53 protein-coding genes and 2 pseudogenes (2 of these 55 cut by a window edge) are annotated in these 56,608 nt (G+C 63.4%); 33 read left to right on the top strand and 22 right to left on the bottom strand.

The window, feature by feature from the left end; genetic code table 11:
* Window positions 1–424 carry the 5' portion of a hypothetical protein gene (locus tag AC0QUY_RS13940; protein ID WP_475387250.1) on the bottom strand. It extends 350 nt beyond the left edge of the window, so 424 of the gene's 774 nt are visible here — the first part of the coding sequence; its start codon is at window positions 422–424; its stop codon lies off the left edge, out of view.
* A 16-nt stretch (window positions 425–440) separates the two neighbouring features.
* Complete coding sequence (locus AC0QUY_RS13935; protein ID WP_082650253.1) at window positions 441–641, bottom strand: hypothetical protein; 201 nt, start codon at window positions 639–641, stop codon at window positions 441–443.
* A 247-nt stretch (window positions 642–888) separates the two neighbouring features.
* Here AC0QUY_RS13935 and AC0QUY_RS13930 point away from each other — a divergent pair, with 247 nt between their 5' ends.
* Window positions 889–1,866 carry a DUF2336 domain-containing protein gene (locus tag AC0QUY_RS13930; RefSeq protein ID WP_475387249.1) on the top strand — a complete coding sequence of 326 codons (978 nt, stop codon included), beginning with the start codon at window positions 889–891 and terminating at the stop codon, window positions 1,864–1,866.
* A gap of 124 nt (window positions 1,867–1,990) precedes the next feature.
* Here AC0QUY_RS13930 and AC0QUY_RS13925 read toward each other — a convergent pair whose 3' ends face one another.
* The 3 genes from AC0QUY_RS13925 to AC0QUY_RS13915 are packed head-to-tail and all read right to left on the bottom strand — an operon-like array spanning window position 1,991 to window position 4,913.
* Window positions 1,991–2,335: a DUF1491 family protein gene (locus AC0QUY_RS13925; RefSeq protein ID WP_475387248.1), complete on the bottom strand. Its 345-nt coding sequence runs from the start codon at window positions 2,333–2,335 to the stop codon at window positions 1,991–1,993.
* A gap of 33 nt (window positions 2,336–2,368) precedes the next feature.
* Window positions 2,369–3,109: a peptidoglycan-binding domain-containing protein gene (locus tag AC0QUY_RS13920; RefSeq protein WP_475387247.1), complete on the bottom strand. Its 741-nt coding sequence runs from the start codon at window positions 3,107–3,109 to the stop codon at window positions 2,369–2,371.
* Window positions 3,102–4,913: a sensor histidine kinase gene (locus AC0QUY_RS13915; RefSeq protein ID WP_475387246.1), complete on the bottom strand. Its 1,812-nt coding sequence runs from the start codon at window positions 4,911–4,913 to the stop codon at window positions 3,102–3,104. The genes AC0QUY_RS13920 and AC0QUY_RS13915 overlap by 8 nt, the downstream gene beginning before the upstream one ends.
* 422 nt (window positions 4,914–5,335) lie before the next feature.
* Here AC0QUY_RS13915 and AC0QUY_RS13910 point away from each other — a divergent pair, with 422 nt between their 5' ends.
* Window positions 5,336–5,764 carry a DUF5330 domain-containing protein gene (locus tag AC0QUY_RS13910; protein ID WP_475387245.1) on the top strand — a complete coding sequence of 143 codons (429 nt, stop codon included), beginning with the start codon at window positions 5,336–5,338 and terminating at the stop codon, window positions 5,762–5,764.
* A gap of 81 nt (window positions 5,765–5,845) precedes the next feature.
* Window positions 5,846–6,274, top strand: coding sequence for a SufE family protein (locus tag AC0QUY_RS13905; RefSeq protein ID WP_475387244.1), 429 nt, complete (start codon window positions 5,846–5,848; stop codon window positions 6,272–6,274).
* A 184-nt stretch (window positions 6,275–6,458) separates the two neighbouring features.
* On the opposite strand, the gene AC0QUY_RS13900 is transcribed toward AC0QUY_RS13905, so the two are convergent.
* Together AC0QUY_RS13900 and AC0QUY_RS13895 are read right to left on the bottom strand one after the other, a co-directional pair.
* Complete coding sequence (locus tag AC0QUY_RS13900) at window positions 6,459–6,872, bottom strand: Ros/MucR family transcriptional regulator (protein ID WP_161853048.1); 414 nt, start codon at window positions 6,870–6,872, stop codon at window positions 6,459–6,461.
* 289 nt (window positions 6,873–7,161) lie between these two features.
* Complete coding sequence (locus tag AC0QUY_RS13895; protein ID WP_475387243.1) at window positions 7,162–8,025, bottom strand: DUF308 domain-containing protein; 864 nt, start codon at window positions 8,023–8,025, stop codon at window positions 7,162–7,164.
* Between the two features lie 346 nt (window positions 8,026–8,371).
* Here AC0QUY_RS13895 and AC0QUY_RS13890 point away from each other — a divergent pair, with 346 nt between their 5' ends.
* Entirely contained in the window at window positions 8,372–10,021 is a 1,650-nt protein-coding gene (locus AC0QUY_RS13890; protein WP_475387242.1) for a glycosyltransferase family 39 protein, read from the top strand.
* 23 nt (window positions 10,022–10,044) lie between these two features.
* On the opposite strand, the gene AC0QUY_RS13885 is transcribed toward AC0QUY_RS13890, so the two are convergent.
* Window positions 10,045–10,434 carry a hypothetical protein gene (locus tag AC0QUY_RS13885; protein WP_475387241.1) on the bottom strand — a complete coding sequence of 130 codons (390 nt, stop codon included), beginning with the start codon at window positions 10,432–10,434 and terminating at the stop codon, window positions 10,045–10,047.
* 159 nt (window positions 10,435–10,593) lie between these two features.
* Here AC0QUY_RS13885 and AC0QUY_RS13880 point away from each other — a divergent pair, with 159 nt between their 5' ends.
* Together AC0QUY_RS13880 and AC0QUY_RS13875 are read left to right on the top strand one after the other, a co-directional pair.
* Window positions 10,594–11,373 (top strand): class II aldolase/adducin family protein, encoded by a 780-nt coding sequence (locus AC0QUY_RS13880; protein WP_475387240.1) that lies wholly within the window; start codon window positions 10,594–10,596, stop codon window positions 11,371–11,373.
* Window positions 11,374–11,468: 95 nt separating this feature from the next.
* On the top strand, window positions 11,469–12,452 hold the full coding sequence (locus AC0QUY_RS13875; protein WP_475387239.1) for an NAD-dependent epimerase/dehydratase family protein: 984 nt from the start codon (window positions 11,469–11,471) through the stop codon (window positions 12,450–12,452).
* A gap of 231 nt (window positions 12,453–12,683) precedes the next feature.
* Here AC0QUY_RS13875 and AC0QUY_RS13870 read toward each other — a convergent pair whose 3' ends face one another.
* Both AC0QUY_RS13870 and AC0QUY_RS13865 read right to left on the bottom strand, forming a co-directional pair.
* Window positions 12,684–14,096 carry a M20/M25/M40 family metallo-hydrolase gene (locus AC0QUY_RS13870; RefSeq protein WP_475387238.1) on the bottom strand — a complete coding sequence of 471 codons (1,413 nt, stop codon included), beginning with the start codon at window positions 14,094–14,096 and terminating at the stop codon, window positions 12,684–12,686.
* Between the two features lie 59 nt (window positions 14,097–14,155).
* Window positions 14,156–15,775, bottom strand: a complete 1,620-nt coding sequence (locus AC0QUY_RS13865) for a helicase HerA-like domain-containing protein (RefSeq protein ID WP_161853042.1) — start codon at window positions 15,773–15,775, stop codon at window positions 14,156–14,158.
* Between the two features lie 331 nt (window positions 15,776–16,106).
* On the opposite strand from AC0QUY_RS13865, the gene AC0QUY_RS13860 reads away from it, so the two are divergent.
* From AC0QUY_RS13860 to AC0QUY_RS13815, 10 genes are all read left to right on the top strand, one after another.
* Window positions 16,107–16,472 carry a DUF2267 domain-containing protein gene (locus AC0QUY_RS13860; RefSeq protein WP_475387237.1) on the top strand — a complete coding sequence of 122 codons (366 nt, stop codon included), beginning with the start codon at window positions 16,107–16,109 and terminating at the stop codon, window positions 16,470–16,472.
* A 55-nt stretch (window positions 16,473–16,527) separates the two neighbouring features.
* Window positions 16,528–16,935 (top strand): DUF4332 domain-containing protein, encoded by a 408-nt coding sequence (locus AC0QUY_RS13855; protein ID WP_475387260.1) that lies wholly within the window; start codon window positions 16,528–16,530, stop codon window positions 16,933–16,935.
* A gap of 74 nt (window positions 16,936–17,009) precedes the next feature.
* Window positions 17,010–17,867: a dihydropteroate synthase gene (gene folP / locus AC0QUY_RS13850; protein WP_161853041.1), complete on the top strand. Its 858-nt coding sequence runs from the start codon at window positions 17,010–17,012 to the stop codon at window positions 17,865–17,867.
* Window positions 17,864–18,235, top strand: coding sequence for a dihydroneopterin aldolase (gene folB, locus AC0QUY_RS13845; RefSeq protein ID WP_161853040.1), 372 nt, complete (start codon window positions 17,864–17,866; stop codon window positions 18,233–18,235). Before folP ends, folB begins: the two co-directional genes overlap by 4 nt.
* Window position 18,236: 1 nt before the next feature.
* Window positions 18,237–18,728, top strand: coding sequence for a 2-amino-4-hydroxy-6-hydroxymethyldihydropteridine diphosphokinase (gene folK, locus AC0QUY_RS13840; protein WP_475387235.1), 492 nt, complete (start codon window positions 18,237–18,239; stop codon window positions 18,726–18,728).
* 82 nt (window positions 18,729–18,810) lie between these two features.
* Entirely contained in the window at window positions 18,811–20,676 is a 1,866-nt protein-coding gene (locus tag AC0QUY_RS13835; protein WP_475387234.1) for a methylmalonyl-CoA mutase family protein, read from the top strand.
* A 2-nt stretch (window positions 20,677–20,678) separates the two neighbouring features.
* Window positions 20,679–21,146, top strand: a complete 468-nt coding sequence (locus AC0QUY_RS13830; protein ID WP_161853037.1) for a GFA family protein — start codon at window positions 20,679–20,681, stop codon at window positions 21,144–21,146.
* A 39-nt stretch (window positions 21,147–21,185) separates the two neighbouring features.
* Entirely contained in the window at window positions 21,186–21,545 is a 360-nt protein-coding gene (locus tag AC0QUY_RS13825) for a hypothetical protein (RefSeq protein WP_475387233.1), read from the top strand.
* The gene (gene scpA / locus AC0QUY_RS13820; RefSeq protein WP_475387232.1) at window positions 21,542–23,701 is read left to right on the top strand and encodes a methylmalonyl-CoA mutase; all 2,160 of its coding nucleotides are present in this window, start codon (window positions 21,542–21,544) and stop codon (window positions 23,699–23,701) included. The genes AC0QUY_RS13825 and scpA overlap by 4 nt, the downstream gene beginning before the upstream one ends.
* A gap of 45 nt (window positions 23,702–23,746) precedes the next feature.
* Complete coding sequence (locus AC0QUY_RS13815; RefSeq protein ID WP_475387259.1) at window positions 23,747–24,529, top strand: DUF3298 and DUF4163 domain-containing protein; 783 nt, start codon at window positions 23,747–23,749, stop codon at window positions 24,527–24,529.
* A 9-nt stretch (window positions 24,530–24,538) separates the two neighbouring features.
* On the opposite strand, the gene AC0QUY_RS13810 is transcribed toward AC0QUY_RS13815, so the two are convergent.
* Window positions 24,539–25,009 (bottom strand): SRPBCC family protein, encoded by a 471-nt coding sequence (locus AC0QUY_RS13810; RefSeq protein WP_475387231.1) that lies wholly within the window; start codon window positions 25,007–25,009, stop codon window positions 24,539–24,541.
* A 219-nt stretch (window positions 25,010–25,228) separates the two neighbouring features.
* On the opposite strand from AC0QUY_RS13810, the gene AC0QUY_RS13805 reads away from it, so the two are divergent.
* The 6 genes from AC0QUY_RS13805 (at window position 25,229) to AC0QUY_RS13780 (ending at window position 31,461) form a co-directional block, all read left to right on the top strand.
* On the top strand, window positions 25,229–26,224 hold the full coding sequence (locus tag AC0QUY_RS13805; RefSeq protein ID WP_161853033.1) for a tripartite tricarboxylate transporter substrate binding protein: 996 nt from the start codon (window positions 25,229–25,231) through the stop codon (window positions 26,222–26,224).
* 41 nt (window positions 26,225–26,265) lie between these two features.
* Complete coding sequence (locus AC0QUY_RS13800) at window positions 26,266–26,751, top strand: tripartite tricarboxylate transporter TctB family protein (protein ID WP_475387230.1); 486 nt, start codon at window positions 26,266–26,268, stop codon at window positions 26,749–26,751.
* A gap of 3 nt (window positions 26,752–26,754) precedes the next feature.
* A complete protein-coding gene (locus tag AC0QUY_RS13795) occupies window positions 26,755–28,269 on the top strand; it encodes a tripartite tricarboxylate transporter permease (RefSeq protein WP_161853031.1) in 1,515 nt (504 codons plus the stop codon).
* Between the two features lie 53 nt (window positions 28,270–28,322).
* Window positions 28,323–29,315 carry a methylmalonyl Co-A mutase-associated GTPase MeaB gene (gene meaB, locus AC0QUY_RS13790; protein WP_475387229.1) on the top strand — a complete coding sequence of 331 codons (993 nt, stop codon included), beginning with the start codon at window positions 28,323–28,325 and terminating at the stop codon, window positions 29,313–29,315.
* On the top strand, window positions 29,312–29,956 hold the full coding sequence (locus AC0QUY_RS13785) for a pyroglutamyl-peptidase I (protein ID WP_475387228.1): 645 nt from the start codon (window positions 29,312–29,314) through the stop codon (window positions 29,954–29,956). Before meaB ends, AC0QUY_RS13785 begins: the two co-directional genes overlap by 4 nt.
* Before the next feature lie 134 nt (window positions 29,957–30,090).
* Window positions 30,091–31,461, top strand: coding sequence for a TIGR03808 family TAT-translocated repetitive protein (locus AC0QUY_RS13780; RefSeq protein ID WP_475387258.1), 1,371 nt, complete (start codon window positions 30,091–30,093; stop codon window positions 31,459–31,461).
* 15 nt (window positions 31,462–31,476) lie between these two features.
* On the opposite strand, the gene AC0QUY_RS13775 is transcribed toward AC0QUY_RS13780, so the two are convergent.
* The 4 genes and pseudogenes from AC0QUY_RS13775 to AC0QUY_RS13760 all read right to left on the bottom strand — a co-directional run bounded on the left by AC0QUY_RS13775 (window position 31,477) and on the right by AC0QUY_RS13760 (window position 35,651).
* Entirely contained in the window at window positions 31,477–32,019 is a 543-nt protein-coding gene (locus AC0QUY_RS13775; RefSeq protein ID WP_475387227.1) for a TIGR03809 family protein, read from the bottom strand.
* Window positions 32,020–32,554: 535 nt separating this feature from the next.
* Window positions 32,555–34,307, bottom strand: a pseudogene (locus AC0QUY_RS13770) (S8 family serine peptidase).
* A 61-nt stretch (window positions 34,308–34,368) separates the two neighbouring features.
* Window positions 34,369–35,085: a hypothetical protein gene (locus AC0QUY_RS13765; RefSeq protein ID WP_475387226.1), complete on the bottom strand. Its 717-nt coding sequence runs from the start codon at window positions 35,083–35,085 to the stop codon at window positions 34,369–34,371.
* Window positions 35,082–35,651 (bottom strand): sigma-70 family RNA polymerase sigma factor, encoded by a 570-nt coding sequence (locus AC0QUY_RS13760; protein WP_057863256.1) that lies wholly within the window; start codon window positions 35,649–35,651, stop codon window positions 35,082–35,084. The genes AC0QUY_RS13765 and AC0QUY_RS13760 overlap by 4 nt, the downstream gene beginning before the upstream one ends.
* Before the next feature lie 418 nt (window positions 35,652–36,069).
* Between AC0QUY_RS13760 and AC0QUY_RS13755 the strand changes: the two genes are divergently transcribed.
* Complete coding sequence (locus AC0QUY_RS13755; RefSeq protein WP_475387225.1) at window positions 36,070–37,218, top strand: GGDEF domain-containing protein; 1,149 nt, start codon at window positions 36,070–36,072, stop codon at window positions 37,216–37,218.
* A gap of 62 nt (window positions 37,219–37,280) precedes the next feature.
* The gene (locus tag AC0QUY_RS13750) at window positions 37,281–38,390 is read left to right on the top strand and encodes a DUF2336 domain-containing protein (protein WP_161853024.1); all 1,110 of its coding nucleotides are present in this window, start codon (window positions 37,281–37,283) and stop codon (window positions 38,388–38,390) included.
* Window positions 38,391–38,400: 10 nt separating this feature from the next.
* On the opposite strand, the gene AC0QUY_RS13745 is transcribed toward AC0QUY_RS13750, so the two are convergent.
* Window positions 38,401–39,039, bottom strand: a complete 639-nt coding sequence (locus tag AC0QUY_RS13745) for an NrsF family protein (RefSeq protein ID WP_161853023.1) — start codon at window positions 39,037–39,039, stop codon at window positions 38,401–38,403.
* 2 nt (window positions 39,040–39,041) lie between these two features.
* Complete coding sequence (locus AC0QUY_RS13740) at window positions 39,042–39,587, bottom strand: sigma-70 family RNA polymerase sigma factor (RefSeq protein ID WP_475387224.1); 546 nt, start codon at window positions 39,585–39,587, stop codon at window positions 39,042–39,044.
* Window positions 39,588–39,880: 293 nt separating this feature from the next.
* Here AC0QUY_RS13740 and AC0QUY_RS13735 point away from each other — a divergent pair, with 293 nt between their 5' ends.
* Window positions 39,881–40,564, top strand: coding sequence for a hypothetical protein (locus AC0QUY_RS13735; protein WP_161853021.1), 684 nt, complete (start codon window positions 39,881–39,883; stop codon window positions 40,562–40,564).
* Between the two features lie 116 nt (window positions 40,565–40,680).
* On the top strand, window positions 40,681–41,460 hold the full coding sequence (locus AC0QUY_RS13730) for an enoyl-CoA hydratase (RefSeq protein ID WP_161853020.1): 780 nt from the start codon (window positions 40,681–40,683) through the stop codon (window positions 41,458–41,460).
* 149 nt (window positions 41,461–41,609) lie between these two features.
* Here the strand turns inward: AC0QUY_RS13730 and AC0QUY_RS13725 are convergent, their stop codons facing one another.
* Entirely contained in the window at window positions 41,610–43,457 is a 1,848-nt protein-coding gene (locus AC0QUY_RS13725; protein ID WP_475387223.1) for an acetyl-CoA hydrolase/transferase C-terminal domain-containing protein, read from the bottom strand.
* 343 nt (window positions 43,458–43,800) lie between these two features.
* Here AC0QUY_RS13725 and AC0QUY_RS13720 point away from each other — a divergent pair, with 343 nt between their 5' ends.
* The 6 genes from AC0QUY_RS13720 (at window position 43,801) to AC0QUY_RS13695 (ending at window position 48,490) form a co-directional block, all read left to right on the top strand.
* Window positions 43,801–45,216 carry a TolC family outer membrane protein gene (locus AC0QUY_RS13720; protein WP_161853018.1) on the top strand — a complete coding sequence of 472 codons (1,416 nt, stop codon included), beginning with the start codon at window positions 43,801–43,803 and terminating at the stop codon, window positions 45,214–45,216.
* A gap of 129 nt (window positions 45,217–45,345) precedes the next feature.
* Complete coding sequence (locus AC0QUY_RS13715) at window positions 45,346–46,317, top strand: alpha/beta fold hydrolase (protein WP_475387222.1); 972 nt, start codon at window positions 45,346–45,348, stop codon at window positions 46,315–46,317.
* A gap of 33 nt (window positions 46,318–46,350) precedes the next feature.
* On the top strand, window positions 46,351–46,773 hold the full coding sequence (locus tag AC0QUY_RS13710; RefSeq protein ID WP_161853016.1) for a hypothetical protein: 423 nt from the start codon (window positions 46,351–46,353) through the stop codon (window positions 46,771–46,773).
* Window positions 46,766–47,866: a hypothetical protein gene (locus AC0QUY_RS13705; RefSeq protein ID WP_475387221.1), complete on the top strand. Its 1,101-nt coding sequence runs from the start codon at window positions 46,766–46,768 to the stop codon at window positions 47,864–47,866. The genes AC0QUY_RS13710 and AC0QUY_RS13705 overlap by 8 nt, the downstream gene beginning before the upstream one ends.
* Complete coding sequence (locus AC0QUY_RS13700) at window positions 47,856–48,197, top strand: hypothetical protein (RefSeq protein ID WP_475387220.1); 342 nt, start codon at window positions 47,856–47,858, stop codon at window positions 48,195–48,197. Before AC0QUY_RS13705 ends, AC0QUY_RS13700 begins: the two co-directional genes overlap by 11 nt.
* An 11-nt stretch (window positions 48,198–48,208) precedes the next feature.
* Window positions 48,209–48,490: a hypothetical protein gene (locus AC0QUY_RS13695; RefSeq protein ID WP_475387219.1), complete on the top strand. Its 282-nt coding sequence runs from the start codon at window positions 48,209–48,211 to the stop codon at window positions 48,488–48,490.
* A 35-nt stretch (window positions 48,491–48,525) separates the two neighbouring features.
* On the opposite strand, the gene AC0QUY_RS13690 is transcribed toward AC0QUY_RS13695, so the two are convergent.
* Window positions 48,526–50,124 (bottom strand): FAD-binding oxidoreductase, encoded by a 1,599-nt coding sequence (locus AC0QUY_RS13690; RefSeq protein WP_475387218.1) that lies wholly within the window; start codon window positions 50,122–50,124, stop codon window positions 48,526–48,528.
* Window positions 50,125–50,394: 270 nt separating this feature from the next.
* Between AC0QUY_RS13690 and AC0QUY_RS13685 the strand changes: the two are divergent.
* Window positions 50,395–51,358, top strand: a pseudogene (locus AC0QUY_RS13685) (amidohydrolase family protein).
* Here the strand turns inward: AC0QUY_RS13685 and AC0QUY_RS13680 are convergent.
* From AC0QUY_RS13680 to AC0QUY_RS13670, 3 genes are all read right to left on the bottom strand, one after another.
* Complete coding sequence (locus AC0QUY_RS13680; protein WP_475387217.1) at window positions 51,346–52,257, bottom strand: methylenetetrahydrofolate reductase; 912 nt, start codon at window positions 52,255–52,257, stop codon at window positions 51,346–51,348. The pseudogene AC0QUY_RS13685 and the gene AC0QUY_RS13680 sit on opposite strands and share 13 nt — an antisense overlap.
* A gap of 15 nt (window positions 52,258–52,272) precedes the next feature.
* Window positions 52,273–53,736, bottom strand: coding sequence for a hypothetical protein (locus tag AC0QUY_RS13675; protein ID WP_475387216.1), 1,464 nt, complete (start codon window positions 53,734–53,736; stop codon window positions 52,273–52,275).
* A 105-nt stretch (window positions 53,737–53,841) separates the two neighbouring features.
* Window positions 53,842–56,608, bottom strand: partial view of an efflux RND transporter permease subunit gene (locus AC0QUY_RS13670; RefSeq protein ID WP_475387215.1) — the 3' portion only. 353 nt of this gene lie beyond the right edge of the window; 2,767 of the gene's 3,120 nt are visible here — the last part of the coding sequence; its start codon lies beyond the right edge, outside the window — the gene reads right to left on this strand; the stop codon is at window positions 53,842–53,844.

Below are 56,608 nucleotides of genomic sequence, written 5' to 3'. Positions count from 1 at the left end.
GGACGTCCTCGATGATCTGCTGATAACGCGAGGTGTGCGAGCGGTGCGGCTCGTCGATCAAGGCCCGCCCGTAGGTGGTGCGGTCGAACACGACCTTCTGCCGCCATGGCGAGGGCAGCGGCTGGTAATCGCCGAACACGCTCTTCCATGCGGGCCGCGAATGCGGCGGCTCGATCAGGGGATAGGCTAGATCGCGAAGCTGGCGTTCGCTTTCGGTGAGCTGGAAGTGCGAGGGCTTGAGGCCGACGCTTGCCGTGGCCTCGGCGCCCAGCCAGCGGTGCATGTCGTCGTTGCGCATGTCGGCGCGGGTGCGGCCAAAATCGCCGCCGCTGCAGCCGCCGAGCGCAGCACTTGCCACGAGCAGCATGAGAGCCGGGAGTGACCGAAGCCCGGTGGTCCGGATCGGGAGGCACTTCTCCGGCATTTCAAACGTCCGTCGTTCAGGGGCGCCGACGGCGACGGCGACCGGGCGCAGTGCCCTCTTCCGGTCCGCGCCCATCGCCGGTCTCGCCGGCTTTACGCTCGATACGGACAACAGGAAGGATCAGCACGGTTCCCAGACCATCGCGTGGAGCGCCATCCATGGTTGAGCCCGGCCGTCGCGAAGCCGCATCCGCCGGAAATTCAATGATGGTGCCCATGTTCCGTTCTCTCTGGTTGCCGCGCGGACACGATTTGACCGGCGACATGCCATTATTCAGAACAGAACGTGGTTAACGGCATCTTAATTTGTGCAGGCGGTACAGTTACGGGCCACGGCGCTCCATCAGCGCACCGAAAGTTCAAATTTTATCGGATTTCTTCAGGGGCTGTTTTCCTTAACCAACTCTTAAAGTGCCCTGCGTAGGCTGCCGCGAAGGGAATTACCGAAGTCGCGTACAACCTCACATGACGGCAGCTCCATTGTTTCCGGGATTCGACGGGCTGATGACGCTCTCGCGCCGCGAGGGCGTCGATATCCGCCCGACCTTGCTGCGCGTGCTGACCGACCTCTATGTCCAGGCCAGCGCCCACTCTGCCGACGAGGAACGTCAGTTCGTGGAACTGACGTCCCGCCTGATCGACCAGGTCGACGACGCCACCCGCGCCGCGGTACGGGCGCGGCTTGCGATCTATCCGGCGACACCGGCCGAGATCATGGACAAGCTCGGCCTGCGGCGTTCGAAGTCCGACGAAGCCCTGCCGGTCGCGGCTGCAATTGCCGCGGCTCCAGCCGATGCGCCGACAGTGAAGCCACTGAGCGAAGCGCAGTTGCGGATGGCATCCAGTCTCGCAATGCGGCCCAATGATGCCGCAGAAATCACCGACATGTTCTTCACGGCCGGTCCAAGCGAGCGCGCGCAGATCCTGCACAATCTCTACGACACGCCGCTGAAGGCCGCGCCGCGAATTGCCGCGGCACGCGCCGCCCGCGCGCTCCATATCCTGGAGATGGCCGCCTTCGCCGAGGATGCCGAAAACTTCACACTCGAACTCGGCGACGCTCTAATCCTGCCATCGCGGATCGCTGCGCAGGTCGTCAACGACCCCGGCGGCGAGCCGCTGGCCTGTGCGGCACGCGCGCTTGACATGCCGAGCGCGGCCTTCCAGCGCGTGCTGCTGTTCCTCAATCCCGAGTTCGGCTCATCCGTGCACAACGTCTATCGCTTGTCACGACTTTACGACCGTTTGAGCGAGCGATCCGCGCTGGTCATGCTGGCCGCGTGGCGCGGCTCGACTATGGCAGTCAGCCGCGCCAAATATCGCGCCGCGCTGTACGATGACGAACGCCATCGCGCCCGCGTGGCGAATTCGCAAACGCGTCCCGCGGTTCAGCCCGGAACTGCGCCGGCGGTTCGCACCGGCACCGACGGCTCGAAGCGCTAGAGCATGATCCGGAAAAGTGGGTAGCGGTTTTCCCTCGCGACAAACGCGGAACGCGTTTGCGCGGAGATCATGCTCAAACAAAAAGCTAAAGCGGGATGACGATCCGAAGAAAAATCATCACGCTTTAGGCTTTCGCCAGATCCAGAAAATGCCGCCCTGCCCGGTCCTCGGTCTCGACGATCCACGCGTCGGGATCGAAGCGGAGTTCCTTGGCGAGGCGCTCCTCCACCGATTGCTCCGGCACCGGCTGCGGCGAAGCCGCAGCAAACAGCCGCTCGGCCGGCCGGCTCTCGTCATACACGGTCTGCGGCGCGGGCGCATACAGCATGGCGTTGCCGTCAAGCAGCGCCACCTTGATAAACACCGCCCCGGCCTCCTCCGCCCCGCGCTTGCGCACAGCGCCAAAGATTCCCTCATTCTGGCAGCGGCGCAGGTAAGCGGCCACCCAGATGCTTGATTTCAATCGCATGTTTCAGACGATAGGCCAGCGACCGGGCGGACGCTAGTCGATCGGGTGCCCGATCATGGCCGTGAGCTCCTTCACCAGCCGATCGGACATTTGCCCGGTCACCGGGAGCTTGCGATCACGCTCGAATTTGGAGATCGCGGCCTGGGTGTCCGCACCGACCGCCCCGGTCGGCTTCAACTGGCCGTAGCCATATTGCGTGAGCGCGCGCTGCACCGCCGCCACGCGGCGCGCGCCGGCACTTTGCGTAGTGGCCGGAATCGGCGCCGGCGGCCGCGCGACATTCGAAGGCGCCGCGGCGGGCGCGCCGGTCGACTTGACCACCAGATTGGCCCTGGGGTCAGCGTTCCTGGGGTCGGCGTTCCTGGAATCGGAACTCTTGGGATCAGAGCTCTTGGGATCAGAGCTTTTGGGCTCAGCGCTCCTCACCTCGACCGGCCGGATTTCCGGCGGATCGGAATCGACCGGCCTTCCGGTCAGTTCGACCGGACGTGGACGTGGCAACGGGCTGACGACGGCAGCTTGCGGCGCCGGTAGCGTCACGACCGAGCCGAACATCGGCGAGGGATGGCGGCCGGCCTGCAGGAACAACGCATTGGCAACGATGGCGCAGATCGCGGCAGCCGCGAGCAGGCCCGCAACCATGTCCTTCGGGCTGTGCAGGAAGATGCGCATCACGAGGCCACGCTCTTCCTCTGCTTCGATCGCGACCGCTTTGGCGCCACGGCGGCGGCGGCGCGGCATCTCGTCTTCGTCGTCGTCAATACGCCTAGGCACGCTTCTTCACCTGATGGGCTTCGTCCTGAGTTTCGGGTCGCTGCGCCGGTTTCAGCGTCGCGATGTTGTTTGAAGGCGCCAGCGACGGCGCAAAGTCAAGCGGCAAGGTAACGGTTACCGTGGTGCCCTCGCCGACGCTGCTCTGCACATTCATCTCGCCATCATGCAATGCGACCAGCCCCTTCACGATCGACAGGCCGAGGCCGGTACCTTCGTGCTTGCGCTGATAGGTCTTGCCGGCCTGAAAGAACGGATCGCCGATCCGCGTGAGGTCCTCGGCCGCGATACCGACCCCGGTGTCGGTGACACTCAGCATCAGCCGCGATCCCTCGACCGCGGCTGAAACCGTCACGCTGCCGCCGCGCTCGGTGAATTTGATGGCATTGGTGATGAGGTTCAGCGCGATCTGCTTGAACGCGCGAGGATCGCCGTTCATGACAGGCAAATCCTCCGCCGCGCGGGTGATCAGATCGACACCGTTGTCGCGTGCTTTCAGGGCCAGCAGATTGCAGCAGTGCAACAGCGCCGCGCGCGGCGCGAACGGCTCCGGCGAAATTTCGAAATTGCCGGTTTCCATCTTGGACATGTCGAGGATGCCGTTGACGACCGACAACAGATGCTGACCGGAATCGTTGATCAACTGCGCATACTCGCGTCGGCGCGCAGTATCGAGCATCATCGCCTCTTCATGCACGATCATCTCGGAGAAACCGATGATCGCGTTCAGCGGCGTGCGCAGTTCGTGGCTCATGGTGGCGAGGAAGCGCGTCTTGGAGGCATCCGCCTGCTCGGCGGCGGCACGCGCCGTTTCGAGAGCCTGCTCCTGGAGCTTGCGGTCGGTAATGTCGCGCATCACGGCGACAACCTCGGCCTCGGGCGAAGCCTGCTCGAGCGGCCGGCAGCGCATTTCGACCCAGATGAAATCGGCGGAACTGTTCTGGCCGCGCACCGCATCGCGGCGCAGGCGGAACTCGACGCTGCGCTGCTCGCTCCCCCCCGCGGCATCCGACAACGCCGTAAGATAGGCCGGCCGATCGGCGACATGGACGCGGTCGAACAGGCCATGGCCGGTGAGCCGGGTGCAGGGCGTGCCGAGCATGGCTTCGGCCGCCGGTGAAATGAACCCCACGGCGCCATTGCGGTTGTGACGCGAAATCACGTCGCTCATGTTTCGCGCCAGCAGGCGGTAACGGTCCTCTTCGAGATAGAGCAGCGACACGGACGTGCGCGCCAGCGATTCGGCGCTGACGGCGAGTCCCGCCGCGTAGAGCGTCGCCGATGCGACGCCCGCCCCCATCAGGACGCCGCGCAGCGCCGCGTTCGGCTCCGCCACCGGCAGCAGATGAAAATGTCCGAGCGCGATCAGCAAGGCGGCGCATGACAGCGCCAGCGCGGAAGCGAACGCGACCACGCGGCGCGAGGCCGATAGCGCAGCTTCGAGCGGAACGACAATCAGCCAGACCGCGGCGAAGGATTCGATGCCGCCGGTGGTCACGGCGACCATCATGACGAGACCTGCCAGCGCCAGCGCGGAAAGGATATGCGCGCCTTCGTAGCGGCCGGTGCGCGACAGGAACCAGGACAACAGAATGGGAGCGATCAGCCAGGCGAAGGCCGCAACCTCGAGCGCCGTGGGCGCCCCGCGCATCGCCAGATAGATCGGAAAAGCCGCAAGCGCTACCAGGCTGCCCAGCAGCCGCGGCGCCATGAACGCGCGATGACGCGCACGCGTCAGCGCATCATATCGTGCCGAGGGATGCAGCAACGCATCGAGACAATCGCGGATGATACTCAAAACAATCACGGCTCTCGCGCTTCGGCTTGCTCGTCAGACAGACGCGCCGGAACGCCCCCATTATCCTTGACGCCACCGTGTCAGAGCGAACTTAAGCGAACGCTAAGGCGATGCGGATTGGTGCCCGGCACCGCGTCTTGGCAGGGATTTCGCGCCTCGCGCGAGCTCCATTCGGCGCGGATGGTGAACGATAGGTTTCCAGCACTGAGGCTATATGGTTTCGAAATGGTGGACGCGCTGCTGACGGCTGCTTTCTCGCGTACTCATCACCATCAATCGAAAATTTACGCCGAATCGCATCTTTCAAATTTTCTGCGAGTTTTCGCCGAATTTACTTCAATGCAAACACTTAGGATTTATCCACGACTGTTAGTCAGAAACGAAGCTGCGGGTTAACCGCAGCACAACCAAAAGACGACCGGGATCGCGAGATGTTTTTTATGCTTCGCATGGCGTTCTGGCTCGGGCTCGTGCTCGTGCTGCTGCCCAGGGAAAAGACGCCTGAATCGGACAAGGTGCCGCAGATCAGCGCGTCCGAAGCTGTATCGGCTGCGACCGCAGCCGCCTCCGACATGGGCCAGTTCTGCAAGCGCCAGCCGGCGGCCTGCGAGGTCGGCGGCCAGGCCGCGACGGCTATCGGCCAGCGCGCCCAGGATGGCGCCCGCCAGTTGTACAAGATCATCACCGACGACAAGAAGCCCGAGCAACCCAGGGTCCCCGACAAGAAGCCCGACCATACCAGTTCGGTCGGCACCGACGCCGAGGCCGTTGTCGCGAACACGTCGCCCCCTGACGCGCTGACGGACGGCGATATGGCGATCGAATGGCGGATGCCGCGGACGCCGTTGGCCGCAAAATAGGCCACGGAACCGGTTCCATTTCCGTCGCTTTCGTCCAGTCCGCGTCCTATATAAGACTTTAAGGAAACGGACGCGGCCAAGATGACGATCGACGAAATCAGGGACAATTTCGAGCTGCTGGACGAGTGGGACGACCGCTACCGGTACGTCATCGAACTCGGCCGTACGCTCGATCCGATGCCGGAAGCCGAGCATTCCGCCGAGAACAAGGTCAATGGCTGTGTCAGCCAGGTCTGGCTTTCCAGGCAGCTAGACCGCAGCGGCAGCGGCGAACCGCGGCTGAAATATCTGGGTGACAGCGACGCTCACATTGTGCGCGGCCTGATCGCGATCCTACTCACGCTGTATTCCGGCCGCACGCCACAGCAGATCCTTTCTACCGATGCGCTTACAGTGTTCAACGAGTTTGGATTCCGGGAGCACTTGACGCCGCAGCGCTCCAACGGCCTGCGCTCCATGGTCGAGCGCATCCGCTCCGACGCGCGCGAGGCACTGGCTGCAGCCTCGTAGACACCGTCATTGCGAGGAGCTCGCGACAAAATTGCAAAGCAATTTTGCGCTGAAGCGACGAAGCAATCCATGTCCCGAGCGGCGAGGTGATTGCTTCGCGGAGCCTGTCATCGCTGCGCGAGCGCAATTGCGCTCGTCGCGGGGCGCGCATTCGCGCGACCCGTTGGCTCGCAATGACGTGGGTCTATTTCCGCTTCCGCGCCTGCTGACCGAGGCCCATCTTCTTGGCGAGCTGCGAGCGCGCCACCGCATAGTTCGGCGCCACCATCGGGTAATCCGGCGGCAGGCCCCATTTGTCGCGGTACTGTTCCGGCGTCATGTTGTACTGCGTGCGCAGATGGCGCTTGAGCGACTTGAAGCGCTTGCCGTCCTCCAGACACACCAGATATTCCGGGGTTATCGACTTCTTCGTCGACACTGCCGGTTTGGCCGGCTCGAGTGGCGTCTCAGGGCGACCGCTCGAAACCCGCATCAGGGCGGCGTGGACCTGGCTGATCAGGTTCGGGATTTCAGAGGCCTGGGTCGGATTGTTGCTGAGATACGCCGAAACGATATTGGCGGTCAGTTCGACGGGCGTTTTGCCGGAGGGATCAGTCATGGCTCAACCTTCTGGGTCACGAACGCATCTGTCGGCCACACGATTCGGACAGTATCCGACCGCGCCTATACATCAGCGAAATCTCGTACAACTTGGCGTATATGACCGAAATGCCGGGAAACTGACAAGAACGGCGGCGCTTTATTTTCGATAGCCGGCTTCGCAGCAAGTATTGCCGCCGGTACTAAACGTTTTCCAGCGAAGTGGGCACCGGTTCGCGTCAAGAAAACGCGTCAAATCAAAAATCTAGAGCCTCTTCCGTTCCGATTTCATCGGAACGGAAAAGGCTCTAGGGCCGCTGATCGAGATGCGCGCGCAGTTCGTCGATCGAGGCGAAGCGCATCATCCCCTCCGGCATCTGGGCCTCGATCGAACCATCGGAATAGAGCGAATAGGCCATACCATCGACAATGCCGGACTTCAGCACGGTCACCGCCAGCTGATCCTCCGTGCGCACCGGTCCAGCATTGGTTTCCGCGAGCGTTGGAGACATGCGGCCACTGCGCCGCGGCAGCGGGGCTTCAGAAGCCTTTGCGCGCTCCGCTCTCGGCCAGGCATCTTCGAACGGCCCCCGTGGCGGTTCGGCCGGTTCGACCTGCGGCACGGCGGGGGGATTGGAGCGAAGGTCCGATGACAACAGATCCGGCGGCAGCGCTTCGCCGCCCCGCGCCTGCACCCGCTCGCGTTCCTTTCGTGATGTCGAGGAAAACAGCAGATTGCGCTTCGGTTTCGGAGCCGGCGGCGGTTCGGGGTGCATCGGCTCCGGGATCGGGTGATCACGCAAGACATTCTCGTTCTGCCACGGCGGTGGTGCCGTTGGCGAAAATGGTCCGCGGTCTCCCGACTGTTCGGCAGCCGGAAAACCGGGGGGGATCGGGGCAGGATCCCGCGCCGCGGCGACAGGAAGCACCGGCCCCACCGCGGCCTCGCCGCGCGCTTCGGGCAGGCTGGCGCCGAGCCGCCGCGCGATGTTTTTCAACTCCCGGACCGCCACCCACAGGGCAAACATGATCGCGCCGGTACAGACGCCGGTCACGCCGGCGATAATCAGCGTATTGCCGGTGCTGAATTCCTTGATCGGTATCCCGAAGCCGATCGCCAACAGGCCTGCCAAAGCGAGGCCGATTGCGGCGACCAACACGACAAACATCATTGAACTAACCCCTCAGCCGCGCCCGAAACGCTCGCCAGCCGCCCCACGCCACGATACCGTCATCTTGTGCGCACCGCCAACCGCCAATTGCGTCCCCGGTTCCATAACGGCGCCAGCCATTTGCCGGATTCCGATTTCGGGCAAATGCTTGCCATTCAGGTACCGTTCACCCCGCCGGCCGTAGTTTTACCGTCTACTAATTACTGCCCTTTTGTTGCATTGCATCAGGGCTTTAAGCCACAATTCCCAATTACTTGGAAATGGAACTAGGCTATATGGGTACCCGGGGAATGAGGCTCAACAATATCCTAGGTGGGCCATAGGGGACGCTGGGTTACCAATCGCCATGTCATCCATCACGACTTCTGCCCTCGATACGCCCGCGCGGCGCTCGGTGGAGCGGACCTGTGACGACCTTGCCATCTTCGTGCTGGCCGTGGTCGCCCTGGTCGCGGGCCTGACCTTCCGGGACTACGGGCTGGGCTGGGACGACTACACGCACGCCGAATATGCCGACCTGCTGTTGCGGATGTACGGTTCCGGCTTCAAGGACACTGGGGCACTGTCGTTCGCCAATCTCTACATGTATGGCGGCGGCTTCGACATGGCGGCGGCGCTGCTGCACAAGGTCATCCCGCTCGAATTGTTTGAAACGCGCCGCCTGCTCGGCGCCATCGTCGGCCTGATCGGCCTTGGCGTGACATGGCGGCTGGCGCGGCGGGTCGGCGGTCCGCTTGCGGGGCTCGCGACGCTGCTGCTGCTTGCGCTATGCCCGACCTTCTACGGCCACATGTTCATGAACCCGAAGGACGCGCCGTTTGCCGTCTCGATGGTGATCCTGATCCTGGGCCTGGTGCGCCTTGCCGAGGAGTATCCCGCCCCCTCGCCGCGAACCATTTTGATCGTCGGCATTGGCGCCGGACTTTCCATCGGCTGCCGGATTCTCGGCGGGATGGCGATGGTCTATGCGATGGTGGGCTTCGTCCCGCTGCTGATCGAGGAAGTTCGTAGCCAGGGCGCCCGCGAAACCACCCGCCGCTTCATCCACGTCGTCTACGTACTGCTGCCTGGCTTCGTGCTCGGATACCTGATCATGGGCCTGGTGTGGCCGTGGTCGATCATGGAGGCGGACCATCCCTTCAAGGCGTTGACCTATTTCTCGCACTTCTTCGAGAAACCCTGGAAGGAAATGTTCGACGGCGCGCTGGTGTCGGTGCCGGACATGCCGTGGTCCTACCTGCCGACTCTGTTCGCGCTGCAGCTTCCCGAGGTAATGCTCGCCCTTCTGTTCGCCGGCATCGTCGGGACCTTCATGTCGCTGTCGCGTGTGGACGTGACGGCTCGCCGCAAGACCATATTCCTGATGCTGACTCTGGCGGCGACCTTGCCGCTGGTGATCGCGATGGTGAAGCGGCCGGCGCTCTACAACGGCATCCGGCATTTCGTTTTCGTCATTCCGCCAATGGCGGTGCTCGCCGGCGTATCGTTCGCCTGGGGCATGAACTGGCTCAAGGACAACCACCGCCGCTGGCAACCTGCCGCGCTGGCGGTGTTCACGTTCGGCCTGCTGTTGCCGCTCAGCGAAATGATCCGCCTGCACCCCTACGAATACACCCACTTCAACCACATCGCCGGCACGGTGCGAGCCGCCGACAATTACTTCATGCTGGACTATTGGGGTCTGGCGCTGAAGCAGGCGTCCGACGGTCTGCGCGACGAACTGGTAGAGCGCCAGGAAGTGGCTCCGGCCGGGCGCAAATGGAAGGTCGCGGTGTGTGGCCCGCAGCGGCCGGCGCAGGTCGCGCTCGGCCCCGACTTCACGATCGGCTGGGACAGCCAGTCTGCCGACTTCGCGATGACGCTGGGCGAGTTCTACTGCAAGGGCCTTACCGCGCCGGTCATGGTGGAAATCAAGCGTGATGATGTCGTGTTCGCCCGCGTCTACGATATCCGCGGCCGCGCCATCTCGACGTTGCTGGCGATTCCAGCGCCGTAGAACGAGGTTCCAGGCTCCATGGGCTAGGCTGTGCTGCGCTTGCTTCTGCGGTACGCAAGCAACATTCCCAGTACCCGGTACGCAAGTATGGCCAGAAGCGCAGCTAGCACCGCTTGGGACATTTGGACATTGATGAAATTGCAATCAGGCCAATAGATCGGTCGAACGGTCCTGTGGGGATGAAAGATCAAGAGCGCCGCGGTGACGATCGAGATGAATGGCCAGCGTCTTTGATAGATCTCAAAGCAGATGATTATTCCGCCAAGCAGGATTGATATGGCCCAGTAAAGGGCTGACGTTGCAAGCGCCGCCTTGGTGGACGCCTCCACGCTGACAAACGAACACGCAAATCCGGAGGAAGGAAGAATTGCGGCTGCCAACGGCAGCAGCAACAATCTCAATCTGACCGGCACCCGATCGATCCCTTCCTGTCCACGTCACCTCCCTACCAGATTTTTCCAATGTGCAGGATAACGGCAAGTTGTCGCGCCGAAAGTTCATCAGCGACTTGTCGCGAGATTAGGGGGGCGTTAGGCTTTGCGGCAAGTCAATCAGCATCGAGAGCAACGATCATGTCGCCGGCCAAAGCCCGCCTGAAGCAAGTTCCATCCGGCATGACGGAAGCCGAGTGGAACCAGCGGATCAACCTCGCCGCCTGCTATCGCCTCGTCGCCCTCTATGGCTGGGACGATCTGGTCGACACCCACATCTCGGCGCGCGTGCCCGGCCCCGACCATCACTTCCTGATCAACCCTTACGGGCTGATGTTCGAGGAAATCACGGCGTCGAGCCTGGTGAAGGTCGATCTCCACGGCAACCAGCTCAGCGAAAGCGAGTACAGCATCAATCCGGCGGGCTTCACCATCCATTCGGCCATTCATGAGGTGCGCGAGGATGCCGGCTGCGTGCTTCATCTCCACACGCCCGACGGAACGGCGGTCGCAAGCTGCCTGGAGGGTCTGCTGCCGATGAATCAGACCGCGCAATTCGTCACCCACGACCTCGCCTATCACGATTACGAAGGCGTGGCGCTGGACCATGATGAGCGCCCGCGCTTGCAGAAGGACCTCGGCAACAGGAACCACATGCTGCTACGCAATCACGGGACGCTCACCGTCGGCCGTTCGGTCGCCTCCGCCTTCGAGCGCATGTATCATCTGGAACGGGCCTGCACGATGCAAGTGCGCACCCGCATGCTGGGTCCGACCGCCTACCCGATCGAACAGGACGTGATCGACAAGAACGAACAACTGTTCCGCAATGCCGATTTCGCGGAGCGGCGCTCGACCCAATTGGTGTGGCCGCCGCTGTTGCGAAAACTCGATCGGATCGATCCGAGCTACAAGACCTGAGCCGGACTCTAGATTCTTCCTTTGACGCGTTTCCTTGACGCGAACGGCGTCCATTTCGCTCGAAAACGCTATAGCGCGCGAAAGGTTGTAGCGGCGTGACGGTGCTGGTGACCGGCAGTTCCGGCCATTTGGGCGAGGCGCTGATGCGTACGCTGCAGGCGCAGCGGCGCGACTCCATCGGTATAGACATTCTGCCCGGCGTGTTCACGCATCACGTGGGCTCGATCGCAGACCGGGCGTTCGTGCGCCGTTGCATGCAGGGCGCCACGACCGTGCTGCACGCCGCGACGCTGCACAAGCCGCATGTGGCGACCCACAGCCGGCAGGACTTCGTCGACGTCAACATCACGGGCACGCTCAACCTGCTCGAAGAGGCCGCGGCAGCCGGTGTCTCGGCGTTCGTCTATACCAGCACTACAAGTGTCTTCGGCGACGCGCTGGTGCCGCCGCCGGGCGAGCCGGCGGCCTGGATCACCGAAGATGTCACGGCGGTGCCGAAAAATATCTATGGCGTCACCAAGGTGGCCGCGGAGGATCTGTGCCAGCTTTTCGCGCGCAATCATTCGCTTCGTGCGATCGTGCTGCGCACCTCGCGCTTCTTCCCCGAAGAGGACGACAATCGCGCGATACGCGAGGCCTTTAGCGACGCCAACGCCAAAACCAACGAGTTCCTCTATCGCCGCGTCGACATCGAGGACGTCGTCAGCGCGCATCTCTTGGCGGCGCAGCACGCGCCAGCGGCCGGCTTCGCGAAGTATATCATCAGCGCCACCACGCCGTTCTCGCGTCATGACACCGCCGAACTGCGCAACAACGCGCCGGCTGTGGTTCGCCGCTGCGTGCCGGAGTATGAGGCCGAATATGTACGGCGTGGCTGGACGATGATCCCAGGCATCGATCGCGTCTATGTCAACGACCGCGCACGCGCCGAACTCGGCTGGCAACCGCGCCATGATTTCCGCGCGCTGATTGCGCGGCTGCGGACCGACGATGACATCCGCAGTCCACTCGCGCGCGAGATAGGCAGCAAGGGTTATCACGATCGCGTTTTTGACGAGGGGCCCTACCCCGTGGAGTGAGGGTCCAGCGGGCCATATCCGTTGGACGGGCCGCATCGATGCGCTAAACTATCAGTCACACACCCTCTACACGTCTGGAATCAAAACGCCGCCCAATCCCGGGCGGCGTTTTTATTTGGTGGCTGTCGTAGGAACCGTAGGGTGGGCAAAGCGAAGCGTGCCCACCATGCAAATCCCGTCGCGCTGGATAGATGGTGGGCACGGCGCAGTGTGCCTACGCTGTCTTGTCTGCTACTTCGCCTCCGCGAACGCTCCCAAAATCCGGGCCCAGGAGCGGATGCCCTTGTGGTAGCTCTTCAGATCGTACTTCTCGTTCGGCGAATGGATGTTGTCGTCGTCGAGGCCGAATCCGACCAGCACGGTATCGAGGCCGAGCGTGCGCTTGAAGTCCGCCACGATCGGGATCGAGGCGCCCGAACCGATCAGCAGCGCCTCCTTGCCCCACTCGTCCGTCAGTGCGCGCTTGGCGGCGGCCAGCGGCTTCATGTTCCAGTCGAGCGCGATCGCCGGCGCGTTGGAATGGTCGGTGAATTCGGCCGTGCAGTCGGCGGGCACGCGCGCCCGCACAAAGTCACGGAAGGCGCTTCGGATCTTTTCCGGGTTCTGCCCCTCCACCAGCCGGAACGAAACTTTTGCGGAAGCTTCCGCCGGGATCACGGTCTTGGAGCCTTCGCCGGTGTAGCCGCCGATGATGCCGTTGATGTCACAGGTCGGGCGCGAAGAGACCTGCTCGATCAACAACCGGTCCTTCTCGCCGGCTGGAATCGAGAGGCCGATCGGCTTCAGGAACGACTCCGGCGTGAGGTTGAGCTCCTTCCACTGCGCCAGGATATCCGGCGGCAAATCCTTCACGCCGTCGTAGAAACCGGGAATGGTGATGTGGCCGTTCTCGTCGTGCAGGCCGCCGAGAATATTGGTCAGTACCCGGATCGGGTTGCGCGCGCCGCCGCCAAAGATGCCGGAATGCAGGTCGCGATTGGCGGCCTTGATCTTGATCTCGTCATAGACGAGCCCGCGCAGCGAAGTCGTAATCGCCGGCGTGTTCTGGTCCCACATGCTGGTGTCGCAAACGAGCGCGAAGTCGGCCTCGAGGTCTTTCTTGTTCGCTTCAAGGAACGGCACGAAATTCTTCGATCCGATTTCCTCCTCGCCCTCGATGATGATGGTGACGTCGACCGGCAGCGATCCCGTGACCTTCTTCCAGGCCCGGCAAGCCTCGACGAAGGTCATCAACTGGCCCTTGTCGTCCTCCGCGCCGCGCGCCACGATGATCTTGCGGCCGTCGGCATGATCGGTGACGACAGGCTCGAACGGCGGACGGTGCCACAGATTGAGCGGATCGACCGGCTGCACGTCATAATGCCCGTAGAACAATACATGCGGACGGCCGTCGGTGCTGCCGTTCGTGCTCCCATTCATCTTGGCGACGATCGCGGGATGCCCCGCCGTCGGCCTCACCTCCGCCTTGAAGCCCAGCGTCGCAATATCCTTCGCCAGATGATCGGCGGCCGCCTTGCAATCGCCGGCGAAGGCCGGATCGGCCGAGATCGACTTGATCCGCAACAGCGCAAACAGCCGCTCGAGGCTGTTGTTGAAATCGGCGTCGATATGATCGAGGACCGGCTGGATCTTGGCATTGGACATGGCTGACTATCCTGAGTTGCCCTTGGCTGCGGGCCTTGTTGTTGGCGTCGAATGTAGCCTTACCGCCGCAGCAATCCGCCGAGCGCGCCGCGCACCAGTGCGCGTCCGACTGAACTGCCGAGCGATCCGCCGACCGATTTACCGAGATCGGCGACGATGCCGCCGACCACCTTGTTGGTAACTGAACGAGTGACATCTCGCGCAATGACCTGGCCGGTCGACAGCCTGCCGCGCCTGACGTTGGTGCCGAAGATCGTGCCGACGATCGAACCGATCTGGCCGAGGATTCCTCCGCCTCCGCCGCCATTCGCTGCGTCCGCAGGCGCCGCCGTTCCGGCGACGCGCTTCTGCAGCATCTCATAGGCGGATTCGGCGTCGACCGCGGTATCGTATTTGCCCTTGACCGGACTCTTGTTCATGATCGCCTTGCGCTCTTCCAGCGTGATCGGCCCGATCCGCGCCGTCGGTGGCCGGATCATGACGCGCTCGACCATGGTCGGCGTCCCGCCGCCTTCGAGGAACGACACCAGCGCTTCGCCCTTGCCGAGTTCCATGATGACGCGGGCGGTATCGAGCTTCGGATTCGGCCGGAATGTCTGCGCTGCCGCATTCACCGACTTCTGGTCGCGCGGCGTGAAGGCGCGCAGCGCGTGCTGCACGCGGTTGCCCAATTGGGCAAGCACCTTGTCCGGCACGTCGATCGGGTTTTGCGTGACGAAATAGACACCGACGCCCTTGGAGCGGATCAGGCGGACCACCTGCTCGATCTTGTCCAGCAGCGCCTTCGGCGCATCGTTGAACAACAGATGCGCCTCGTCGAAGAAGAACACCAGCTTCGGCTTCGGCAGGTCACCGGCTTCCGGCAGCTCTTCGAACAGCTCCGACAGCATCCAGAGCAAGAAGGTGGCGTAGAGCCTCGGGCTCTGCATCAGCTTGTCGGCGACCAGAATATTGACCATTCCCCGGCCGTCGCTGTCGGTCTTCATGAAGTCCTTCAGCAAAAGCGCCGGCTCGCCGAAGAATTTCGTTCCGCCCTGGTTTTCTAGCACCAGAAGCTGGCGTTGAATGGTCCCAATTGTTGCCTTGCTGACGTTGCCGAAACTCTGTGCGGCCTTTCGGATCTCCGCATATGGATCTTCCTCGGCATCCGGCCCCTTCCTGCCGCCGGCTGGCGCGATCGCATCCAGCAGCGATCGCAGATCCTTCATGTCGATGAGCGTCAGCCCGTTTTCATCCGCCACACGGAATGCGACGTTGAGGACGCCTTCCTGCACGTCGTTCAGGTCGAGCATCCGCGACAGCAATAGCGGTCCCATTTCCGTAACCGTGGCGCGAACCGGATGTCCCTGCTCGCCGAACACGTCCCAGAACACGGTCGAGAACTGGTCGGGCTGGAAATTGAGGCCCATCTCTCCGGCGCGCTTCAAGATAAAGTCCTTGGCCTCCCCGACTTCCGATATTCCTGACAAGTCACCCTTGATATCGGCGGCGAACACCGGAACGCCGGCGCGTGCAAAGCCTTCCGCCATCACCTGCAGCGATACGGTCTTGCCGGTTCCGGTCGCCCCGGTGACAAGACCGTGCCGATTGGCAAGCGCGAGCGCCAGCCAGGCTGTTTGTTCGCCCTTTCCGATAAAAATCTTCTCGTCGGTATCGGCTGTCTTGTTATCGGAGGTCATCGCAATCGCCTCTTCGCGCGCATCGGGGGGATTTGGTTGGTAATCATATCGCAACCTGCCCGCCGATTGAAACCGTCAGCGGTATATACGTGAGCGTTCGCCCGCCTCGTCGTTCGTGCTTCTCATACTTTTTCCGACCTTCGGCAGAAAAATCGAGGACGCACCGCAATAAATCAGCGTCAATCCGGGACTCACTCTTGCATTGCTGCAACACTCGCGACTCGATCTAGGCCTTCGCACGTGCGGATCGCTTGTATTTCAGATCGCGGGCGCTCAAGATCAAATTTCAAGCAGGCGACCCGGTAAAAACCGGTTGGGGACGGGGCAAATTATGGACGAATTGATTGGGCGGCTGGCCTCGAAGGCCGGCATCGATAGCACTGTCGCTGAAAAAACCATCGGCATCGTTCTGGGTTTTCTCCGTAACGAGGGGCCCTCCGACAAGGTTCAGGCTCTGATCGACCAAATTCCGGGTGCCGAAGCTGCAATTGCCGCTTCCAGCAGCAATAGCGGATTCGCGCGGCTGATGGGCGGAGGCTTGATGGCGGTTGGCACCAGGCTGATGGCGCTGGGCCTGGGCATGAACGAGATTCAAAGCGTGGCACGTGAACTTTTCAGGTTCGGCCGCGACAAAATCGGAGCGGATCAAATGGGCGAAATCATTTCAGGAACGCCGGGCCTCAGCCAGTTCGCATAGTCGGCAGCCTGGTGAGCATATTCAGCCCGGACACAGTCTTTTTTCATCGGGTATCATGACCTATTCCCTTTCCGAGATCGACGGCCTGACCGCCTACGCTGCCTCGAAACTGAAATCGTTGGGCATTCGCACCACCGATGCGCTGCTGGAAGCCGCCCGCACGGTGAAAGGGCGCAAGGCGCTTGCGGCGAAGACCGGCATCAGCGAACAGCAACTGCTCGAATGGGCCAATTTTTCCGACTACATGCGCATTCCCGGAATGGGCAAAGCCAAGGTGGGTCTGGTGCGCGCGGCCGGCGTCACCACCGTGCGTGAGCTCGCACACCGCAATCCGGCGCGCCTGGCCCAGAACATGAGAGACGTGAACATAAAGCGTAAACTCGTCCGGGTTCTGCCTTCCGAACGATCAGTCGAGCAACTGATCGAGCAGGCGCGCAAGCTTCAGCCGAAGATCAGCTACTGAGCCCGACCCGGCCGGGCAAGCAGGCCCGGCTTTCACGCCTTGACTCCCCGGCGCGGACCGCGCAAAGCGACCGCATGATCGCAGCCAAGTCCAGACCAACCGCCGCAACCGGTCCGGCCGGTCATCCGGTGCTGCCTGCGCTGCTGTCCAGGCCCTATCCGGCGGTGATGGGCGTACTGAACCTGACGCCCGATTCATTCTCGGACGGAGGGCAATTCGCGGCCCCCGAGCAGGCGCTGGCCCAGGCCCGGCGGATGATCGCCGAAGGCGCCGACATCATCGACATCGGCGCGGAATCCACCCGGCCCTATGGGTCGGAACCGATCTCGGCCGAAGAAGAACTAAAGCGCCTGCAGCCGGTGCTATCAGACGTCGTGGCGCTCGGCATTCCCGTGTCGATCGACAGCATGAAATCGGCCGTTGTCGCCTGGGCGCTCGATCAGGGCGCTGCCATCGCCAACGATGTCTGGGGCCTGCAGCGCGATTCCGGCATGGCGGGCCTCGTCGCCGAGCGCGGCGCGACTGTCATCATCATGCACAACCGCGACAGCGCCGATCCCGCCATCGACATCATGCAGGATATCGCTGATTTCTTCGCGCGTTCGCTCGACATCGCCGCCGGACGCGGCATTTCGCCCGACAGAATCGTGCTCGACCCCGGCATCGGCTTCGGCAAGACACCCGAGCAGAGCATGACCGCGCTGGCGCGGCTCGGCGAGTTGCAGTCGTTCGGATTGCCGCTGCTGGTCGGCGCCTCGCGCAAGCGTTTCATCAGCACGGTGACGCCGGCGGAGCCGCATCAGCGCCTCGGCGGTTCGATCGCCGCGCATCTGCTGGCGGCGCAAAACGGCGCGCGGATCATCCGGGCGCATGACGTCGCCGAAACCGTCCAGGCGCTGCGCGTGGCAGCGGCAATCAGGGAACAGGGATGAGCGATACGATCTTCATCACCGGCCTCGTTACCCATGCCCGCCATGGCGTGATGGAACACGAGACCAAAGTCGGGCAGCGGTTCGTGATCGATCTCGAACTCTCCATCGACCTGTCGGAATCCTCGCACACTGATCGGCTGTCCGACACCGTTTCTTATGCCAGCGTGGTCGAGACCGCGACCGCTGCGTTCACGAACACCCATTACAAGCTTTTGGAGCGTGCGGCCGGCGCCGTTTCGGACGCGATCTTCGCGGCGTTCCCGCGCGTCCATGCGGTCAAGGTCACCGTCCACAAGCCGCATGCGCCGATTGCCGAGATCTTCGAGGATGTCGGCGTGGTGCTGATGCGCAAACGGCCATCGCCCTGACATGGCGGATGTGCTGATCGCGCTCGGCGGCAATGTCGGCGATGTCCGCACGACATTCCGGAAAGCCATTGCCAACATTTGCGGCATGACACAGGCCGCCCTGCTCGCGCGTTCCTCCGATTACTCCACCCCGCCCTGGGGCGAGGAAGACCAGGCGCCCTTCACCAACGCCGTCATCGAGATCGAGACCAGCCTCGATCCACATGCGCTGCTGTTCACGCTGCACAAGATCGAGAAGAAGTTCGGCCGCGACCGCGCGCAGGAGACGCGCTGGGGGCCTCGCACCCTCGACCTCGATTTGATTGCCTATGACGACGTCAGGCTCGACAAGCCGGAACTGACGCTGCCGCATCCACGGGCTTTCGAGCGCGCCTTCGTGCTGGTGCCACTCGCCGAAATCGCGCCCGACCGTGTCATCGCCGGACGCCGCGTCGCCGACGCGCTGGCTGAGCTTTCAACCGAGGGTATCCGGCGCCTGCCCGACCTCGATTGACCCAAAACATTGTTTGGCTTGGCAGCCGCCCCGTGGCAATTTCCGGCCAAACAGAAGAGACGACCGAGGAACAATAGTCCGGATGACCACCAAAACTGACGAACTGACCCTGGCCGCGGAATTTGTCCCGGCGACATACGAGGACTGGCGCAAGCTGGTCGATGGCGTGCTGAAAGGCGCACCATTCGAGAAACTGGTCAGCAAGACGTCCGATGGGTTGAAGATCGAGCCGATCTATCGTCGCGCGCAAGGCGCCGCGCCGGTCGCCGGCCGTGCCGCCGCCGCGCCGTGGCAGATCATGCAGCGGATCGACCACCCCGACGCGAAAGCGGCGAACGCGCAGGCGCTGCACGACCTGGAGAACGGCGCGACGGGGCTGACATTGGTGTTCTCGGGCGCCAATGGCGCACATGGGTTTGGACTGGATCCTTCGGCGGAGGCCGTCGAAGCCGTCCTCGACGGCATCTATCTCGACGCCGGCATCGGCATCGAGTTGCAGATCGGCCCGCAGTCGCGCATGGCGGCCATTCACGTCGCCGAATACATCAAGCGCAGGGGTATTGACCCTGCGGTCTGCGACATCCGTTTCGGTCTCGATCCGCTCGGGTCCGGTGCAGTGTGGGGCTCCAGTCCCTATAGTTGGGAGGAGATCGCGCCCGCGGTCACCAGCGCCATCAAGGACCTCTCCGCCATGGGCTTCAAAGGCCCGTCGGCGGCCGCCGATGGACGCGTCATCCACGATGCGGGCGGATCGGAAGTGCAGGAGCTGGCGTTTGTGCTGGCTGCCGGCGTCGGCTATCTGCGCGCGATCGAAGGGGCTGGGATTTCGCTCGAAGATGCCCAAGGCATGGTCTATGCGCGGCTCCGCGCGGACGCCGACCAGTTCCTGACGCTGGCGAAATTCCGCGCGCTGCGGCTGTTGTGGGCGCGCATCGAACAGGCCTGCGGTCTCACGCCCAAACCGCTGTTCGTTGCGGCCGATACCGCCTGGCGCATGCTGACGCAACGCGATGCCTACGTGAACATGCTGCGCGCGACGATGGCGACCTTCTCCGCCGGCCTCGGCGGCGCCAATGCCATCACCGTATTGCCGCACACGCTGGCGCTGGGATTGCCCGATCCGTTTGCGCGGCGTGTCGCACGCAACACGCAACTGGTGCTGCTGGAAGAATCCAACCTCGCCAAGGTGAGCGATCCCGCAGCCGGTTCCGGCGGCATCGAGACCCTGACGCAGCAACTTTGCGAAGCTGCATGGTCGCTGTTTCAGGAGATCGAGAAGGCCGGCGGCCTCTTTGCGGCGCTCGAACAGAACCTGATCCAGCGCAAGGTCGCCACCACCCGCGCCGCACGTGAGCTCAACATCGCCAGGCGGCGTGACGTGCTGACCGGCGCCAGCGAATTCCCGAACCTGCATGAGGACGATATCGCGGTGCTCGACGCGACGCCGATCGTGCTGCCGCCCTATGGCGAGGCGAAGTACAAATTCGATCCGCTGCCGCCGATGCGGCTCGCTGCGCCGTTCGAGGCATTACGGGACAAGTCCGACGAGAAGCTGAAAGCATCAGGCGCACGGCCAAAAATCTTCCTCGCCAATCTCGGCACGCCCGCCGCCTTCACCGCGCGTGCCACCTTCGCAAAAAGCTTCTTCGAGACCGGCGGCATCGAGGCGATCGACACGCAAGGGTTTACCGACCCGGCTGCGTTGGCCGCCGCGTTTAAGGCGTCCGGAGCGGCGATTGCGTGCCTGTGCTCGTCCGACAAGGTCTATGCGGAACACGCGGGCCCCGCCGCGAAGGCCCTTCAAGCGGCCGGCGCGAAGCATATCTATCTGGCAGGGCGGCCCGGCGAACAGGAGGCCGCATTGCGAAATGCCGGCGTGAGCGATTTCATCTTTGCTGGCGGCGACGCGCTGTCGACGCTGCAGGAAGCCTGGCGGCGGATGGAGTGAGCATGACGGAAAACAACCACAAGACGGTCCTGACCGGCGGCTGCCAGTGCGGTGCCGTCCGCTTTGCGGTGTCGAAAGTGCCGCCCAAGGTCAGCATCTGCCATTGCCGGATGTGCCAGAAGGCATCGGGCGCACCCTTCGCCTCGCTCGCCGATATCGAGCATGAGCATTTCACCTGGACCCGCGGCAAGCCGGCGACATTCAAATCCTCTTCCATCGCCGAGCGCGATTTCTGCGCAGCCTGCGGCACACCGCTGACCTACCGGCTGATCGGCGGCCCCCGGATCGAGATCATGACGGGCACCTTCGACCGCCCCGACCGGGTGGTGCCGACGCGGCAATATGGAACCGAATCCCGGCTAGGCTGGGTGGTCGGCATCGCCAACCTGCCGAGCCAGACCACGATGCAGAATTACGGACCGGAGAAGATGGCGACCATCACCAGCCACCAGCATCCGGATCATGATTAGGTGACGCCAATAGGTGCTGCGAATCTCGTGAGCGCGAATATGGTCGACCGGAACGAACTGGCTCAACTGGAAGCGGAGCGCGATCGATTGCTCTCCATGATCGCTTATCACAACGGGCCGTTCTATCGAATGTTTTCGCTGCCCCGAACACCGGCTTGGTTTGGTGTAGCAGCGGTTGCGATCATTTGCGCAATCGGACTTGCCATGATCGCAGCGGTTTTCGCCGGACAAATGTCCGCTTCGGACTTTCTTTTCCTGGTAGTGGGCCTGCCCTTGTTGGCGTACATTCTGTCGCGATTGGTGGGGAACGTCGTACGACCGGCTGGAGAGCCCGAAATCCATCAGCGCCTGGCTGACTGTGAGGCACGAATTATGACATTGAAGGAAGGCCGTTCGTGAGCAGGATTCCCAATTTCGCCGATGTCAGGTTTGAGCACGTTGTGGCGCCGAGGTCGACTGACAGCGCCGAGCCGTGGCTGACGCCCGAGGGCATCCCGGTAAAGCCGGCCTACAGCGAAACCGACCTCGAAGGCATCGACTTCCTCGACACCTGGCCGGGCGTCGCGCCCTATCTGCGCGGCCCCTACCCCACCATGTATGTCAACCAGCCCTGGACCATCAGGCAATATGCCGGCTTCTCGACGGCGGAAGATTCCAACGCATTCTATCGTCGCAATCTTGCAGCGGGGCAAAAGGGTCTCTCGGTCGCGTTCGACCTTGCCACCCACCGCGGATATGACTCAGATCATCCGCGCGTCTCCGGCGACGTCGGAATGGCGGGCGTGGCGATCGATTCGATCTACGACATGCGCACGCTGTTTGCCGGTATCCCGCTCGACCAGATGAGCGTGTCGATGACCATGAACGGCGCGGTGCTGCCGATCCTCGCTCTGTTCGTTGCCGCCGCCGAGGAACAGGGCGTTCCGCCGGAAAAACTCTCAGGCACCATTCAGAACGACATTCTGAAAGAGTTCATGGTGCGCAACACCTATATCTATCCGCCAGCGCCCTCGATGCGGATCATCTCCGACATCTTTGCGTACACCTCGCAGAGAATGCCGAAGTACAATTCGATCTCGATCTCCGGCTACCACATGCAGGAAGCCGGCGCGACGCAGGATCTCGAGCTCGCCTACACACTGGCCGACGGCGTCGAATATCTGCGCGCCGGCCTTGCGGCCGGCCTCGATGTCGACCGCTTCGCGCCGCGGCTGTCGTTCTTCTGGGCGATCGGCATGAACTTCTTCATGGAAGTCGCCAAGATGCGCGCGGCACGGCTGCTCTGGGCCAAACTATTGAAGCAGTTCAATCCGAAGGATCCGCGCTCTCTGTCGCTGCGCACCCATTGCCAGACCTCCGGCTGGTCGCTGACCGCGCAGGACGTCTTCAACAATGTGATGCGCACCACCATCGAAGCGATGGCGGCGACCCAAGGGCACACGCAGTCACTGCACACCAACGCGCTCGACGAGGCCTTGGCGCTGCCGACCGACTTCTCGGCCCGCATCGCGCGCAATACACAGCTCTTCCTGCAGCAGGAAAGCGGCACCAACCGCATCATCGATCCCTGGGGCGGCTCCTATTACGTCGAACGGCTGACCCGCGATCTCGCGGTCAAGGCATGGGGACATATCCAGGAGGTCGAAGCGCTCGGCGGCATGGCCAAGGCCATCGAAGCCGGCGTACCGAAACTGCGCATCGAGGAAGCCTCCGCCAAGACGCAGGCGCGGATCGATGCCGGACGGCAAGCCGTGATCGGCGTCAACAAATACAAGCCGGTCGATGAGGCCGCCATCGACGTGCTCAAGGTGGAAAACTCCACCGTGCGGCGGCTGCAGATCGACAAGCTGAAGCGGCTCCGCACCGAGCGCGACCAGAAGGAAGTCGAGCAGGCGCTCGCGGCGCTGACGCGCAGCGCCGGCGAAGGCAACGGCAATCTCCTGGCGCTCGCAATCGACGCGGCGCGGGCGAAAGCAACCGTCGGCGAAATTTCGGACGCGATGGAAAAGGTATTCGGGCGTCACCGCGCCGAGATCAAGTCCATCACCGGCGTCTACAAGCGGGAGGCGTCCGCCATGTCCAACCGGGTCGAGAAGGTGCAGGAACTGATCGATGCGTTCGAGACTGCCGAGGGCCGCCGGCCCCGCATCCTCGTCGCCAAGATCGGCCAGGACGGCCACGACCGCGGCCAGAAGGTGATCGCATCCGCCTTCGCCGATGTCGGCTTCGACGTCGACATTGGGCCATTGTTCGCCACCGCCGACGAGGCGGCGCGGCAGGCGGTGGAGAACGACGTGCATATTCTCGGCGTCTCTTCGCTGGCAGCCGCCCACCTCACCGCGGTGCCGGAACTCAAGGCCGCGCTGAAGAAGCACGGCCGCGAGGACATCATGATCATCGTCGGCGGCGTGGTGCCGCCGCAGGACTATGACACACTCTACGCAGCCGGCGCCGAGGCGATCTTCCCGCCGGGCACCGTGATCTCGGACGCCGCCGAAGAGCTGATCCGCAAGCTCAACGCCCGGCTCGGCCACAGCAGCGAGGCGGCGGAGTAGTTCTCCGCCCGCGGTACTTCTTCCAAAGGATCGCCCTTGCGCAGCATTGCATTCGTAGCGTTCGCTCGGACAATCGGCTTCGCGGGTCCGATCGCATGCGCTGCGACACTGGCATTCGCCGCCGATCCCAAGCCGGACTTTTCCATCAAGACCAAATGGGTCGAAGCCGGCATCTTCCTCGACGCCAGGATCAAGGCCGAGCCGGCGCTGGCGGCGAACTGCCTGGCCGAAGGCAAGGCATGGGCCACAAAGAACCGGGCCGATGCCGACAAGGAGCGCAAGCAGGACCCGGACCTGTTCCGCAACGCGTGGTCGTATGAGCGGAAATACCAGACCCGCTCGGTGGTCGATAGCCGTTATGTCAGCATCATCAGGGCGGACTACGAATATACTGGAGGTGCGCACCCCAACAGCGCGTCCGACACCATCCTGTGGGACAAGTCGGCGAACAAGCGCATCAGCATCCGTCCGTTCTTTAACGAGACGGCGGACAACGGCCCGACGATGAAGGCGATGCGGCAAGGCGTCACTGCTTCGCTCGAAGCCGAGAAGAAGAAACGCGGCGCTGATGGCACCGACGCCAGCGCCATCGAAGGCATCGAGGCCAAACTTCTCAAGATCGGCCCGGTCGCGCTGGCGCCATCGACCGAAGAAGGCAAGAGTTCCGGCTTGAACTTCTACTACGCACCTTACGCGGTTGGCTCCTATGCCGAAGGCGAGTATGTCGCTTTCGTGCCTTGGGAGGCATTGAAGCCCTATCTGACCCCGGAGGGCGCCAGAATTTTCGGCGGTGCGCGACCGAAGGACGATGAAGACCGGCCGCAATGACGGCCACGCTCAAGCGGCACGACGGCCTAGCGCTCGCTCGAGTGAGTGGGTCCAATCCGGAATCCAGGACTGGAACAGCGCGCGCCAGCGATCTTCGTCCTGCACAGCGGTGTCGAGTTGCACGGACCATTCGATAAAGGTCCGGTTGCCCTCGATAACCGGCAGCAGATGCATCGTTCCCTCGTAGCGCGTCGGAGCTGGAACGTCCGACTGCGACTCGGACGGAAATGGAAATGGATCGATACCCGCATAGGTCAGCGAGTGTGCTTCGTCGGAATGGCCGGCGAGCCGCTGCCTGATCCAGTTGCCGAGATAGCAGAAGCGCCTGATGGCGCCGACTTCATCGCCCCCCTTGTCATCCTCGATCACGCTTTCGCTGACCCCTTCAATATAGGCCGGGTAGTTGTTGAAATCGCGGATCAGGGCCCACACGGTTTCCAGGGGATGGTCTAGCACGGTGCTGTAATAAGCTGTCGTCATGGCTTTCTCCGCAATCGATCGCGGCTCGATGACTTGGCCGCACATGGATACCTATTTCGGGTAGCCCTGTTGCCGCCACCCGATTTCCGGATGTGGCGAGATGCCCACCGGCGATAAAACTGCTTTCACGACCAATGCCTTGCGAGCGGAGCGCAAAGCCGCCTAGAATGCGGATATTACAAGAGCGCCTGACCTCACGGCGCCGCAGGGAGGATCACCATGTCCAAAAAGATTACCCGCCGCGCCTTTGCGGCTTCGTCTGCTGCTGCGGCGGCTGTCGCGGGCTTTGGTTTCAAGCCGGCCTTGGCGCAGGCCTATCCGGCGCGGCCGGTGACCGTGATCGTGCCCTGGGGCGCCGGCGGCGGTACCGATGCGACCGCGCGCATCGTCGCGGCGCTATTGGAAAAGGATCTCGGCCAGCCGTTCAATGTGGTCAATCGCACCGGCGGCTCGGGCGTGGTCGGCCATTCCGCGATCGCAACCGCACCGGCCGACGGCTACACCATCGGCATGCTGACGGTGGAAATCTCGATGATGCACTGGCAGGGGCTGACCGAACTCGGGCCGAAGAGCTATACGCCGCTGGCGCTGATGAACGAAGATCCGCCCGGCATCCAGGTCAGTTCCACTTCGCCCTACAAGACCGTGAAGGAGCTTGCCGACGCCATCAAGGCCGCGCCCGCCGGCAAGTTCAAGGCCTCCGGCACTGGTCAGGGCGGGATCTGGCATCTGGCGCTGGTCGGCTGGATGCAGGCGATGGGACTTGCCCCCAATCACGTTGCGTGGGTGCCATCGAACGGCGCCGCGCCCGCGATGCAGGATCTCGCGGCGGGCGGGCTCGACCTCACCACCTGCTCGGTGCCGGAAGCGCGTGCGATCATCGAGGCCGGCAAGGCGCGCAGCCTCGCCGTTATGGCTAAGGCGCGCAACCCAGCCTTCCCCGATGTGCCGACGCTGAAGGAAGCAATGGGCATCGACTATTCGACCGGCGCATGGCGCGGCATTGCCGGCCCCAAGGGCCTGCCGCCCGATGTTGCGACCAAGCTCACCGCGTCGCTGAAGAAGGTCTATGACTCCAAGGAGTTCAAGGACTTCATGAGCAATCGCGGCTTCGGCACGGTATGGGGCGATGCGGCCGAATTCGCAGCCTTCATGGACAAGGGCGACGCCCAGATGGGCGTGGCGATGAAGGCCGCCGGTCTATCAAAGGCCTGATCTTCATCGGCTGACATCGCTCGAGATCCGCGGAGCCATTCATGCGTCTTCCCGATCGCGTCACGGGTCTGTTTCTCGTTGGCCTCGGCGCAGCCGCCGCCTATGGCGGCTGGCAGTTGCCACCGGTGCCCGGCCAGCCGGTCGGGCCCAACGTCTTCCCGTTGGTGATAGGAACGGGTCTGGCGCTGTGTGGGCTTGCGATTGCACTCGGGATTGGCCGCAGCTTCGAAGAAGAAGAACACCTTATTCCGGTCGAGGGTGGCCAACCGACGCCGCCGACCAGCAAGCTCTATGGTCTGCGCGCCCTGCTCCCGCCGGCGTTGCTGCTGCTTTACGTCGCGGTCGCCGAGCGGCTCGGCTTCATTCTCACGGCGGCAATGATCGTCTACGTGACCTCGACCGCGCTTGGCGCCCGCTGGAAGGCTGCGTTGCCGCTCGCGCTGCTTGCGCCGATCGGCATCCACCTGATTTTCTCAAAATTGCTGCGCGTGCCGCTGCCGCCCGGCGTTTTGCCGATGCCCTGGTGATCGATGCTCAATACCCTCGCCCAAGCCTTCGCGCTCATCACCACCTGGGAAGTCATCGTCGCGATGTTCGCGGCATCGGTCTATGGCCTCGTCATCGGATCGCTGCCCGGGCTATCAGCGACCATGGCGACCGCCCTCTTGGTCCCGGTCACTTTTTATCTGTCGCCGATCGCCGCGATCGCCACCATCGTGGCGGCATCCACGATGGCAATCTTCGCGGGTGACATTCCAGGCGCGCTGCTGCGCATTCCCGGCACCCCGGCCTCGGCGGCCTACGCGGATGAAGCCTATGCGATGACGCGCAAGGGCGAGGCTGAACTCGCGCTCGGCGCCGGCGTCTGGTTCTCCGCCGTCGGCGGCATCGCAGGCACCCTGTCGCTGATGATCCTGGCGCCGCCGCTTGCCGAAATCGCGCTGTCGTTCTCGACCTTCGAATATTTCTGGCTCGCATTCCTCGGCCTGATGTGCGCCACGCTGGTCGCGCGGTCTTCGCCGGTGAAGGCGATCGCCAGCATGTTCATCGGTCTCCTGGTCGCGTGCATCGGTATCGAAAATCCCGGCGGCGTGCCGCGCTTCACGTTCGGCATGACCAATTTGTTCGGCGGCATCGAGCCGATCCCGGCGCTGGTCGGCGTCTTTGCGGTAGCGCAGGTGATGCGCGCGATGCTGACGCCGGAGCCGCCGCCGATCCCGCGGCGCAAGTTCGGAAGCATCCTGGCCGGCCAGTGGAAGCTCACCAAGAAGTACAACTGGCAGATGACGCGCGGGAACATCATCGGCATCATCATCGGGGTGCTGCCGGGCGCCGGCGCCGACATGGCCGCCTGGGTCAGCTACGCGATGTCCAAGCGGTTTTCGAAAGAACCCGAGAAGTTCGGAACCGGCCATGTCGAAGGCCTGGTCGAAGCCGGCGCCAGCAACAACGCCAGCATCGCGTCCGGCTGGGTGCCGTCGCTGCTGTTCGGCATTCCCGGCGACACCATCGCGGCGATTGCGATCGGCGTGCTCTACATGAAGGGGCTGAATCCCGGCCCGACGCTGTTCACCGAAAAAGCGTCGAGCATGTACGCGATCTATTTGATGTTCATCATCGCCAACATCATCATGATCCCGCTCGGCATCGTCATGATCCGGCTGGCGAGCTATGTGCTGCGCGCGCCGCGTTCCACCGTGATGCCTGTGATCATGCTGTGCTGCGCGGTCGGATCGTTCGCGATCGGCAACAACATATTCGGCGTGGTTATCGTCGCGACCTTCGGGGTCATCGGCTATGTCATGGAAGAAAACGGCTATCCGGTTGCCGCGATGGTGCTCGGCATCGTCATGGGCACCATGGTCGAGCAAAGCTTCGTGACTTCGCTGATCAAATCCGACGGCAGCGTGTTGCCGTTCTTCGAGCGGCCGATCGCCGCGATCCTCGCCGCCATGGCGATCGGCGCACTGATCTGGCCGGTGCTGGTCTGGGTGTGGCGAAAGCTCAGGCGCGAGGCGCCAGCCGCCGCGTCGGCGTCCCGCTGAACGGACCGCGGCAGGCCCCTCGCCTGCGCGGCACGGCCGTTGTAAACCATGGCATGACCCTGCCGAAGACCGTTTCCCTCGATTTCAAGAAGCTTGCCAAGGACGTCCGCTCCGGGCACCGCGCGGCACTGGCGCGCGCGATCACCCTGATCGAGAGCCGCCGTGCCGATCATCAGGCCGCGGCGCGCGATCTGGTGCAGGCGCTGTTGCCCGACACAGGGAAAGCCGTCCGTGTCGGCATCACCGGCTCGCCCGGGGTCGGCAAATCCACCACCATCGACGCGCTCGGCATGTTTCTGATCGAGCGCGGCCACAAGGTCGCGGTGCTGGCGGTGGATCCCTCCTCGGCCCGCACCGGCGGTTCGATCCTCGGCGACAAGACGCGGATGGCGCGGCTGGCCAACTCCGAGGCCGCTTTCGTCCGGCCCTCGCCCTCGTCAGGCACGCTCGGCGGCGTCGCTGCAAAGACCCGCGAGGCAATGCTGCTCTGCGAAGCCGCTGGGTTCGATGTGGTGCTGGTCGAGACCGTCGGCATCGGCCAGTCCGAAACCGCGGTCTGCGACATGACGGATTTTTTCCTCGCCCTGATGCTGCCCGGCGCCGGCGACGAATTGCAGGGCATCAAGAAGGGTCTCGTCGAGCTCGCCGACATGATCGCGATCAACAAGGCCGACGGCGACAATATCAAGCGTGCCAATCTGGCGGCCGCCGAATATCGCGGCGCGCTGCATATCCTCACCCCCCGTTCGGAACATTGGCATCCGCCGGTCGTGACCTATTCGGCACTGACCGGCACCGGCATGGACACGCTGTGGCAGAAGATTCTCGATCACCGAACCGCCATGAATGCCTCGGGCGAGTTCGCAGCGCGGCGGCGCGAGCAGCAGGTGAAGTGGATGTGGTCGATGCTGGAGCAGCGCATGATGGCCCGAGTGCGGTCTGACGCCGCGATCCGCGCCAAGGTGAAAAAGACCGAGGCCGAGGTCGCCGACGGCCGCATCACGCCGGCGGTCGCCGCCGAGCAGATCGCGGAGTGGCTACGGTGAACGAAAAACTCCGCATTCTCGTCACGGGCTTCGGCCCGTTCCCCGGCGCACCCTACAACCCGACGCAGCCGCTGGTGGCGCGGCTGACGCGGCTGCGCCGCCCGGCCTTCGCCGATGTCGAACTCTCCAGCCACATCTTTCCCGTGACCTACAACGCGGTCGACCGCGAACTGCTGCTCGCCCTGCAGAAGCACAAGCCGCATGCGCTGTTGATGTTCGGCCTCGCTTCGCGGACGCACTTTCTGCGGATCGAAACCCGCGCCCGCAACGCCGTCACCATGCTATGGCCCGACGCCGCACAGACCCACGCCCGCAAGGGATCGATCACGGAGGGCGCCGATGCGCAAAGGTTCGGCCCGCACACCGCGAAGCTGCTGCGTGCCGCGAAGGGCACTGGCCTCGACGCCCGCGCCTCGCGCGATGCCGGCAGCTATCTCTGCAACTATCTGAGCTGGCGAGCGATCGAATCCGTCGATGCGGATAACGGCCTTCGCCTCGCCGCCTTCATCCACATCCCGCCACTGGCGCGCGGCGGCGCTTTCAGGCGCAAGGGCTTTGCGCGCATCACGCTGGAAGAACTGGTCGATGCCGGCGAAGCCATGCTGCTGGAAATGGTGAGGCTGGCGCGCAGAGCTGCGTAGGGCGCACCCAACATTAACCCTACCCCCAACAATCGTCGTCGCTCTTCCCGGTCTTCACCATGCCCGGTCGCATTTTCGCGATACCTATGAAGCCTGCGAATGCCGCGACCTGCATTGCGCGAGGGTCATTCACCATGGACATGAACCGCCGCCATCTCATTGGAGCGTCCGCCGCCGGTGTCGCCGGCGCGCTGGCGCTGTCGCCTGACGCCGCACGCGCCGCTCCGCCCGCTTCCACGCTCGGCCGCGACGTCACGCAATTCGGTGTCCGCCCGGGGAGTCCGGACGATCAGACCGCGAAACTGCAGCGCGCGATCGATGAAGCTTCGCGCGCGCAAGTGCCGCTGGCGCTGCCGCCGGGCGTCTACCGCACCGGCATGTTGCGCCTTTCGAACGGCACCCAACTGGTCGGCGTGCGCGGTGCGACCAAGCTCGTGTTCACGGGCGGCGCCTCGATGCTGCAGGGCGAAGGCGCCAACAATATCGGCCTCACCGGCATCACCCTCGATGGCGGCCGCATTCCGCTGCCGACGCGGCGCGGGCTCGTGCATTGCCTCGGCGGGCGGGATGTCCGCATCGCCGATTGCGAAATCACAGGCAGCGGCGGCAACGGCATCTGGCTCGAGCAGGTCTCGGGCGATATTTCCGGCAACATCTTCTCGAAGATCGAGACCACCGCGGTCGTATCCTTCGACGCGTTCGGCCTGATCGTCTCGCGCAACACCATCACCGATACCAATGACAACGGCATCGAAATCCTGCGCACGGCGATCGGCGATGACGGCACGCTGGTGCTCGACAACCGCATCGAGGACATCAAGGCCGGGCCCGGCGGCTCCGGTCAGTACGGCAACGCCATCAATGCCTTCCGCGCCGGCAACGTGATCGTGCGCGGCAACCGCATCAGGAATTGCGACTACTCGGCGGTGCGCGGCAATTCGGCATCGAACATTCACATCACCGACAACAGCGTCAGCAATGTCCGCGAGGTCGCGCTCTATTCGGAATTCGCGTTCGAGGGCGCCGTGATCGCCAACAACACAGTCGATGGCGCCGCCGTCGGCGCCTCCGTGTGCAATTTCAACGAGGGCGGCCGCATCGCGGTCGTGCAGGGCAACGTCATCCGCAATCTGCTGCCGAAGCGGCCGATCGGCACCGCGCCCGACGACGACGCCGGGATCGGCATCTATGTCGAGGCAGACTCGACGGTCACAGGCAATGTGATCGAGAACGCGCCCTCCTTCGGCATCATCGCCGGCTGGGGCAAGTATCTCCGCGACGTCGCCATTACCGGCAACGTGATCCGCAAGGCCTTCGTCGGCGTCGGCGTATCCGTGCTGCCCGGCGCCGGGACGGCGCTGGTCAACAACAACATGATCTCGGAAACCCCGCGCGGCGCCGTGGTCGGGCTCGACCACGCCCGCACGATTACGACCGATCTGTCAACCGAAGGCGCCCAGCGCTACGCGCAGGTGGTGGTCGGCGGCAATGCAGTCAGGCGGTAGCCGGCCCTCGCCCGCCTACAGTGCGTTCCGCAGCAGCGGATAGCGTTCCTTCATGGCGTCGAGATCGAGCGCCGGGAACGACATCTCGCCCAGCGCCAGCGGATCGGCCACAGATGGCGCGACTTCCACAACAGTGAGCTGGCTTTCCAGTGCGACCAGAACGTCGGCGGGAACATCGCGCGGCGGCGTGGGAGCAATCGGCGCAGGCTGCGGCTGAAGCTGCACCACGGGCTGCGGCTGAAGCTGCATTACCGGCTGCCGGTACCCTTCATCGCGCGGCAGCGGCGTCAGCGGCAGCGACGACGTTCGACGCCGGCCAAGCCAGGCCATGTCGATATGTGTGTTGTCCAGCGAGGCTTCGCGGCTCAACAGCTCGCGCCAGGTTGCAACCGCAGCCTTGGCTTCCCGGATGTTTTCGAGAAATTCGCGTTCGGTGTGAAAGCGGCGCCAGCGCCCGGTTTCGAACAATTCAGTAAGGTATTCCAGCCGTTGCTCGGCAAGGTTGCACCAGCCCGCAACGATGTTGCGGCCACGTGCCACGTCTGCAGGATGTGCCATAAATCAGCCCGTAGGAGAGAGACCGACGCAGACGCAACCAGAGACGAATCAGTTTGGAGATGACAGGGATATTCTGTGGAAAACTTTTTGGTTGTCCAGTACGTGCAGCTACGGATTGCACCAGCAAGCAAAGAAACCCGCACAAATACGGAGTCGTCACCTCAATCCACCGTCAAGCCGCACAGCAGCATGGACGCGTTGCGAAGCGCACGCCGGTAATTGCGCGTGAGAAGACGCACGGGAAAATTGCACATCGCGCCGACAAACCAGAAACTTGTACCCCGGGCAAGCAGGCGCGGCGGCGCATGCAACGCAACTTCTTCGAAAACTTGTGCTGAAAATGAAAGACCCGTCCGGGGGGACAACCGGACGGGTCAAGCCATATGGGCGCTTGGGGTGGATGGGCGCTCGCGCCGAATATAGCCATTGGGGAGGGATTACCGCTCCCACATCAGTTGGTCGCAACACCCTCGCCAGACGTTCAAAACGACGGATGATTTTTTTAACGTTCTCTTCAGGAGGCGATTGCCGAAAATCACCGCGTAGCGGGCTTATTTCGCTCCGTTTGCGGCCGATTTTTCCGATGCCATCGACGGCGGGGGGTCATTCAGCGCCCGGCTCACGGAAGCGTTATCGGCGGACGGGTCGAGCGCCGGCGCCTTTTCTCCCGTTGGCTTGCCCGAGGCCGAGGCAAGTGGAACCGCCGGCGCGGCGGCTGCGGCGGTAACCGCGGCAAGGGCGTCGGCTTCGCCCGCCCCGAACTGATCGTCGCGGCCGGGGATGCCGAGATCACGAGCGGTGCTCGTCAGAATCGCGCGAACATCGCCAGGCTTCAGTGCCGGGTTGCGCTCCATGATCAGCGCCGCAACGCCGCTGATATAGGCCGCGGAGAACGAGGTGCCCGACGTGATCTGATATTTGTCATCGGGCGCCGGCAGGAAGATATCCGCGCCAGGCGCGGCAACTGCGATGTGGTTGCCGCGGTTCGACGCCGTAAACAGTTTTTCCTGTGCGTCGGTGCCGCTCACCGCGATGACGTTCGGATTGGCGGCCGGATAGAGCGGCGGCGATTTCGCACCGGCATTGCCGGCCGCGGCGACCATCAGGATGCCGCGGGCCGCCGTCGCCGCGATGCCGCGCTCGATCAGTGGATCCTTTGGGCCGGCAAAGCTCATGTTGATGATCTGCGCGCCGTGCTCGGCCGCATAGTTCAGTCCCCGGAGGATCACATAGGACGTGCTCTCCGCGCCCTTCGATCCCGCGCCGAATGCGCGGATCGCAATCAACCTCGCTTCCGGTGCGCTCCCCATCAGCCTGGCATGCGCGACGATCGCGCCGGCAATGCCGGTGCCGTGAGTGTGCGGGCCCTCCTTGCTGCCGAGTGCGTCAAAACTGTCGGCGACCGAATTGGCGAGTTCAGGATGCCTGGCGTCGACGCCTGAATCGATCACCGCGATGGTGACGTTCATGCCGCGGACAAACTTGTGCGCCTGCGGCAGCCGAAGCTGGGCAACGGCGTATTGCGCGGCGTCGCCTTCGGTCGAAGCCTTCTTCTGATCCTGCAGGAAGTAGCGGAAATTGAGCTGCACCGAACGCACGCTGCCGTCGGCTGCGAGTTCGCGGCGCACGGTGTCCACCGGGCGGTTATCGACGATGCGGAACAGGCCGATGGTGCCGCCGAGCAGCGGGAAGTTCTGCGACGCGATGCGCTCCAGGCCGTGACGCCGCGCCAGTTCGTCGGCGTCGGCGTTGGATAACGCGCCGTCGATTTCGGCGACGAGCTCGTTCTTGACCGCGCGCAGATTGACCGCCGCCTGAGCATTGTTGTTGCCCGATCCGCCCTTGCCCTTCTTGGCCGAAGCGCCGTTGCCGCCGCCGGCCGACATAACCGGACGATCGAAGCACTCGCCGTCGGGACCGCGCATCGCATACTGGCAAGCCGGATAGAGGTTGGGCGAAAACCGCGCATAAGGCAGCGTCGACCGCACGCCGGCGCCCGGACGGACACGCAGGGTCGAACTCATGGTGCCGATACGGGACGGCGGCGTCCGCGCGGCGGTATCGACGCTCGGGCGGGCAGCGACAGTCGGGCGGGCAGCGATGGTCGGGCGCGCAGCGATGGTGGGGTTGATGCGTGGCGTTATCGTCGGATTGATGGTGGGTGTCCGCGCCCCGACATTGAGGTTGGGCGTGCGCATGATGCTTTGCGCATGAACTGGCGAAGCTGCAGCCGTGATCAAAGGCAAAAGCGCCGCCGGCAAAATCAATGCCGCGCGGCGCGCCTTCATCAGCCAATTCGGGCCATCGTGAACCATGGGACCTCGGCTTTCCCGGGGCGCGCCGGAGACTCTACGGCGTTGCGACCGCCAGGCTGACGATCTTCTCGCGCTGGAGCCTGCTCAACAGGCTTGCGGCCTCGTCCTTGCTCATCGTCTTGTTGCCGAACTGCACGCGGAACATGCCGCCCTTGGCGCCGTCGACGATCGAGGCCTGGTAATTGTCGAGCAAAGCGGTGATGTCGGCGATACGGGCTTCCGGCGCAAACCGCACCAGCGCGCGCGGCGGCGTCGCCGCAACGCCGAGATCGCGGGTGATGGGCGCCGAAGACGACCGCTCGTTCACGCTCAGCGACGCGGTCTGGAACGAAGCGGTCTGATTCTTCATCAGCACCGCGCCGATGACGCCGGCCTGCAACAGTAGCAATACGGCGCCGAGGCTCGCCGACCAGGCCAGCGTGCGGGGCGACAGCCGTGCGAAAAATTCCGATACCCGGGCCGACAGGCTGACCGAACGCGCCGGCTCGCGCGCCGGCTCCGCGTCGATCGCCGCGAACAGCTTTTGCATGGCGCGCGCGGACGGCGCACCCAGGCTCTCGTTGAGGCTGATCGTCTCGGCATATTCCTCGCGGATGACGGCGTATTGCCGGGCCAGTTCGGGATCGCTGGCGAGCGCTTCCTCGACGCGGCGCGCATCGCGCGCGTTCAGGGTGCCGGCCGCGTGGAAGGGCAACAGCGTCTCGACTTCGCTGGGCTCGTGATCCAGCATTTTTTTGCTCGCTGCCATCATGGCCAACCTCGCTCTATGCCTGCTGCCTTGAGCAACTCGGCCAATTTCTTGCGCGCATAAAACAGGCGCGTCTTGACGGTGTTCTCCGGAATACCGACGATTTCGGCCACCTCTTCCACGGACTTCTCGTGGTAGTAGACGAGATCGACGATCTCCCGATGCTCTGGCGAAAGTGCCGTCAGGCACTTGCGCAACGCTTCACCCGTATCCTTCTTCTGCACCACCACTTCCGGATCGTCGGACGTGTCCTCGATCGCGTTCGCGGTTTCGTCGTCCAGTCCAACGTCCTTGCGGCGCCGAAGTGCCGAAAGTGCCTTGAACCGCGTAATCGCCAGGAGCCAGGTGGTAACGGCGGATCGGCCTTCGAACTTGCCAGCCTGACGCCACACATCGAGAAAAACCTCGCTGATGAGGTCTTCCGCAATCTGTTCGTCCCTTACGAGCCGAAGCCCGAAACGGAACACCCTGACATGGTGCCTTCCGTAAAGCACCTGCATGGCGAGCCGGTCGCCTTGAGCGATCCGAGCGATCAGAACTTCATCTGAAGCCGCCTGTGTCGCGCTCAATGGCCGTCTCGCAAAGTTGGTCGGACGGGAGTGGCCGGCGGTTCGATGGGAAGAGTGAGATTCTTCACATTACGGGAATGCCGGAATTGCATGTGTGACCTACCCCACAGACGGACACGGTCCGGCCATTTTCCCGGCGGAAACGAGCTGAGCCCCATTATTGGTACCATAATACGGAAACACTTTCCTAAAGACGCGCCACCCCGACCTTATCAAGGCTTCGCCAGCAGGACAGCCTCTGTGCGACGGTCAGGGTTTCCGCAATGTCCGGTTCCATACTATCGGAATTCGGCAGATTCTATTGCGAAAACAGTGCAATGGCAGGGTTTTAACGGACCCGATTCGACCTCAAAAGATACCAAACCTAAAGGCTTTATTCCCTAAAGTTTCGTCGGGCATACACCAACAGCGACGGGACATGAGCAGCGCGGCTTCATTGCTTCAGGGGCAAGCCTCCCACAGTGCGACCGCATGCCCGGTCCGCCTGCCGTCGGAAGTATTGAAGCGCCGGGTCAGCCAGCGCCGCCACATGCTCGCGGTCCAGGGCGTCAGCTATTCGCTCATCACCTCGGTTCTGCTGGTCTACTGCTACGCCGGCACCGTCCCGATCATCATCCCGTCGGCCTATTTCCTTTCCGGTATCGGATTGGTCTCGATCTTCGTCGTGTTGTCGGAAGCTCACTTCAACGACCGGTTCGAGGACCACTATCTCACGATCTTCCAGGTCGCCGGCCACGTCGCGCTCCAGCTCGGCTTTCTGCTGGCGGCGCCCGAAATCGGATTTGCCTTCCTGAGCGTCGTATTCCTGATCTTCGGGTTCGGCGCGCTGCGAATGACGTCCCGGCAGGCAATCATCACCTGGACGCTGACCATGATCGGCCTGGCGCCGATCTTCCTCTTTGCCAACACCCCGATCGGCCTGCCGATCACCACCCAGATCGAACGCGTCGCAGCCATGCTTTCCTTTGTCTTCACGATCGGGCAATGCGCCTTCGTGGGATTGTATGGCTCCACCATGCGCAAGATGCTTTATGACCGCAGCTTCGAACTGAAGGCGGCGTACAAGCGGATCGAGGAGCTTGCGGAGCTCGACGAGCTGACCGGGTCGTCCAACCGCCGCAGCATCATGCGGATGCTGGAGGAGGAGATTGATCGCGCAGCCCGCGGCGGATCGCCCTGCTCCATCGCGCTGATCGACCTCGACTGGTTCAAACGCATCAACGACGCCTACGGCCATCCGACGGGCGACGAGGTGCTGCGGACATTCTCGATCACCACGTTCGCCAACATCCGCAGCGTCGACCGGTTCGGCCGATATGGCGGCGAGGAATTTTTGCTGGTGCTGCCCGGCATGGACACCGGCCAGGCCATGCGGGCGCTCGACCGCCTGCGGGTTATTATCGCCGAGCTCGATTGGAGCGCATTCTCGCCGGGCATGAAGGTGACGATGTCGGCAGGCGTTGCAATGCTGAATCCGAACGAAACTTCAGACACATTACTCGCGCGCGCCGACAGCGCGCTTTATGCAGCCAAGGCGCAGGGACGCAACCGTATTACCAGCGCCTGATCCAACATTTTCAGCTCCGACGGCGAAGAATCCGCTGCCGGCTTTTGCTCCAGGATAGAGTCATGATTTCGAAGACCGCCATTTCTCCCTCCCCCGGAAGTCTGCTCGACGAGTTGCAGTCCACGCTCGCGCACGGAACCGTCGCTCGCCGGGTGGAAACCCTGCGCCGGGTGACCGACCTCTTCATCAACGGCGCGGTGGATTATTCGGACGAGCAGATCGGGCTGTTCGACGACGTCTTCCAGTGCCTGATCGATCACATCGAAACCTCGGCCAAGATGCTGTTGGCCAACCGCCTGGCTCCGATCGACACTGCGCCACCGCTCACCATCCGCGCACTCGCATTCGATGACGTCATCGAGGTGGCGGGTCCGGTGCTGTCGCAATCGGCGCGCCTCGACGACAAGACCCTGATCGAGAACGCGCGCAGCAAGAGCCAGGCGCATTTGATGGCGATCTCGACCCGCAAGACCCTGAGTGGCGCGGTCACCGACGTGCTGGTCCAGCGCGGCAATGACGAAGTGGTCGCGTCGACCGTCAACAACCCCGGCGCGGAATTCACCGAGCGCGGTTTTACCCGCCTCGTCAACCGCGCCGAAGGCGACGACGATCTCACGGCCTGCATCGGCTTGCGTCCGTCGGTACCGCGGCATGTCTATCTGAAACTGCTCGCCAAGGCCTCCGACACGGTGCGGCAGCGGCTGGAGGCCGCCAATCCCCAGCAGGCGGCCGAGGTGCCGACCGTGGTCAAGGAGGCGACGCGGCGCGCGCGCTCGGCGACCTCAACGATCACCAGGGACACTGCGATTGCGCACGCGCTGGTCAAGTCGCTGTACGAGGACGGTCGGCTCGACGAATCGGAGGTGGCATCGTTTGCCAAGGCCGGGAAATTCGACGAAGCCAACGCCTCGATCGCGGCGCTCGCCAACGTATCGGTTGCGATCGCCGAGAACATGATGATCGAAAGCCGGGCCGAAGGCGTGATGATCCTGGCGAAGGTCGCCGGGCTGTCATGGTCGACAGTCAGGACCATCATCAGGATGCGCGACGAACTGTCCGGCGCGGAGCCGACCGATCTTGTCGCCAGCCAGGACACCTATGAGCGGTTGCGGCCGTCGACGGCGCAGCAAGTGCTGCGCTTTCACCGCATGCAGCAGAACGTGCCGGCGTAGGTTCGCAGTTTCAGTATTTCAGCAGCTTCGCCCCGGCGAGCGCGCCGATCGCCGTCACCAGCGCGGTCGCGATCGTGTACCAGGCCGCCACGAACAGCGGGGAGTCATCCGTGCAGTGTGATGCGTAGAGCGTCGCGGCCAATCCCGCCGACAACAGTCCAGCGATGGCGCCGGCAACCGCTGGCCGTGACGGCGCTCCGTGACGCAATCCGAGCAGCGCACCGGCAAGGAGCGGCAGCGACATCAGCGGGATCGCCACCATGCAGGTCGATGAATTCTTGCCGACCAGCCGCGTCATCATCGGCAATCGCTGCGGCATCATCATCTCGCCGCCGATCGCCGCGGCCAGGATCCCGACCGGCGCCAGCAGCAGCCAGCCAAATCCCCGCAGCGAGGCCTCGGGCCGCGACAGGTGCAGGCTGACGGCAATCGCCGCGATCGCCAGCGCCAGCGTCACTGCGAATTTGAGGTCGAAGAACGGATTGCGCATCGCAACCATCACGTCGGGCCTGACGCCGAGTTCCGTGAAGAACATCAATAGCGAGACTGGTGCAGCGGCCAATAGCGCCAGCATCAGTGCGAAGCCAACGGGGCGCGCCCGGTGCGCGTTGTCGGCAGCCAACGTTCGAATGAGCTGATCGGTATCCATTCTCACCGTTCCCGTAGCTTCGCCGTCAGGCTGGCGAGCCCCCGATGCAGCGCCACCCGCACCGCGCCCTCGCTCATCGAAAATTTCGCCGCCGTATCCTTGATCGAGGCGGCATCGACCGCGATCGCCTGCAGCACGTCGCGCTGCCGCGCCGGCAGCGTCTGAAGTTGGGTCGCGACCTCGCTTGGCGATGCGGTCTCGGCCGGCGTTTCGCCCGGCAGCGTCTCGGCGAAATCGTCGATATCGACGAAAATGCGCCGGCCGCGGCGGCGCAGCGCATCGATCAGCTTGTTCCGGGCGATCGCAAACAACCATGGGGCAAACGGGGCGCTAACGTCCCAGGTGTGCCGCTTCAGATGAACCGCCAGCAAAATATCCTGCACGATGTCCTCGGACTGATCGACCGGTTGCCCTGCCCGCGCCAGACCGCGGCGCGCCGCGGCCCGGAGCACCGGCGTGACGGCCTTGAGCAGGCGGTGATACGCCGCACTGTCGCCTGCGATGGCCGACCGCATCAGGCCGGTCCATTCGTCATCCCGCTCGCGCACGCGCGCTCCTACCCTGCAATTCGGTCGATCTTTCAATTTGTTACGTCAGGACAATTCGATCACGGAGTCGTGATCCAAGGTCCCGGTCGGCTGCCTGTCCGGGAATCGGATCGGCCGCCCGCACGATGGCAGGCTCATAACATCGATTGCGCGAGCCCGCATCCGGTCGGCAGCAACACGATTGCCCAGCTTTTGCCGGGTGTTGCCCGAAGATTCCCTTTTTCTGCCGTGCTGCGGACACCCGCAGGGTCTCATTTCGCCGCTGGGCGGCGGCCAATGGGGAGATTCCATAAATGACAATCAAAGCCAGCGCGCGGTCGGCCTTGATTATTACGGCAGGGTTCTTGGTAGGTTTCGCGGTACCGTTACCGGCGATGGCCGCGGGCGCAGATGACGCCGCCGCCGTCTCGAAATCGGAGAGTGCGACGCCCGCCAAGTCCGTCAAGCAATCCCTGAAGAAGCGCGACGCCCATCGCAAAACCACACGCGGGGCCGCGAAATCCACCGAGACCAACGAGACCAAGAAGCCTGAGGAAAAGCAGGTCGCCGATGCCAGTGGCGGCACTCCGCCCGCGATTCCCGAATGGCTCGCCAACGCCAACGCCCAGATGACCGCGGCCGACGCGCCAGCCGATAGCGCCAAGGGGATGTCGGCGGCCATGTCCGAGAAGGCCAATACGGTCCTGCAGGCGGCGGCGGAAAAGCCTGTAGACGCCGAGGCGCCGCCGGCTGAAGCAGCCGTGGTTGCCTCCGACCAGCTCAATGACGTCGACCGCGCGCTGCAGGTGGGCCCGGCCGAGACCTCTTCCACGCAGACGGTCGCGATGGCTTCGGCCAAACCGGCATCGGATGGCTCCGCTCAGGCCGCTGCCAACGACAGTTCCACCCTGGACAAGACCTCGCTGATCGGAAAGATCTTCATCGCCTTCGGCGCCCTGCTGACGATGGCCTCGGCCGCGCGCATGTTAATGGCGTAGCGGCGGCCCTCGCGGTCCGGACGCGGCAAGGCGCGTCCGGAACCGGCCTCGCCCACTTGAAGCCCACCCCGGCTGCGGGCACATTGCGCACCGCAAAAGCGGCACCGGGGTGGATCATGGCGACGTTCGAACACATCATTGTCGAGAGCAAGGGCGCGGTTGGCATCATTACGCTGAACCGGCCGAAAATGCTCAATGCACTTTCGTTCGGCGTGTTTCGCGAGATTGCGGCGGCTGTCGATGACCTCGAGGCCGACGACAAGATCGGCTGCATCCTGCTCACCGGCAGCGAAAAGGCGTTCGCCGCCGGCGCCGACATCAAGGAGATGCAGCCGAAAAGCTTCATCGACATGTTCTCCAGCGATTTCACTGCCATCGGCGGCGACCGCGTCGCTACCTGCCGGAAACCCACGATTGCAGCCGTCAGCGGCTATGCGCTAGGCGGCGGCTGCGAGCTCGCTATGATGTGCGACATCATCATCGCATCCGACACTGCAAAATTCGGCCAGCCCGAAATCACGCTCGGCACCATCCCCGGAATCGGCGGCACCCAGCGGCTGACGCGTGCGATCGGCAAGTCCAAGGCGATGGATCTCTGCCTCACCGGCCGCATGATGGATGCCGCGGAGGCCGAGCGTTCCGGCCTGGTCAGCCGCGTTGTGCCGGCCGACAAGTTGATGGAAGAGGCGCTGGCGGCCGCCGAAAAGATCGCCTCGATGTCGCGTCCCGCGGCCGCGATGGCCAAGGAAGCCATCAACCGCGCGTTCGAGACGCCGCTGTCGGAGGGCATGAATGTCGAGCGCAACCTGTTCCACTCGACCTTTGCGCTCGAAGACCGCTCCGAAGGCATGGCGGCGTTCATCGAGAAGCGCAAGCCGGTCAACAAGAACAGGTAGCGCTTTGCTCGAATTGCGTAGGATGGGCAAAGGCGCTTAGCGCCGTGCCCACCATTCTGGCGTCCGATGCAAGCAAAGGTGGGCTTTGCGCACCCTATGGCGCTACAGCTACTTTGCATGGGGTTGTTTTCGATATTTTCGTTGTCTCGCTATTTCGTCCGCGCCAGCGCCGCATTGACCAAGGCGCGGTAACCGCGCTCGGCAAACGTCGTCGGGCGGTCGAGACCGAGCCGTTTCAGGCATTCGCGCTTCGCAGCATCCGGCGGCTGCGTCATTCCCTGCCACAACAAGCCAGGCAGAAGCAGCGGCGTTCGCTGCGCCTCGCGCAGCAACTGCAACGCCGGGATCAGCCGTTGCTCGACCTCGGTAAAATCGCTGCCGAACGGAAACGACGGCAGCAGCCCGGCCTCGCGCGCGGGCTTCAAGGCTTCCATGATTCGTTCCGGAAAGTTCTCGCGGTGGGCGCGCGGAATTTCATACGTCTTCGGCAGCTTGCCAGCGTCCTTGGCGATCCCAGCCAGTTCATCCTGGAAGCGGGAGTCCGTGACCGCCAGCATCGCCGCGATGGTTTCGGCATCCGATTTGCCCCTGACGTCGGCTGCGCCATATTCGGTGACGAACACGTCGCGCAGATGCCGCGGGATGGTCTGGTGACCGTAATTCCAGCGAATGTTGGAAAGCGTCTTGCGACCGGCCGGCCGAGTCGATTCCAGCGCGAGAAGTGATCGCGCGCCCTGCAGCGCGAACGCCTGCGCGACGAAATTGTACTGACCACCGACGCCGCTCACGACCTGGCCATCCTCGAGGCCATCGGAGACCGCAGCTCCCATCAGCGTCGCCATCATTGCGGTATTGATGAAGCGCGCATCGATCCGCGCGCGGCGCTTGGCCTCCTCGTCGCCATAGAGCTGGTTGGTGAAGGACACCGGCATCATCTGAATGCGCGCGAGTTGCTCGGCCGGCATCTCGCGCAACGCGCGATAGAACGATTTCGGCCCGAGAAAAAATGCCCCATGCAGCACCGCGCCATCGATCTCGCGCTTGAGAATGCCCGCATCGATCAGGCCAAGGAACGCATCGATCAACATTTCGCTGACGCCATAGAGTCCTTTGTCGAACGGGCCCATCTGCGCAGGTTCGGCGCCCGGCCCGAGCCGCTTCATGATGGCGCGAAACTGTGTATTGTCGCGGTGGCGGACAATCAGCCCTTGCGCCAATGCATCGCCGACCTGCCCGATGCCAATCTGCAGCGTGCCACCGTCAGGCACGAGGCCCGCCGCGTGAAGCCCGATCGCATATTTGGTGTCGCTGACCGGCTCGGCCGGCGGCGCGAACAGAGGAAAATCCGTCTCGGGGCTGTCGAGGACAGCAGAAAATTCATCACCCGGCAGATCGCCAGCGCCTGGCATGAACGGCAGCTCCGAATTGACCTGCCCGATCAGCTTGAAAGATGCCCGGCCTTCGTTGCGGGCGCGCAGGATGTCGAGCGTCGTATCGGTGTTGCAGCTCAGGCTGTAGCGCGTCATGCCCTCGACCACGCGTTTCGCCACCAGTTGGGTGACGACGTTCAGCCCGCGCGTCAGCAGATAGGACGAGGCATGGGTATAGTTCGCGGAGATGTAATGCTGCTGCGCGTACGGAACGCGCAGCCATTTGCCGGCCAGGAAGAAGAACTCGATCACCTGGATGTTGGGCGGCAATTCACCGGCATGCAGCGCATTGGCATACGCGAGGTCAGGATATCCGCCGAACAGGCGATCGATCACCGGGCCGATGAAGCGCCGTTCGAGCAGGCTTGAGGGCCGCGGCTTTTCCAGCGTCAGCGCCGAAAACAGGGTGAGCTTGATCGAGCGGTCAGCCACGGCGCGCGCGTAGAGCGCGTTGACGACATGGTTGGCCTTGCCAAGCCCGAGCGGCAAGCCGACTACGAGGTCGGTTCCGACATCGCGGATGATGTCCTCCGCGATTGATTCGGGATCGGAAAACAGCTTTGGCATCAGTTGCGGACCCGGGCACAGCTTGGAAGCCAACCGCCCTGAGTCGGACGCCAGCCACCGGACCATAGCGCATTTGCCGCTGAACTTCGTCTGTGACGAACCGGCAACAGCCAAGCACGGATTTCACCGAATTAATGTACTGATGTCGCGCGGCAGTTTGCCTGTGGCCACGGTGCCCCCTAAACAGGTAGACGAGCCGGGGCTGTCGGCGGGGGCGAGCAAGCAACGCATGATCCGGAATGACGGGGTAACCGCCATTTCTGAAGATCATGCCCAAACAGGAAGACAGAGCGGGATGACTCGAAGCAGGGTTATCACGTTCTCGTGTTGGCTACGGGATCAAATGGCAAGGCGCGCCGCAGGGGTTGGCCAGGTTACACGACGGTTGCTTCGATCGGGCATTTGCCTTGCGGCGGGTTGCTTCGTGTTGGCGGCACCGGCCGCGCATGGCGAAAGCCTGCCCGACGCGCTGGCCAAGGCTTACCAGACCAATCCCGCGCTCAATGCCGAACGCGCCCGCCAGCGCGCCACGGACGAGAACGTACCGCAGGCGCTTTCGGGTTATCGGCCGCAGATCATCGCTACTCTCTCCGCCGGCTTTCAGGCAGTGCGCAACCTGCTGCCCGACAACACCGTCCAGTCGGCGAACCTGAAGCCCTGGACCATCGGGGTGACCGTGTCCCAGACGTTGTTCAACGGTTTCAAGACCGCCAACAGCGTCCGCGTGGCGGAGCTGCAGGTGCAATCCGGTCGCGAAGCCCTGCGCAATGTCGGCCAGGGCGTGCTGCTCGATGCGGTCACGGTCTATACCAACGTGCTCGCCAACCAGTCGCTGGTGGAAGCGCAGCGCGCCAACGTGGCGTTCCTGCAGGAGACGCTCGGTATCACCCAGAAGCGACTCAATGCCGGCGATGTCACGCCGACCGATACCGCGCAGGCCGAGGCTCGCCTGAGCCGGGGCCGCGCCGATCTGAACGCCGCCGAGGTCAACCTCGCCGTCAGCCAGGCGACCTATGCCCAGGTCATCGGCAACGCACCCAACCAACTCCGGCCCGCTGACACCGTGGATCGCCTGCTGCCGCGCAGCCGCGACGACGCCACCGGGCTTGCCTTCCGCGAACATCCGGCGGTGATGGCGGCAAGCTTCGATTTCGACGTCGCCTCTACCTCGATCCGCGTCGCCGAGAGCAGCTTGATGCCGACCATCACGCTGCAGGGCAGCGCCAGCCGCAGCAAGCAGTCGGATCCAACCCTCGGCACCTTCGGGACCGATCAGGCCTCCATAACCACCCAGCTCACCCAGCCGATCTATGATGGCGGCATGGCCGCCTCCCAGACCCGGCAGGCCAAGGAAATCGCTACTCAAAGCCGGCAGGTGCTGGATCAGGTCCGCAACCAGGCCCGCACCGCCGCGGTCGGCGCCTGGGTTGCCAACGAGGGCGCCAAGATTGCGGTCACCGCCTCCGAAGCCGAAGTCCGCGCCGCCACCGTCGCGCTGCAGGGCGTGCAGCGGGAGGCCGCCGGTGGCCAGCGCACCACGGTCGACGTGCTGAACGCGCAGCAGGACCTGATCCTGGCCAAGGCGCGGCTGATCGGCGCGCAGCGCGACCGCGTGATCGCCTCCTATACGCTGCTCAGCGCCGTTGGCCGGCTCGACGTCAAGAACCTCGGCCTCAACACGCCGGATTATCTGCCTGAAGTGCACTACCATCAGGTGCGCGACGCCTGGCACGGCTTGCGGACGCCATCCGGGCAGTAGGTTGTATTTTCTCCCTGTGTTAACCGGACGCTGATCATGTCGGGTATTTTCAGTCGCCAGTAACCGGCGTTGGCCTAAAACTCAGGGGTTCCCGCCCCCGTTTTATTTCGATGGATTTTGCGAGGCCTCGTGGTTTCAAACATCCTGCGCTGGTCGGCCAACGGCCTGTTGGTCCTCGTCCTGTCGATCATCCTTGTGATCACCTCGTTTCGCATGGCGGCGTCGATACGCGAGACCGGCATGCGCGCCCAACTGGCGCCAAGGACCGGCCATCTGGTGCCGACACGATCGGGCGGCGTCTTCGTGCAGGAGAAGGGCCCGGCGAACGGCATTCCCGTGGTGCTGTTTCACGGCACGGCGGCGTGGAGCGAGCTATGGCGGCAGACCAGCGACGCGCTGGCATCGGCCGGCTTTCATGTGATCGCCCTTGATCTCCCGCCGTTCGGGTTCTCGGATCGTCCCGGCAACTATACGCGGCAGGACCAGGCTGCCCGAATCAACGACGTGCTCGATACATTGGAGGCCCCGCCCGCCATCATCGTCGGACACTCCTTCGGCGCCGGGGCTGCGACTGAGCTGGTGATGCGATATCCGGATCGGGCACGCGGATTGGTGCTGGTCGATGCGGCCCTCGGATTGACGGCCACGCCATCGGCCGCGCCCTGGGTAGTTCAGCCGCAATGGATTCGCGAAATCCTGGTGTCGCTGACCATCACCAATCCGATCGCGACGCAAATGCTGCTGCAATCGATGATCGCGAAGAAGGAGCGCGCGCTGCCGGAATATGTTGCGATCCTGCAAAGGCCGCTGGCCCAGCGCGACAGCACAAGCGACATCGCCGACTGGCTTTATTATTTCCTCGGCACCGACACGGGTGCGGCAAGTGCGGACCGCACTGCCTATGCGAAGCTGGAAGTCCCGGTCGCGATCCTGTGGGGCGACAAGGATACCATTACGCCGGTCGAGCAGGCGCGCGATCTCCAAACGCTGCTGCCGTCAGATACGAACCTGACCTTGCTGCCGGGGCTTGGCCACATTCCGCAGATCGAGGACCCCGGCATGTTCAACGACGCCCTGCTCAAGACGCTTGCAAAACTCTAGACTGGGCAGAGATTCGAACCGGCCGGAGATATCATGGACATCATCAGATTGTGCGCCTGGGGCTATGCCGCCCTGCTCGGCTTCGTGATTCTCACCGGCTACATCCCTGCCTTTATCGACGCCAATGACATGATCTTCGGCCTGTTCCGCCGCACCTGGTATGCCGATGGGCTGCATCTGGTTTCGGCGCTATGGGCGGCCGCAGCGGCGATGACCTCGCGTCGCGCCTCGGAACTGTTCTTTCAACTGTTCGGCGTGTTCTATTTCGCCGACGGCATGCTTGGCCTGCTCACCGGCAGCGGCTATCTCGACTTCGGCATCCTGATCAATGGCGTCCTCAACCTGCCGCTCTCGACGCGGTTCTTCGCCAATGCACCCCATCTCGGCCTCGGCGGCGTGGCGATCCTGATCGGATATCTGCTGGCGCCGCGGACGCGGACCGCCGTTCATGCTTAAGTGGCTGCGGCGCGTCCTCGCTGTCGTCGCAATCCTGATTGCACTGACGGTGCTTTTGCCGCTGGCCTATATCGAGGGTACGTGCCGTCCGTCGTCCGGCGCAACAGCGGCGAGCGCACCGGTCGTGCCCCTGCCCGCGATCGACGAGGCGGGCTACCGGCGCAAGCTGAACAACACGTTCTTCACCTTTCCCGAATGGTACATCGTCTATTCCTTCGAGGATTTCGGACGTTTCCTCGACCGCTCCAGCGAAAGCCATTTTGGCTATCTCGGTCACATCTTCGGGTTCTGGCGCAGCTTCTGCACCATCAATCGCGCCGTGCCCCCGACGGGAGACTCGCTGACCGAAGTGAAGACGATGATTTACGTCATCGGCATCAGCTATTCCGTCGAATACGCCATCAAGGGATTCTACGAGAATACCATCGGCCGCGTATTCGAATGGATCAGGGGCGAGAAGCGCACGCCGCAAGACGAATTCGGCCGCGCCGTGCTGCAGGATTATGCCGCCTTCCTCTATACCATCCCCTGGTACAAATATCCGTTCCGCGACAAGCTCGACGGCCTGTTCGCGATCTCTGCCCCGACGCCGAGCAACATGCGCAGCTGGGAGCGCGACTTCGCGCTCGGCGCGGAGTATTTCGTCAAGATCGGCTATGCCTCGCTGATCCATAAGGCGCTCGACGCCGGTGGCGACAACGAACCGCGCGAAATCATGTTTGCGGTCGCGACGCTACCGCCGGCGGTGCTGGCGAAGGAGCCGCGCATCAAACCGATCCGCGCGCTGACCCCGCAATGGCAATTGGTGCAGACGCCGCGCTACAAGGATTTTACCGACATCCTCAAGGGCCTGCTGGATCAGGGTTATGGGGTTGCGGAGATCGCGGGTAATCACGACATCCTCATCACGGTGATTGTCCCCGATGCCGCTAAACTCGACATCAAGGGCACGATGGAGCTGTTTTCATTAGAACTGGATGCGCGGCCCGGCTTTCGCCGGGCAGGCCTGAAGGCTAGGATCGACAAACTTGTCGACATCAACCGCGAGCTCAAGGCCATGGGTGCGAGCATTGAGCACTTCTATGATTACTGACGGGCGCCTGCGTGAAGGTTTGCGATGGGGCCGGATTGCCGGTGCGATCACCCTCGTCACCGTCGGCTGGCTCGCCGTGGTCGTTACGCTGACGTTCGGTTCGGCGCCCGGCAAGTCGATGGCTGTGATTGGCCCGCCGTCCCAGGCGCTGGCTGCGATCGCCAAAGCCAACGGCCGCATTCTTGCGTCGAACAGCTACTTCACCATCGCGCGTTCCGACGACGCCGATTTCGTCGGCCGTCTGTACGCGGCAGGTGCGCTGTTTGTGCTGGACGCCGAACAGGCAGGCGGCTGCAGCGGCCTGCCACGGAGGCGGTTCACCGCACTGTAACTGCGACCGCGATGCCCAACCTTATGGAGTATCCTCAAACGGATTTCTACGCGCCCGCTGTTCTGAAAAAATGGCCGTCGAAGAACAACGAGCGTGCCAAAGACGTTATGTGGCCCATCCCATACTCGGTCCTTGACGGTACCTTGGACGAATGCCTAACGAAGTTATTGACGCAGCCGCTGGGCCAACGTCATCTCTACCAGATTCATACTGCCCCTCAGGGCGAACTGATCCCTGAAGTAATCTCCGCCGAACTCGCCGTTGAACTTGCCAGGCTGCGAGATTTTCTGTGATGGACGCAATGCCAATCCCGTTCTGCCGGGCAGTGTCACGACGCGTACTTCTGGTAAAACGTATTGGTGAATAGCTCGCTCGGATCGTATTTGCGCTTCGCCGCGAAGAAGTCGTTGATCTGCGGATACGAGCGCTGCAACTGATCCTTCGAATAATAGAGCTGATAAGGCAGGAAGAACCGGCCCTTGTGCGCGATGGTGAGGTCGATCAGTTCCTCCGTCGCCTTCTTCATTCGCCGGTTGCCCTCGTCATCCGTCGTCTGGTTGATGTAGAGCACTAGCGAGAATGCCGGTTCCGGCGAATAGGTCAGGAAATTGTTCTCCTGATGCACGACGCGCACCGATGCGTTGAGAAGATTGGTCTTGTTGTCGGTCAGCACCTTGCGCATGCCGTCGACAAACGAGACGAACTGGCTGCGCGGAATGAAGTATTCGTGCAGGATGTCGGTATCGTCGGGCAGTGAGTTGCGCAAATAAGGCACAGAATCGTGCATCGGGTCGTTGCGGTTGACGAGGCAGGCCTCCGCCGAACCGATCGCCTGCGCGCGCGTCACCGTGCAACTTTCCATGCGATGCTCGATGTGCTTTTCCGACAGCCATTTCATTTCCTGAAACAGCGGGCCCTGCTTGGACAGGTTGATGGTGAGCCGTCGCAATCTGGTGCCGCTGACCTCACCGAGCGGTTCGCGCTTGAAATCGGTGCCCTCCACCCTGGTGTAGGTGTAGAGCAGCAATTCCTTCAGGAATGAGCTGGGCGCGGTCGAGAGGTGGCCATACATCAGACCGATATTGCCGTCCTTCTCGATCTCATTGGCGAACAGCGCCGGGAATTCCTTGTAGTCCATCATGCGACGGCCGGTCTGGTAGACCAGGTTGTCGGCAATATCGAGTTCAGCCTCGACGATGACGCCGAACAGGCCGTAACCGCCAACCACGAGGTTGAACAAATCCGGGTTCTCCGTCGCCGATACCGTGCGCAGCGACCCGTCCGCCAGCATCACCTTCATCGACTTGATCGATTTCGCGAGCGCGCCGGCCTGATGGTCCATGCCGTGGGCATTGACCGAGATCGAGCCGCCAACGGTGAAGATGTCGGTCGACTGCATGGCGCGAACCGCGAAGCGCGGGTGCAGCACGTTCTGGATGTCGTGCCAGGTCGCGCCCGGCTGCACGGTGACCGATCGTGAACTCTCGTTGAGCACGATCTTGTTGAAGCCGCGCATGTCAAGCACGATACCTCCCTTGCGGAAGGCGTGCCCGCCCATGCTGTGGCGCACGCCGGCGGTGGTGACGGAGAGCTTGTTGTCACGTGCAAAGGCCAGCGTCTTGGCAATATCGTCGACGCTGCGGACGTCGACCACGCCGTAGACCTCGGTTTTGCTGAGACAGCTTGCATCATTGATGCTGCCGCCGAGCTGTGACCACTTCACATCCTTGAGCGGCGCAATCGCCTTGATCCGCTCCAGATCGATTTTCGCCTGCTCGCCGCCGCCGACCGCCGGACCGCAATCCTTTTCCCCGGTGGGATCGGCCGCCAGCGCCACAAGCTTGCGATAGCTGTAAACGCCGAGCAGCACGACGACCACGGCAACGACCGACGCGCCGGTTTTGAACTTTTGTGAAAATTTTCGCATGAAGTGATTCCAGAGGAGTGCGAGATATTCTGGGCGGGCGGAGGATTAGTCAAATCGAAGCGTCTTCCGGTTCGATAGACCGGCTGCGTTACTGAACCGATAACCCGAAGCACGGCTGCCCTTCCCGCGCCTCACTTCTCCCGATAAGCTTCCGGCCGCTCAGCGGACGAAACACGCCCGGTGCCGGGGGGATGGGAGAACACCGGAGCTGACGGGTCCGAGGCCCTGCCAGACGCCAACAATCAACAACAATATCCAGGGAGAACACCAATGCTGACGCGACGCAGTATGATGCTTGCCTCCATCGCAGCCGGAGTGATGATGAACGACAGAACCGCCTCGGCCAAAGCGGCGCAGCCCGCGACGCCGGTGAATTTCGACGTGCCCGCGGGCGCCTGCGACTGCCACACCCATATTCACCCGGACCCTGAGATTCCCGTTCTTCTCCGGCCGCGTCTACACGCCCGAACTGGCTTCGCCCGAGGAAATGAGCGCGCTGCACAAGGCGCTGCACATGGAGCGCGTCGTGATCGTCACGCCCTCGATCTACGGTACCGACAATTCGGCGACGCTGTTCGGCATGGCGGCGCGGGGGCCGACCGCGCGCGGGGTCGCCGTCATCGACGACAAGACGTCCGAAAGCGATCTCGATCTCATGGGCAAGGCCGGCATTCGCGGCGTCCGCCTCAACCTCGCAACCGGCGGCGTCAACGATCCGAACGTCGCGCGGCCAAGATTTACGACCGCCGTCGAGCGCATGAAGGCACGCGGCTGGCACGTGCAGATCTACACCAACCCGGCGATGATCACCGCGGTCAAGGATCTGGTCATGGCCTCGCCAGTGCCGGTGGTGTTCGATCATTTCGGCGGCGCCCAGGCAGCCCTCGGCGTCGAGCAGCCCGGCTTTGCCGACCTCGTGGACCTCGTGAAGTCGGGCAAGGCCTATGTGAAGATTTCCGGCGCCTATCGCTCCTCGAAACTCGGCCCCGACTACACCGACTGCATCCCGCTCGCCAAGGCGCTGATCGCAGCCAATCCCGACCGCATCGTCTGGGGCACCGACTGGCCGCATCCGGATTCGGTTACACCAGCCGGCAAGAAGGTCACCGACGTGACGCCGCTGTTCCAGATCGATGACGGGAAGCTGTTGAACCAGCTTCCGGTGTGGACGCCGGACGCGGCGATCCGCAAGAAGATTCTGGTCGACAACCCGGCACAGCTTTACGGATTCTGAAGCCCGAGGTGTGAGATCGCGGCCCGCTCCACGTGCTGGAGCGGGCCGCGTTCGGTGTCGCGCAACCACGCGCCGGCCTTGCGCAGCCCGCCGAACGGAAACAGGTGGAATCCCGCGATCGATGCGGTCGCGGCCGCCGGCACCGACCGCAAGCCCCTGACGACGTCATCCGGCCCTGTGTCGGTCAGCAGGCGGCCGAACCGGCCGATCTGAGCCCGTAGCGCGCGCATGGAATTGCCGATGCCACAGCGGAGCGCGAATTTTGTCAGTGTCGCCGGCGTTGCGGGACCGGCAAGGCCGACGATGACAGGCAGATCGATGCCGGCTCGATCGAGTTCAGCAATCCATTGAAGGATCGGCGTGCTCTCGAAGCAGAACTGGGTGACGATATCGACCCGCGCTCCCGTCCGCCGCCCCCATTCCCGCCACCCCTTCAGGCCATTCAGCGCATCCGGCAGTTCGAGATAGGGATGGCCCTCGGGATGACCGGCGAGGCTGACGGACGTAATCCCATTTGCCTCGATCAAGCCGCTGTTGCGGATGTCGCCCGTCGATTTGAACGGGCCCTTGCCTGCCACGACATCGCCCGCAATCAGGAGGACCCGCGACACGGCAGCCTCGCCCCGCGCCCGCGCCAGGAAATCGTCGAGCGCCTCCCGCGACGCCATTTCGCGCGCGGCGATATGGGGCACCGGATTGTAGCCGGCGCGGCGCAGCGCGGCCGCCGTCTCGACGTTGTGATGATAATTGTCGCCGGGCAGGAACGTGATCGTGACGTCGGTACCTGCAGCGAAATAGTCGCGCAGTTCTGCAAGCTGATGCCCGCGCGAGGAGATTTCGACGGAGGCCGACGGCAGCAGCGCGGCCAGTCTGGGAGATGGCTGATCGGAGACGGTCACGGACGCCTCCCAAACTCAGGCCGGCGCACGGCGGCGCGAGACCACATAGGTTTCGTCGTTGAACCACAGGCCACCATGCTTCTTCAGGACACGGTCGGTGGCTTCGAGATAGCGGCCATCGCGAACGACTTCCGATAGCCGGTTATCCTCGATCTGCGCCACGTAGATCGCAGCGTTCCAGGCGGCGAACAGCGTCGAGGTGCCGATCGGTCCGCTGACCTCATCCGGCAGCGTGTGCATCTGATAACGGAAGATCGAGCGCGCATCCGATGACGCATTGAAATTGTAATGCCGCGCCGCCGCGCCAAGCTCGTGCTTGACCTGACGCAGGATGGCGTAGCGGTCGGTCTTGAAGGGGTCGTCGCCCGGCCAGACCTGGTCGATGATCTCGATGCCGGGATCCCGCCCGTGCGAATGGATGCCGATCAGCCGCCCGCCGGGTCGCAACGATTTGACGAGCGGCGTCACGACTTTTGAAGCCTTGAACTCGACGCTTGCCCGCGCACGATAGGGTTGCGAAGCGATCACGAGATCGTAGTCGGCCATCACGCGGCCGGGCCGCGGCATGATCGGATCGAGCAGGAACGAATGATCCTCGCGCCGCAGCGTCAGGATCACCGGGCGCTGATAGACCGGATTGCCCGAGGTCGGACTGATGCCTGCGCGCCAGTTCTCAGCGAGGAAGCTCTCGAGCTCGCTGATCTGTTCGGCGAAGCCGTGCGCGGTATTGCCAGTCAGCGTGACATCCTTCCAGATCAGGCCTTGCGCCGAGGTCACCGAGCGCGGCGTCAGCCACGGCGCCTCCGCGTAATAGAGGTTGGTCACGACCAGCACGGTCGCGGGATGCTCGAACAGGCGATCCGCCATCTTCTCCAGCATCAGGCGGACGTCTTCGTAGCTGATCTCCTTTGCGACGACGTAGAGCGGCATCGTGGGAAATCGCGCGTGCACCGCGCGCATCACCCGCGACAGCACGGTGCCGTCGCCGACACCGGCGTCGAAGATGCGCAGCGCCGGCGGCGCGGGCTGCAGATTGCCGAGCTCAAGTGAGATGCGGTTGCCGACCTCGGTCTTCTCGCTGCAGGTCGAGACGAACAGCAGATACTTTTGCCGGTTGTCGAAGAATCGGAAGCCCGGCGGCGCAACCGTGTTGGCGGTGGCTTCGCCATTCAGCGGCTTGGCCGATAGTGAATTGGTCGGCGCGCCGGCCGATGCAGGCCGGTGCTCGGCGAGGTACGCTCGGACCTTGTCGAGCGTGCCGGTCGTGATCCTGGCGCCGTCGCGCAAGCGCGACACCAGCTTGCCGTCGTTGACGACCAGCCGCCCGAAGGTCGATTCGGCCGTGCGCGTCTGGCGGCAGTAGTCACGGATTTCGCCGAGAATCTGCTCAGCCGTCGGCGCGGTCGTCGCAGGTGGTGCGTGGCCGTTCGTTGGGCCTGCAGATACCTGACTGGTGCCCTGGCTTTCCTCGATCCGCATGGCTTGCTCCTGCGGTTGTCCCTGCTGCTATCAAGGGACGACCGCCGGATTGCGTCAACCACAAACCGAGTGGGCAGGAAACATGGGCATGTGCCCACACGGATTCTAGCGCGCCCGGCGCGAGAACACCGAGATCAGTACCGGCAGCGTCACCAGGATCACGATCGGCGCCAGCATCATGCCGGTGACGACCACGACCGCCAGCGGCTTTTGCACCTGCGAACCAATCCCCTCCGAGAGTGCCGCCGGTAGCAGTCCGACGCCCGCCACCACGCAGGTCATCAGCACCGGACGTAGTTGCAGTTCGCCGGTACGGATCACCGCGCGCATCCGCTCATAGCCTTCGTCGATGAGCTGGTTGTACTGCGACAGGATGATGATGCCGTCCATCACAGCGATGCCGAACAGCGCGATGAAGCCGATCGCCGCCGACACGCTGAACGGAATCCCCGAGATCAGCAATCCGAGCACGCCGCCGAAGATCGCCATCGGGATCACGCTCATCGCGAGCAAGGTGTCGACCATCGAACCGAAATTGAAGAACAGCAGCACGCCGATCAGCGCGAGGCTGATCGGCACCACGATCGACAGCCGGCGGATGGCGTCCTTCAGGTTGCCGAATTCGCCGACCCATTCGATGCGCGATCCCGACGGAAGCTGGACCTGCTCGGCGACCTTGTCCTGTGCTTCGTGGATCGCGCTGCCGAGGTCGCGGTTGCGCACCGAGAACTTGATCGGCAGATAGCGTTCCTGCCCTTCGCGGTAGATGTAGGCCGCGCCCGAGATCAGGTTGATCGAGGCGACCTCGCTGAGCGGGATCTGCGTAATGCCGCCCTGCCCGGCTACGCCGATCCGTAAATTGTGGATCGCCTCCGCGCTCTTGCGATACTCAGGCGCAAGGCGAACGATGATCGGGAAGTGGCGGTCGCTGCCGGGCTCGTAGATGTCGCCGGCGCTGTCGCCGCCGACCGCGACCTTGATGGTGGCGTTGATATCGCCGGGCGACAGGCCATAGCGAGCCGCGCGAGCGCGGTCGATGTCGATCTGAATGGTCGGCTGGCCGAGCGAGGTGAACACGGCAAGGTCGGTGACGCCCTGCACCGTGCCGAGCACGGATTTGATCTTGTTGGCGGTATCGGTCAGCGCCTGCAGATCGTTGCCGTAGAGCTTGATCGAGTTCTCGCCCTTGACGCCCGAGACGGCCTCCGAGACGTTGTCCTGCAGATATTGCGAGAAGTTGAATTCGACGCCCGGGAATTTGTCCTGCAACTGCCCCAGCAACTGCGCGGTCAGTTCGTCCTTGTCGCGGGTGCCGGGCCATTCGCTGTTGGGTTTGAGCGGCGCGAAGAATTCGGCATTGAACAGGCCGGCGGCGTCGGTGCCGTCGTCCGGACGTCCATGCTGCGACACCACCGATTCCACTTCGGGGCGCGCGCGGATCATCCTGCGCATCTCGTTGACGTAGGCATTGCCCTCCTGCAACGAGATGGTCGGCGGCAGCGTCGCGCGAATCCACAAATTGCCTTCTTCCAGCTTGGGCAGGAATTCCAGCCCGAGCAGCCGCGCGAACGCAATGGTCATCAGCACGAGGACGGCGGCGCCGGCGAGCACGATCCTGCGGTTCGCGATCGCCCATTCCAGCACCGGCACATAGAGCCGGTCGAGCTGCTTCACGACCCAGGTCTCGGTCTCGTCCAGATGCGAGGGCAGGATGATCGCGCTCAGCGCCGGCGTCACCGTAAAGGTCGCGATCAATCCGCCCGCCAGCGCATAGGCATAGGTCCGCGCCATCGGCCCGAAGATATTGCCCTCGACGCCGCTCAGCGTGAACAGCGGCAGGAAGGCGGCAATGATGATGGCGGCGGCGAAGAAGATCGAGCGCGACACGTCAGCAGATGCCGACAGGATGGCGTGGCTCTTCATCCCCATCGTGGTTTCGAAGGAGATGTGGCTCCGCTCGGCTTCCGACAGCGCGGTGGTCTGGGTCAGCCGCCGGAAGATCGCCTCCACCATGATCACGGTACCGTCGACGATCAGGCCGAAATCGATCGCGCCGACCGACAGCAGATTGGCGGATTCGCCGCGCAGCACCAGGATGATGACGGCGAAAAACAGCGCGAACGGAATCGTCGCGCCGACGATCAGCGCGCTGCGGAGATCGCCAAGGAACATCCACTGCAGCAGCACGATCAGGATGATGCCGACCACCATATTGTGCAGCACCGTATGCGTGGTGATGTCGATCAGGTCCTTGCGGTCGTAGATCCGCTCGATTCTCACGCCGGGCGGCAGAACGCTGGAGTTGTTGATGTCGCGAACGAGCTGTTCGACCCGGGCGATGGTCGGCGAGCTCTGCTCGCCGCGCCGCATCAGGACGATGCCCTGCACGATGTCGTCGTCCTGATCGAGGCCGGCGATGCCGAGCCGCGGCTTCTCGCCGATCGTGACATGGGCGATGTCGCGGACCAGCACCGGATTGCCGCCGGACTGCGACACCATGGTGTTGTTGAGGTCGTCGACCGAGCGGATCAGGCCGACGCCGCGCACCACGGCGGATTGCGCGCCGATGTTGACGGTGTTGCCGCCGACATTGATGTTGGCGTTGCTGACGGCCTGCAGCACCTGCGGCAGCGTCAGCCCGTTGGCGACCAGCTTGTTGAAATCGACCTGCAGCTCGTAGGTCTTGGTCTTGCCGCCCCACCCCGTGACGTCGATGACACCGGGCACGGCGCGGAAGCGGCGCTGCAACACCCAGTCCTGCAGCGTCTTGAGGTCCAGCACGCTGTAGTTTGGCGGGCCCTTCAGGCGGTAACGAAAAATCTCGCCGATCGGGCTGAGCGGCGAGATGGACGGCTGCACATTGCCTGGCAGC

It is taken from the genome of Bradyrhizobium sp. WYCCWR15520, assembly GCF_056174665.1.
The sequence above is the reverse complement of the archived record's forward strand: the minus strand, read 5'-3'. Positions and strand labels throughout refer to the sequence as shown.

What these genes read in the sequence shown, in the direction of transcription:
- AC0QUY_RS13935 (WP_082650253.1), bottom strand. Translation starts at nt 641, where the DNA reads ATGGGCACCATCATTGAATTTCCGGCGGATGCGGCTTCGCGACGGCCG.
- AC0QUY_RS13930 (WP_475387249.1), top strand. Translation starts at nt 889, where the DNA reads ATGACGGCAGCTCCATTGTTTCCGGGATTCGACGGGCTGATGACGCTC.
- AC0QUY_RS13925 (WP_475387248.1), bottom strand. Translation starts at nt 2,335, where the DNA reads ATGCGATTGAAATCAAGCATCTGGGTGGCCGCTTACCTGCGCCGCTGC.
- AC0QUY_RS13910 (WP_475387245.1), top strand. Translation starts at nt 5,336, where the DNA reads ATGTTTTTTATGCTTCGCATGGCGTTCTGGCTCGGGCTCGTGCTCGTG.
- AC0QUY_RS13905 (WP_475387244.1), top strand. Translation starts at nt 5,846, where the DNA reads ATGACGATCGACGAAATCAGGGACAATTTCGAGCTGCTGGACGAGTGG.
- AC0QUY_RS13900 (WP_161853048.1), bottom strand. Translation starts at nt 6,872, where the DNA reads ATGACTGATCCCTCCGGCAAAACGCCCGTCGAACTGACCGCCAATATC.
- AC0QUY_RS13895 (WP_475387243.1), bottom strand. Translation starts at nt 8,025, where the DNA reads ATGATGTTTGTCGTGTTGGTCGCCGCAATCGGCCTCGCTTTGGCAGGC.
- AC0QUY_RS13890 (WP_475387242.1), top strand. Translation starts at nt 8,372, where the DNA reads ATGTCATCCATCACGACTTCTGCCCTCGATACGCCCGCGCGGCGCTCG.
- AC0QUY_RS13880 (WP_475387240.1), top strand. Translation starts at nt 10,594, where the DNA reads ATGTCGCCGGCCAAAGCCCGCCTGAAGCAAGTTCCATCCGGCATGACG.
- AC0QUY_RS13870 (WP_475387238.1), bottom strand. Translation starts at nt 14,096, where the DNA reads ATGTCCAATGCCAAGATCCAGCCGGTCCTCGATCATATCGACGCCGAT.
- AC0QUY_RS13865 (WP_161853042.1), bottom strand. Translation starts at nt 15,775, where the DNA reads ATGACCTCCGATAACAAGACAGCCGATACCGACGAGAAGATTTTTATC.
- AC0QUY_RS13860 (WP_475387237.1), top strand. Translation starts at nt 16,107, where the DNA reads ATGGACGAATTGATTGGGCGGCTGGCCTCGAAGGCCGGCATCGATAGC.
- AC0QUY_RS13855 (WP_475387260.1), top strand. Translation starts at nt 16,528, where the DNA reads ATGACCTATTCCCTTTCCGAGATCGACGGCCTGACCGCCTACGCTGCC.
- folP (WP_161853041.1), top strand. Translation starts at nt 17,010, where the DNA reads ATGATCGCAGCCAAGTCCAGACCAACCGCCGCAACCGGTCCGGCCGGT.
- folB (WP_161853040.1), top strand. Translation starts at nt 17,864, where the DNA reads ATGAGCGATACGATCTTCATCACCGGCCTCGTTACCCATGCCCGCCAT.
- folK (WP_475387235.1), top strand. Translation starts at nt 18,237, where the DNA reads ATGGCGGATGTGCTGATCGCGCTCGGCGGCAATGTCGGCGATGTCCGC.
- AC0QUY_RS13835 (WP_475387234.1), top strand. Translation starts at nt 18,811, where the DNA reads ATGACCACCAAAACTGACGAACTGACCCTGGCCGCGGAATTTGTCCCG.
- AC0QUY_RS13830 (WP_161853037.1), top strand. Translation starts at nt 20,679, where the DNA reads ATGACGGAAAACAACCACAAGACGGTCCTGACCGGCGGCTGCCAGTGC.
- AC0QUY_RS13825 (WP_475387233.1), top strand. Translation starts at nt 21,186, where the DNA reads ATGGTCGACCGGAACGAACTGGCTCAACTGGAAGCGGAGCGCGATCGA.
- AC0QUY_RS13810 (WP_475387231.1), bottom strand. Translation starts at nt 25,009, where the DNA reads ATGACGACAGCTTATTACAGCACCGTGCTAGACCATCCCCTGGAAACC.
- AC0QUY_RS13805 (WP_161853033.1), top strand. Translation starts at nt 25,229, where the DNA reads ATGTCCAAAAAGATTACCCGCCGCGCCTTTGCGGCTTCGTCTGCTGCT.
- AC0QUY_RS13800 (WP_475387230.1), top strand. Translation starts at nt 26,266, where the DNA reads ATGCGTCTTCCCGATCGCGTCACGGGTCTGTTTCTCGTTGGCCTCGGC.
- AC0QUY_RS13795 (WP_161853031.1), top strand. Translation starts at nt 26,755, where the DNA reads ATGCTCAATACCCTCGCCCAAGCCTTCGCGCTCATCACCACCTGGGAA.
- meaB (WP_475387229.1), top strand. Translation starts at nt 28,323, where the DNA reads ATGACCCTGCCGAAGACCGTTTCCCTCGATTTCAAGAAGCTTGCCAAG.
- AC0QUY_RS13780 (WP_475387258.1), top strand. Translation starts at nt 30,091, where the DNA reads ATGGACATGAACCGCCGCCATCTCATTGGAGCGTCCGCCGCCGGTGTC.
- AC0QUY_RS13775 (WP_475387227.1), bottom strand. Translation starts at nt 32,019, where the DNA reads ATGGCACATCCTGCAGACGTGGCACGTGGCCGCAACATCGTTGCGGGC.
- AC0QUY_RS13765 (WP_475387226.1), bottom strand. Translation starts at nt 35,085, where the DNA reads ATGATGGCAGCGAGCAAAAAAATGCTGGATCACGAGCCCAGCGAAGTC.
- AC0QUY_RS13755 (WP_475387225.1), top strand. Translation starts at nt 36,070, where the DNA reads ATGAGCAGCGCGGCTTCATTGCTTCAGGGGCAAGCCTCCCACAGTGCG.
- AC0QUY_RS13750 (WP_161853024.1), top strand. Translation starts at nt 37,281, where the DNA reads ATGATTTCGAAGACCGCCATTTCTCCCTCCCCCGGAAGTCTGCTCGAC.
- AC0QUY_RS13745 (WP_161853023.1), bottom strand. Translation starts at nt 39,039, where the DNA reads ATGGATACCGATCAGCTCATTCGAACGTTGGCTGCCGACAACGCGCAC.
- AC0QUY_RS13735 (WP_161853021.1), top strand. Translation starts at nt 39,881, where the DNA reads ATGACAATCAAAGCCAGCGCGCGGTCGGCCTTGATTATTACGGCAGGG.
- AC0QUY_RS13730 (WP_161853020.1), top strand. Translation starts at nt 40,681, where the DNA reads ATGGCGACGTTCGAACACATCATTGTCGAGAGCAAGGGCGCGGTTGGC.
- AC0QUY_RS13725 (WP_475387223.1), bottom strand. Translation starts at nt 43,457, where the DNA reads ATGCCAAAGCTGTTTTCCGATCCCGAATCAATCGCGGAGGACATCATC.
- AC0QUY_RS13720 (WP_161853018.1), top strand. Translation starts at nt 43,801, where the DNA reads ATGGCAAGGCGCGCCGCAGGGGTTGGCCAGGTTACACGACGGTTGCTT.
- AC0QUY_RS13710 (WP_161853016.1), top strand. Translation starts at nt 46,351, where the DNA reads ATGGACATCATCAGATTGTGCGCCTGGGGCTATGCCGCCCTGCTCGGC.
- AC0QUY_RS13705 (WP_475387221.1), top strand. Translation starts at nt 46,766, where the DNA reads ATGCTTAAGTGGCTGCGGCGCGTCCTCGCTGTCGTCGCAATCCTGATT.
- AC0QUY_RS13700 (WP_475387220.1), top strand. Translation starts at nt 47,856, where the DNA reads ATGATTACTGACGGGCGCCTGCGTGAAGGTTTGCGATGGGGCCGGATT.
- AC0QUY_RS13695 (WP_475387219.1), top strand. Translation starts at nt 48,209, where the DNA reads ATGCCCAACCTTATGGAGTATCCTCAAACGGATTTCTACGCGCCCGCT.
- AC0QUY_RS13690 (WP_475387218.1), bottom strand. Translation starts at nt 50,124, where the DNA reads ATGCGAAAATTTTCACAAAAGTTCAAAACCGGCGCGTCGGTCGTTGCC.
- AC0QUY_RS13675 (WP_475387216.1), bottom strand. Translation starts at nt 53,736, where the DNA reads ATGCGGATCGAGGAAAGCCAGGGCACCAGTCAGGTATCTGCAGGCCCA.